Origin of the sequence: Proteiniphilum acetatigenes DSM 18083 (genome assembly GCF_000380985.1) — a bacterium.
GTDB lineage: Bacteria > Bacteroidota > Bacteroidia > Bacteroidales > Dysgonomonadaceae > Proteiniphilum > Proteiniphilum acetatigenes.
Window position 1 is genome coordinate 1 of record NZ_KB905710.1, and the last position, 57,671, is coordinate 57,671.

Here is a 57,671-nt window from a genome sequence, read left to right on the forward strand (position 1 = left end):
AGGACTGACCCCTATGGACTCTGCGATGGTTCGCTGGCTGTCACCATTTTTTATACCTAAATAAATCGCGTACCTTTGTTCTGAAGTTAACTGTTTGTATTTTTTTCTCATAAGCAACATAATAGTTAATTTTAGGGAGACTTCGATCTCCTTTTTCTTTTATGTTGCCGCTTGACTCTCCTCGGGGGCTTCGCGCCCCCGGCCGTTAGGCAAACCCCCGCGGTGTTTTTCATGATTGTTTTGAAGAAATCATTTCAAAAAACAACACCCGGGTGTTGCACTTCTAAGTTGAACTTAGGGTGTCCACTTCTTCGATATTTGCATAAGGGAAAGAAAGACAGACTTTTTCAGTGATTCATCGGTAGGGAATACCATCTTGTTTTTGGTGTACTTTCTAATTTTACCATTCAAGTTTTCAATCAGGTTAGTCGTGTAAATAATCTTCCGGATCTCCAGGGGGAAGTCAAAAAACACGGTCAGTTCCTCCCAGTTGTTCTGCCATGACTGGACAGCATAAGGGTACTTATGCCCCCATTTCTGGGCGAAGCGCTCCAGTTCGGCTTTAGCCATATCCCGGTTGGGAGCGTTGTAGATAAGCTTCATGTCTTCGGCAAATTCCTTCTTGTCCTTCCATACCACGTAACGGGCGGAGTTCCTGATCTGGTGTACCACGCAGATCTGGGTATTTGCCATGGGGAAGACATTGGTTATAGCCCCGGTAAAGCCGTTCAGGTTATCGGTCACGGTGACCAGGATATCTTCCACGCCACGGGCTTTCAGGTCGGTCATTACGCCCTGCCAGAAGGCTGCCGATTCGTTCTGCCCCAACCACATTCCCAGGATCTCCTTGTAGCCCTCACGGTTTAGCCCGACAGCCAGGTAAATGGTCTTGTTGACGACTTTCCCTCCCTGACGTACCTTAAAAACAATACCGTCCATCCAGACAATGCAATAAACTGGCTCCAGCGGGCGGTTCTGCCAGTCCAGCACCTGCTGGTTGACCTTGTCCGTGATAATGGATATGGCAGAAGTGGAGAGTCTGTAACCATAGATTTCCTGGAGTTCCTGTTCTATGTCGGAGACGCTCATTCCCTTTGCATAAAGCGATATGATGATGCTTTCCACCGGTGTGGCAGTGCTCTGGTGTTTGGGGACGATGACCGGCTCAAAACTGCCCTGGCGGTCCCTTGGGACCTCAATGGTCGATTCCCCGAACTCGGTCTTGAGCCTCTTGGGGGTCGTGCCATTCCGGGCATTGGTATTCTCACTCTTCTCATTCTTGGCGTAACCGGATTTTCACAGAAAATTAGGCGGGACATGGAAAGAGCATCACTCTGATTGGAAATACGAGCTCTGGGACGGTAACCGGATGGAGGATTTTATTAAAACTTCCTTCCCTGAAATAGCTGATGTCTATCTTAACTATAAGTATGATGTGCAACGCTGGGATGTAATCCGTTATCTGATTCTTTATAAAATGGGAGGAATGTATGTTGATTTTGATTACGAATGTTTTGCGCCTTTTGATGATTATCTTAATAATAACGGAAAATGCTTTTTTGCAATGGAGCCGGTCGAACATTGCCAAGGATTCGAGAACGGTATATATTTCAATAATGCATTGATGATGTCTCCTCCTTGTCATCCGTTTATTGAACACATTATTACTTATTTAAAAACGACACCCTTTATTTATACCGGGAACAAATTTCAGGATGTCTTATCTTCTACAGGGCCTAAAATGCTAACATCTCTTTATAGTAAATATGAAAATAAAACTATTATCAATTTTTTTCCGGCAGAAAGAGTTTCTCCATGGTTGCCAGAAGATGTAAGACATTATGTATATCATGAAGGGGACATAGTGAAATTAGAAAAGAAATTAGAAAAGGCCATGGCAATCCATTATTTTTTTGGCTCATGGGTATAATTTTTTATTATGCAGAAACCATTTCCCATATATACCCAATTGGACTCGATGGACTGCGGTCCCACCTGTCTTCGCATGATTGCCAAGCATTACGGACGTAGCTATTCCTTGCAGACACTGCGCGAACGGTCGTTCATCACGCGGGAAGGCGTCAGCATGCTGGGCATCAGCGATGCCGCCGAAAGCATCGGAATGCATACGCAAGGTGTGAAAGTCACGCTTGAACAATTGACAGAAGGAGAACCTGTACCCTGCATCCTACATTGGAATCAGAGTCATTTTGTGGTGTTGTACCACCTGTCCTCTTCTCCAAAATGGAGAAAGGAACGGGAGGAGAAGAGATTTTACATCGCCGATCCTGTGGGAGAAAAGTACATAATGAACAAGGAAGAATTTTGCCGTTGCTGGTATAGTTCCATGGAGAAGGGAAAAGAGACTGGGACGGCCCTGCTATTGAACCCTTCCCCCGGTTTCTACGAATACGAGGACGACAAGGAAAAACGTGAAAAGAACCTGGGTTATTTTTTCCGTTATTTGCTGCCCTACAAATCGCAATATGCCCAAATAGTCGTGGGGATGATACTGGGAAGCATCCTCTCCCTGATTTTCCCTTTTCTGACACAGGCTGTTGTCGACCAGGGTATCGGTAACAACAACCTGAATTTTATATCGTTGATACTTATTGCACAGTTTGTTTTGTCGATAACCCAAATGGGCATGGGTTTTCTCCAGAGTTGGATTTCCCTGCATACCAATACCCGTGTCAGCATTTCTTTGATTTCAGATTTCCTGGCCAAGTTGATGAAACTGCCCGTAAGTTTCTTCGACGCAAAGAATATCGGCGACATCATGCAACGCATCGGCGACCATGGGCGTATCCAGGGATTCATGTCCGGGACCACTTTGTCCACGCTCTTTTCCTTTGCAAACTTCTTTGTATTTGCTTTTGTCCTTGCCTATTACAATTTCACCATCCTGTTTGTTTTTTTGGTGGGAAACACCTTTTATATAACCTGGATATTATTGTTTATGCGCTACCGTAAAAAGTTGGATTATAAGCGGTTTACCCAGTCGGCCGCCAACCAGAGCAATACAATCCAGCTTATTACCGGCATGCAGGAAATCAAACTCAACAACTGCGAAAAGCAACAACGGTGGAAGTGGGAACGCATCCAGGTGAAAATGTTCAAAATCAGCATACAGGGAATGGCATTAGGGCAATACCAGCAAATAGGGTCCATATTCTTCAGCCAGACCACTGGTTTATTAATCTCGTTCCTGTCGGCCAAGGCGGTAGTGGAAGGAAACATCACACTGGGCATGATGATGTCCATCAGTTACATAATCGGGCAACTCTCAGGTCCCATCGGGCAGGTGATAGGCTTTGCACAGTCGTTGCAGGATGCCAAGATAAGCCTTGAACGCCTGAATGAAATCCACAACAGGGAGGACGAGGAACAAACAATTGAAAATAAAATAAACATCCTGCCTGAGAACAAAACGATTAAGATGGAAAACGTCTCTTTCAGCTACGATGGGGCAGAACGTGATTATGTGTTGGATGAGTTAAGCCTGACAATTCCACAAAACAAAGTGACGGCCATTGTGGGAGCCAGCGGAAGCGGGAAAACGACTATAATAAAACTGTTAATGGGTTTTTATCCGCCCGTCAAAGGGAAAATCAGCATAGACAATACTCCTTTGGATGAGATCAACCCGCATTTATGGCGACAAAAAACAGGGACGGTGATGCAGGACGGGTTCGTCTTTTCCGACACGATAGCCAACAATATTGCCGTAGGGCAAGATGAAGTCGACAAAAAACGTTTGTTGCATGCGGTAGAAACCGCCAACATCCGTGAATTCATCGAATCGCTCCCGTTGAAATACAACTCAAAAATCGGCATGGAAGGTAGCGGCATCAGCCAGGGACAGCGGCAACGCCTTTTTATTGCCCGTGCCGTATATAAAAATCCCGATTTTTTGTTTTTCGACGAGGCTACCAACTCGTTGGATGCCAACAATGAAAAGATAATAATGGAAAACCTGAAGGAATTCTATAAAGGAAAGACAGTAGTGATAGTCGCCCACCGGTTAAGCACGGTACAACACGCCGACAATATCATCGTGTTGGATAAAGGAAAAATAGTGGAAGAAGGCACCCATGCCGGATTGACCGGAATGCGGGGAGCCTATTACACACTGGTAAAGAACCAACTGGAGTTGGGTACATGAACCGGACAATTGTATTGGCAGTGATATGGATATGGAAAAAGAAGAAGATAAAATAGAATTGCGCAGCGAGGAATTTCAAGAAGTGCTTGGAACGGTTCCCCCATGGATATTGCAATGGGGCATTACTTTTTTGGCCATCGTAGTTGTGATTCTATTAATAGGCAGTGCGATGTTCAAATACCCCGATGTGATCTCCGCGCAGGTAACCATTACGGGCACAACGCCGCCCGCGTCGGTCGTCGCCCATGCTTCCGGCAAGATAAAAGAGCTGTATGTGAAAGACAATCAAGAGGTGAAATCGGGTGATTACCTCGCAGTAATAGACAATACCGCCAACACGAATGACGTAAGGTTATTGAAAGAGTCGTTACGTGCCTTCTCAGCCATCTCCACGGGAGGAGATCCAGAAAAAAACACTTCGGGCCTGCAACACACCAATCATTTGAACAAGGAATTACAGCTTGGCAATATCCAGTCAATATACTCACAATATTATACAGCACATTTCCAATACAATGAATACAAGCGCCTGCTGTATTACCCGCAAAAGCTTGAAATAACCAAACAACGGATAGCACAGTATGAAAAACAGTACGAAAACCTGCAAAAACAATACAAATTGATAGAAGAGCAAGCGCAGTTACAGGAAAACCAATACCAACGGGATGTCAGATTGAACGAAAAAGGTATAGTGTCGGATGAAGAACTGGAACAATCCCGGTCACAATACCTGCAATCGGAATTGACCCTTGAAAGTATGCAGGCGGCCATCAATAGTATGGGTATACAAATTGAACAATTGAAAGAAACGTTATTGGACACAAGGCAACAGGACACGGAAACGTTAAACGACCTGGATACAAGGTTACGGACGCTTGCAACCCAGTTGGAAGTAGCCATCGAAGAATGGGAAATGAGTTTTGTGCTCAAATCACCGATTGACGGCAAAGTCACATTTACCAGTTTCTGGTCTGAAAATCAGGTCGTAACGGCTGGATATGAAGTTTTCTCTGTGGTGAGCAGCCTGTCCCCATCCTCCTCTTATTTTATTTTTGGCAAAGCCCTCCTTCCCATAGCACGTAGCGGAAAAGTGAAAATAGGGCAGAAGGTAAATATCCGGCTGGAAAATTTTCCCGAAAACGAATTCGGCATTTTACAGGGGCAGGTAAAAAACATATCGTTGGTGCCTATTAGTGCAGGACAAGCTGCAGCCGAAAACGGTGCGGCATATTATACCATTGATATAATACTTCCAGATAGGCTGACAACTACCTATAAAAAAGAGTTACCTTATCTTCCTCATATGCAGGGACGCGCAGACATCATTACCGAAGATATTTCGCTTCTCGAAAGGTTTTTCCTTCCAATGAAAAGGATTTTGAGTGAAAGTTTGTAAAATCTCGATAGTGATTTTTTGACAGACAATTTGATATCACAATTTGGAATAAACTTATCAGAAATCTTCGAGATTGTCGACTTTTATTGGAACAACCTGTATGATGAAATCTGTTCAATGCAAATTTTAACCTGAACGCCAATACCGATACCTAGTATCTGAAAAATGACCTGAAGTTGTCGGGAGAATGGGACGGACACAGGGGAGATATTTTTTCGGATGAGTTGCCGGTTTTACAGCGTAGTCTATAGTCTATGAGATCATTTCCGTTCTTATTACTACTAACCGACTGCCTTGGATTATTCGAAGCTACAAAACTTTTTGTATATTTGCCAGAGTATAATGATTTTTATACTGAAAATCTCTATTCTAAGTTTATGAACTTCTTGACTCCTAAACATACAATATATGAAACGAATTGAAACATTGACCTTGTCGATCTTATTATTGACTTTTGTAACAACTCTTCCTGCACATGCACAGGAGAACAATGAGAACCGTTATACATTCCTGCTTACCGGGGCATCCTTTGCTTCGCCCAACAACGGCTGGTTTGAAGTAGGATGCCAATTGACAGGCGCGACTCCACTGAACAGAGCCGTTGGAGGAGAAGCGATCGCCGATGCTGCTAATCGGATGGCGGAAGGCACACTCTACTCCAAAGAAGAATTCGAAGAAATAGATGCGTTGGTGATCATGCAGGTACACGACAGGGATGTGTTTGGTTCCTCTCCGCTGAAAGAAGAATATACCGATTATGAGATCCCGTTTGACCGCAGTAACTATGCTGCCGCATTCGACTATGTGATCAAACGTTACCTCACGGAATGTTATAATCTGAAATTCGATGAAAATTCAAAATACTATAATACCCGTATGGGAAAGCCGGCGGTAATAATGCTTTGTACCGACTGGCACGACGGAAGAGTGACCTACAACACCTCCGTGCGGAAGCTGGCAGAGAAATGGGGATTTCCGGTAGTGGAATTCGATAAATATATCGGTTTCTCCAGGAATAGTGTGCATCCCGTCACCAAACAACAGATCAGCCTGCTCTTTACGGGCGATAATCAGCAGATCGCCGGCGAGAAATTCGGATGGCATCCCGAAAACGGTCAGGATAGTTATATCCAGCGGCGTATGGGAGCTATCTTTGCCGATGCTATGAGGAAAATATTTCCGTAAAATGATTAACCATCGGTTAGCAGAGGCAATAATCAAATAATTGGTAATTAGTAATTTGTAATTGGTAATTTATAACTATCCCATGCGAATAAAAGAAGTCCTTCAAACCATAGAACAACTAGCCCCGCTACCGCTACAGGAAGGATATGATAATAGCGGACTGCAGGTGGGGGATGTGAACCGGGAAGTAACCGGTATCCTGTTATGTATTGATGTGACCGAGGACGTGATCGATGAAGCCCTCTCTTTAGGCTGTAACCTTATCATTTCGCATCACCCCATTGCATTCCGGCCGTTTAAGTCACTCACCGGAAAGAATTATACGGAGCGATGCATGATGCAGGCTATCCGACACGATATCGCGCTCTATGCCGCGCATACTAACCTGGATAATGCCCGGGGAGGTGTTAACTACAAGCTGGCGGAGATGCTGGAATTGCAGAACGTGAAGATCCTGCAACCCATGGAAAATGCGTTGTTGAAGTTTGTTACTACCGTACCACTCCAACATGCCGAGAGTGTCAGGAATGCCTTGTTCAATGCCGGCGCAGGGTATATCGGGAATTATGACAGTTGCAGTTATAACCTTTCAGGAGAAGGTACATTCCGGGCAAAAGAGGGAGCCAGTCCACACATAGGAGAGATCGACCGGCTTCATTTTGAGCCGGAAGTGAGAATAGAAACTGTGATCCCTGTCATGAAAAAGGAAGAGGTGCTTCGGGCGTTACTGTCAGTACATCCCTATGAAGAGCCGGTGTTTGATTTCTATCCCATTGCCAACAACTGGCCGCAACACGGTAGCGGCGTCGTGGGAGTATTGCCGGAGCCTATGCCCGAACAGGAGTTCTTATATCTGTTGAAAGATATTTTTAATTTGCCCACCATACAACACTCAAAAATCCAGGGGAGGGAGATCCGCGATGTGGCTCTCTGCGGCGGCGCAGGTGCCTTTCTAATCCCCAGGGCTATTGCTTATGGGGCCGATGCTTTTATCACCGGCGAAGCAAAATACAACGACTTTTACGATGTGGAAGGACGTATTCTCCTCGCCGTAGTCGGTCATTATGAGTCGGAAATCTGCACAAAAGAGATTTTTTTCGATCTTATTTCGAGAAAATTTCCTATCTTTGCACTACATAAATCGGCGTTCGACTCGAACCCGGTGAAATATCTGTAAAAATAGCGGTCCGACTTGTTCCCGCGATTGCAGAGAAATGTAGTAATGAAATGATTAAGTGTCGTTTGATTACTGCATTTTTTGATTTAATGAATATTGATAAATAAAATAAATTATGGCAACAAGAAAAAAAAGTGCTGAACAGGAAGTGTCGGTAGAAGATAAGCTGAAATCCCTCTATAAATTACAGTCTTATCTATCCGAAATCGACCGGATCAAGACCTTGCGTGGTGAATTACCCCTTGAGGTGGCCGACCTCGACGATGAGATCGCCGGTTTAGGTACCCGTATCAACAATTTTGAACTGGAACTCAAACAACTGGATGAGAACACAAAATTGCAAAAGGGAAAGATCGAGACCAGCAAAACGAAAATTGAGAAATACAACAAACAGCTGGAGAATGTACGAAACAGCAAGGAGTACGACCACCTCTCCAAAGAGATAGAGTTCGAAACGCTTGAGATAGAACTTTCTGAAAAGCATATCCGCGAATATGCCCAGGAAGCGGCCTCTATCAAAGAACAGATTGAAGCTGCCAATGAACTGCTGAAAGACAAGACATCGGATCTGGAGCATAAAAAACAGGAGTTGGACGATATTGTATCGGAAACCAAGGCGCAGGAAGAGAAGATTCGCGAGAAGGCAAAAAAGACCGAGGCAACAATTGAACCCCGCCTGCTGACTGCTTTCAAAAGGATCCGTAAGAATGCCCGCAATGGCCTGGGAGTTGTACCTATTCAGCGTGGCGCATGTGGGGGATGCTTTAATAAGATACCGCCTCAGAAACAGATGGATATCAAGCTGGGTAAGAAGATCATCGTGTGTGAATATTGCGGGCGTATTATGATCGACCCTGAAATGGCGGGGATCTCTGAAAAGTAAAATTATTACCCCGACAATACTGAAGAACGAGTTCCGGAAAGCATCTGGAAAGTTAATTGGAGAATTTTTTCTCCAATTTCTTTTTATTTTTTCTTTTTTTGGAGGGAAATGATGTATCTTTGCGTTCCGGAAGGAGGTACTCCTTTGGTAGTTGTACACAGCTTATTCCTAACCCATTGATTTATCATTGGTTTCAGAGAACTTAGACTATTTCTTATCAGACTTTTTCTCGCGATAACATAATCCGAATAAATTCGTTTTCTGTATTTCGCTTATCGAAAAAGTTCTCGCAACGACATAATCCAAGCAAACTTGGCTTCTGTTCGTATTGCTTAACGAAATAGTTTTCAAAAAGATTACAGGCAAGGTTATTTATACAATACTATATGGCTAATCGAATTAAAATTAAGAAAGGCTTACGAATTCCGCTGCTCGGTGAGGCTGAAGAGACACTAAGAGGCAGGGTGACGAGTGAATATGTGAGGATTTGCCCGGAAGATTTTCATGGCATTACTCCCAAATTGGCCGTCAAAGTGGATGATGCCGTGAAGGCCGGAACACCCTTGTTCTTTGATAAAAATCATCCCGAAATGTTCTTCGCGTCACCTGTCAGCGGCGTGGTAACAGCCATTGAACGCGGTGAGAAGCGGCGTATCCTTTATATAGAGGTGAAAGCTGATAACACTATACAATACGAAGATTTCGGTAAGAAAAAGGTGGATTCACTCTCTGCCGAAGAGGTGAAGAAAGCGATCCTCGATGCCGGTATCTGGTTCCTGGTTAAGCAGCGGCCTTATGATATAGTGGCTGTGCCCGGCAAAGAACCACGCGATATATTCGTAACCGGTTTCGATACGGTTCCGCTGGCGCCGTCTGCCGATTTTATACTGAACGGCATTGAGGCTGACCTGCAGACAGGACTTGATGCCCTGGCAAAATTGACAACCGGAAAGGTCTATCTCTCTGTCAGTCCAAAAATAACCAATAAAGGGTTACGTGAAGCGAAGAATGTGGTGATTACAGAATTCGATGGGCCGCATCCCGCAGGAAATGTAGGTGTACAGATCAACCATATCAAACCGGTGAACAGGGGTGAAACCGTATGGACGCTGAGCGCACCGGATGTGGCGCTGATCGGCCGCCTCTTCAACCAGGGGATCGTGGATCTTACCCGTACGGTAGCGCTTACCGGATCGGAAGTGAAACAGACCGGTTACTATCAGATGGTGATCGGCACACAGTTGAATTCCCTTTTTAAGGGAAATGTAACGGAGGGTATCTCATTGAGATATATCAGTGGAAATCCCCTTACAGGTCGGAAAATCGATGCGGACGGCGTGCTTCGTGCTTATGACAGGCAGGTGACCGTCATTCCCGAAGGCGATGATGTACATGAGGCTTTTGGATGGGCATCGCTGTCGCCCAAACGTTACAGTGCCGGATGTACCTATCCCACTTACAACAAGAAATACCGTCTCGATGCCCGTCTGTTGGGCGGCCCGAGAGCTATCATTGTTTCCAACGAATATGATAAGGTATTTCCGATGGATATTTATCCCGAACAACTCATCAAATCCATTATCGCATTCAATATCGATAAGATGGAGCAATTGGGTATATACGAGGTGGCGCCTGAAGATTTTGCCCTGTGCGAGTTTGTCGATACATCCAAACTGGAACTGCAACGTATCGTGCGTACGGGACTGGATATGTTGCGTAAGGAGATGGAGTGAACATCGTTTATAATAGTATATATATAACTTATAAATAATAGAACTTTGAAAGCGTTAAGAAAGTATCTTGATAAGATCAAACCGAATTTCGAGGAAGGCGGGAAACTGCACTGGCTCTATTCTACATACGATGCGTTTGAGACGTTCCTTTTCGTGCCCAACACGACATCGAAATCGGGTGTGCATATCCACGATGCGCGTGATTCGAAACGTACGATGATCATCGTGATCCTCGCACTGATCCCCGCGCTGCTGATCGGTATGTATAACGTGGGATTACAGCATTATCTGGCAATTGGCCAGGATGTGACATTCCTTACCAAATTCTTCTATGGATTTCTGGCAGTACTGCCTCACATAGTAGTTTCATATGTGGTGGGACTTGGTATCGAGTTCGCCATGGCACAGATAAAAAAGGAGGAAGTGGCCGAAGGGTTCCTGGTTACAGGGATGCTTATCCCGATGATCGTGCCCGTAGACACCCCGTTGTGGATGATTGCCGTTGCCACTGCTTTTGCCGTAGTGTTTGCCAAAGAGGTGTTCGGCGGTACCGGGTATAATATTTTCAATGTAGCGTTGATTACGCGTGCATTCCTTTTCTTTTCCTACCCTTCAAAAATGTCGGGCGACCAGGTATGGGTGCGCACTGCCGATACATTCGGAATGGGGACAGGAACAGTAATAGACGGTTATTCGGGAGCTACCCCGTTGGGGCAGATAGCAACTACCGAGGCCGGCGGATTTGCCGATTTTACCTTCCATGGTATTACAGGACAACCTCTCTCTCTCAGTGATATGTTTTTCGGCTTCATTCCGGGATCTATTGGTGAAGTATCTACCATTGCCATCCTGTTGGGAGCTGCGATTCTGATTGCCACCGGCGTAGGAAGCTGGAAAACCATGCTTTCAGTCTTTATCGGAGGTCTTGTGGCTGTCCTGCTGGTGAATGTCTTTGCACAAAATACCATTATGGAGATGCCCGTACATTATCACTTCCTGTTAGGCGGATTCGCTTTTGGAGCGGTATTTATGGCTACAGATCCGGTAACCTCGGCAAGAACTGAAAAAGGGAAATGGATCTACGGTTTCCTTATTGGACTGATCGCGGTAGCCATTCGTGTGTTCAACCCGGGATACCCTGAAGGAATGATGTTGGCTATCCTGTTCATGAACGCCTTCGCTCCGCTTATCGATTTCTATGTGATCGATGCCAATATTAAGCGTCGTATGAAACGGGCAGCAGTAGTGAAATAAATAATAATAAAGATATGAACAGAGAAAACAGTGGATATACGATCATATATGCATCGGTGATGGTGATAGTGGTAGCACTCGGATTGGCCTTCACTCACCAGGTATTGAATGAACGGCAGATTGCCAACGAAAATACCGACAAGATGCAGCAGATATTGCGTTCTCTCAACTTAGATGTAAGTGTGGCCGAGGCCCAGCCAAAATATACCGAGTTGATAAAGAATGCCTATCTTATCAATGATGAAGGTGTAAAAGTGGAAGGTACTGAAGGAATCACCCCTGACGATCCGGCCTTTTCAACCGAATTGGGAGATACTCAGGCTAAAGGATTGCCGGTATATGAAGCAGAAGTAGATGGTTCTACCAAATATATTATCCCGATGAGCGGCACCGGACTTTGGGGACCCATTTGGGGATACCTGGCCATTGAATCCGACGGCAGCGCCATTTATGGTGCGGAATTCGGTCACGCTGGGGAGACTCCCGGATTGGGCGCGGAAATAGTGACTACCCCCTTCAGAAACCAATTCAGGGAAAAGAATCTATTCAGAAATGATGAATTTACATCAGTGGCTGTGGTAAAACCGGGACAGACCAATAGCAGAAGAGACTATGTGGACGGGATTTCCGGGGGGACTATCACCAGTAAAGGAGTGGACAACATGTTACTCAACAGTGTCGGTAGATATAAGAATTTTTTAATGAATTTGCACACTGCCAATCAATGACAGTGGAACTAATTTCGTTAATGAAAATATAACAGTGAAAGAAAATGGCATTATCAAGTAAGACAAAAGCGGTTTTATTGGGGCCGCTGAATAAAAATAATCCTGTTATTGTACAGGTGCTGGGTATCTGTTCCGCACTGGCGGTCACCTCCAAACTCGAACCTTCTATCGTGATGGCTATTGCCGTGGTTCTGGTGACAGCTTTTGCTAATGTGATCATTTCCCTGTTGCGCAAAACTATTCCTAACCGTATTCGTATTATTGTGCAGTTGGTCGTGGTTGCTGCCCTTGTGACCATCGTGAGCGAAGTACTGAAAGCGTTTGCCTATGATGTAAACAAGCAACTCTCGGTATTCGTCGGACTGATCGTGACGAACTGTATCCTGATGGGACGCCTCGAAGCATTTGCACTGGGTAACGGCCCCTGGCCCTCTTTCCTGGACGGTATCGGGAACGGATTAGGTTATGGATGGATACTGGTAGTGGTAGGGTTTTTCCGTGAACTGCTGGGTTCAGGTACATTACTGGGACATCAGGTGATTCCGCAGGCGCTCTATGATGCCGGTTATGAAAATAATGGTTTGATGATGCTTGCACCTATGGCGATATTGCTGGTGGCATGTATCATATGGGTACACAGATCGAAGAACAAGGAACTACAGGAAGAGACTAACTAAGTGAAAAGTGAAGAATTGATTAATAATGAAGAATTAATAATTAAAAGTGAAGAATTGGAAGTCACAATCCAATATCTTACAATTTAATTGAAAATCAATTTTTCATTTTTCACTTTTAACTTTTAATTTATAGAATATATTATGGATGCAATTAGTTTGATTGTACGATCGATATTTGTCGACAACATGATTTTCGCCTACTTCCTGGGGATGTGTTCGTTCCTGGCAGTGTCGAAAAACGTGAAAACAGCATTGGGATTGGGAGTTGCGGTAACATTTGTACTGGTGCTTACCTTGCCCATCAATTATATGCTGGAAAACTATGTGCTGAAAGCAGGTGCACTGCAATGGCTGGGTGAAGAGTATGCCGGGGTCGATCTGAGTGTATTTAGCCTCCTTGTTTTTATTGCTATCATCGCATCTTTCGTACAATTGGTGGAAATGGTTATAGAACGTTTCAGCCCCTCTCTCTATAATTCATTGGGTATCTTTTTGCCGCTTATTGCGGTGAATTGTGCGATTCTCGGTGGTTCGCTGTTTATGCAGCAGCGCGAGTTTGCCAATGTGGGATTGGCTACAGCTTACGGATTTGGTTCCGGGATCGGCTGGTTACTGGCTATCGTGGGGATGGCAGCAATCAGGGAAAAGTTAGAGTATTCCCATGTTCCCAAACCCTTGAAAGGATTAGGTATTACCTTTATTATTACCGCATTGATGGCTATTGGCTTCATGAGTTTTTCAGGGATCGACATTTAATTGAGAACAGACAATAACAAATTATTTATTAAAATATGAGTGTATTATTGAGCGCGGGTGGATTGACGATATGGGCGAGTGTCATTGTATTCCTGCTGATCATTTTGGTACTTGTGGTGATCATTCTGGTAGCCAAAGCTAAATTGATGCCTTCCGGCAATGTAAAGATTACCGTGAATGATGAAAAAGAATTGAACGTGCCGATGGGCGGTACCCTGTTGAATACGTTGCAGTCACAGAATATATTTCTCTCTTCTGCTTGTGGAGGTGGAGGTACCTGCGGCGAGTGCCGTTGTCGCATAACTGAGGGAGGTGGGGAGATACTTCCAACCGAGAAGGGGCACTTCAGCCGTAAGGAGCAGTTGAACGATTGGCGTTTGAGTTGTCAGGTGAAAGTAAAGGACAACATGTCGATCGTTATACCCGATGAGGTTTTCGGTATTAAGGAGTGGGAGTGCGAAGTGGTTTCAAATCATAACGTGGCTTCGTTTATCAAAGAATTTATAGTGAAGCTGCCCGAAGGGGAGAAACTCAATTTCAAACCGGGTTCCTACAGCCAGATCAAGGTACCCCGATTCGACCAGATAAAATATTCCGATTTTATTATCGATGAGCAATACAAGAGCGAATGGGATAAATTCAACATGTGGGATCTTACGGTGACCAATGACGAAGATACCGTGCGTGCTTATTCTATGGCCAATTATCCCGCAGAAGGGAATATCATTACCCTCAACGTGCGTGTGGCAACTCCTCCGTTCGACAGGGCCAAAGGTACATGGATGAACGTGAATCCCGGAATTGTATCTTCTTATATCTTCAGCCTGACTCCGGGCGACAAAGTCAAAATATCGGGTCCATACGGGGAATTTCATCCCATACTCAACAGCAAGCGTGAAATGCTCTGGATAGGCGGTGGTGCCGGTATGGCTCCCCTGCGTTCACAGATCATGCACTTAACTAAAACGTTGAAGATCACTGACCGGAAGATGTCTTACTTCTATGGAGCAAGGGCTTTGATAGAAGCATTCTATCTGGAAGATTTCTACGAACTCGAAAGAGAATTCCCCAACTTCTCGTTCCATCTGGCACTCGATAAGCCCGATCCGGCAGCCGACGAGGCCGGTGTGAAATATACTCCGGGATTCGTGCACCAGGTCATTCACGACACCTATCTGAAGGACCACGACGCTCCCGAAGATATCGAGTACTATATGTGTGGACCCGGCCCCATGGCAAACGCTGTACAGCGCATGCTCGACAACCTGGGGGTTCCGCCGGAGATGATCATGTTCGACGACTTCGGATAATTACGGAAGGAAATAAACAATCTATATATTTGACGGCATTCTCTGTAGCAGGGGGATGCCGTTTCTTTTGGAATAAGGAGATGTGTTGTATTATACAGAACTATATCTAATCATATAATATTGCATACCGGGAGGGATATTCCATCTTCTATATCCAACATGGCGTTGATAAGGTGGATGCGGTCATATTCCGGGAGGGAATCGCGGTGGATAATTCTCTCTGCGATGACTCCTTCGCGAAGGAGCTTTTGCCGCTTGGTACCGTTTAACAGCGGACTCTCCGGTGTAAAATACTGCTTCCCCTTGCTGAATACTACATTGCTGTAAGAGGTATCTGTAATAAGACCGTTCCGGGTGACAAGGATCTCATCATAGTCGCCTTTTTGCGCCAACAGGGCATTTAGCCGTCTCCTGTCGGCAAATTTGAATGAGTAATCGACCGATGCCTCTATCAACTTCAACGAGGTTATCTTTTTGAGAAGATAGGATTCAAATGATACCTCTTGAATAGTCTTGTGATAAATGATCCGGCATTTTACTTTAGTATCCTGTAGTTTATCCGGAAGAAGCGCTGGCAGATCGGGCAACTTGGGCGCGTTGAATCCGAAATGGGCGGCTGTCCGTTGCATCCGTTCTTCATGGCACTGCCTGTTTTGAATCTCTCCTTGAAGTATGTAAATGGTTTCTAAAAACATGTCAGGTGAAATTTGGAATGACTAATGTAATGGCAGATATATTTTCCGGATTGCTTCCTCGTACTCTTTCCTGCCGCTGCTGTTGGCGGTAATGCCGCCGCCGCTGCGGAAAAAGAGTTGTGATCCGCATTGTTCAATGAATCGGATTAATACAAACGATTCTAGTTTTTCACCATCGAAATAACCGGCTACACCGGTGTAGAAGCCGCGTGCTTCCTTTTCAGCCTCCTTGATGATGCGAAGCGTAGCCTCCTTGGGCGCTCCCGATACGGAACCGGCCGGCAATAATTCGAAGAAGAGTGTGCCCAGGATATCGAGATACCCTTCCGCCAGTGTTCCCTCTATCTCGGAACTTACCTGTAATATGGGCCCCCTGTTTGTCTCCAATGCATCTATGTATCTGAAACGGTTTACTTTCACAGAGGCAGCTATCCGGCTCAGGTCGTTACGAAGCAGATCCACGATGGTATTATGTTCCGCCGTCTCTTTCCGGTCATTTAGCACGATATCGCGTGCATAAGGCAGGCGTCCGTCGATAGTTCCTTTCATCGGGAAAGTGAGGATTTTTCCCTGCTCTATCCGTACAAAACACTCCGGAGAGAAGCAGACCCATTTGCCTGGCAGGCAGAGTTTATAGGTCGCCCTGCTGGAAAGAAAAATTTCTTCAAATGAGAGAGAACACCTCAATGGAGTTTTTATAGTGAGATTGACAAGATAGGAGTCACCTCGTTTCAACCCGTCCATCACCACATTAAAACGCTGTAGATAGGTGGCGTAATCTTCAGGATCGGCCTCAAATAAATAGCTGTCTGTCTGATAAGAAGGAAAAGAGAATGACTCGGGTATCCCGGAAAGCCTGTGAGGGAAGGTGTTGGACATGCCTTTGATGTCGAAAAGGATCTCTTGTTGTGACAACGGATCGGCAACAAAAAATCCTTCCCGCATCTCAAAATCTACTGTGAATAGAAACGGCTTTCTCGCTTTTCCCGCTTCGTTCATCATCTCCTTTATTTCATTACTTTCGAAAAACATGATGCAAATATAGTGAACTATTTCGTTAAGCTAAATGAGCAAAGAGCAAACTTGTTTGAACTTTGCCATAGCGAGAAATAGTCTGATAAAATCGAAAGCCGAATGGTAAGCCAAACTTGTTTGAGCTTACCTGAGGCGCATCTTATATTCTATAAATATAGTGATAGTGAAAGCATCCTATATTCTGCAAACATGAACAATTCACTCCTGATAGATGTTTTGTGAAGTAATGAACCGGGTATGGAAACAAAACTTGTTTCTACTATTTCCAAATGTGAGGTGATTTTAGTACATATCCTTCTGACAAGGGGAGAACGGGGATAATATACTGATTTTTCGTGTTATTTGAGAGGTTGCGATGTTTTAAATCGAAAATTTTTGATGGAAATAATCAACAAAATGAAAATTTTTTGAAGAAAATTGTGGAAATATTTTGTTTGTATGAATTTTTGCCTTTACTTTGCACCCATTAAACAGAGAAAATTTCAATTTGTCGTATGTATTATCAGGTCGATATTCTAGTCATTTCTATTCTACTTCTGGAAAAATTCGGAGGGTGAGACTGGCATATCTGTGATTTACATTAGGTAAAAAATATAGGGATAACCTTTCTCACCACGTGGGAAAGGTTATCCTTTTTTATAAAGCTAACAAAAACGTGAATAATAATGGAACGTATTTATGTATTTGATACAACATTAAGAGATGGCGAGCAAGTTCCCGGTTGTCAGTTGAACACCATTGAAAAGATACAGATTGCTCAAACTCTTGAATTGTTGGGAGTAGATGTAATAGAAGCCGGTTTCCCCGTATCAAGCCCGGGCGACTTCAATTCGGTGGTAGAGATATCTAAAGCGGTCACCTGGCCCACTATCTGTGCGCTAACCCGTGCAGTGGAAAAAGATATCGAAGTAGCTGCCGAAGCCCTGAAGTATGCCAAGCGGAAGCGGATCCATACCGGTATTGGTACATCAGAGTCGCATATTAAATACAAGTTCAATTCCAACCGGGAGGAGATCATCGAACGGGCAGTAAAGGCGGTAAAGTGTGCCCGTCGTTTTGTAGACGATGTGGAGTTCTACGCCGAAGATGCGGGACGTACCGATAATGAATATCTTGCCCGCGTAGTCCAGGCCGTGGTTAATGCGGGAGCTACCGTAGTGAATATACCCGACACGACCGGCTACTGCTTCCCCGACGAATACGGAGCAAAAATAAAGTATCTTATAGATAACGTAGACCTGAAAGATGCCATCCTCTCTACCCACTGTCATCAGGATCTGGGAATGGCTACTGCCAACACTCTTTCGGGCGTGATAAATGGGGCACGTCAGGTAGAAGTGACCGTCAATGGTATTGGTGAACGCGCCGGGAATACTTCTCTTGAAGAGGTGGTGATGGCACTGAAAAGTCATAAAGACCGCGGATTCGATACCAATATCAATACACAACATATCTATTCTGCCAGCCGGATGGTATCAAGCCTGATGAATATGCCGGTACAGCCTAATAAGGCTATCGTAGGGAGAAATGCTTTTGCACACTCTTCGGGCATCCATCAGGATGGAGTACTCAAGAATGTCCAAACATACGAGATCATCAATCCTAAAGATGTGGGAATCGATGACAATGCTATAGTGCTGACAGCCCGTAGCGGACGCGCCGCACTGAAGAACCGTCTGTCGATCCTCGGGGTAAAGCTCGAAAACGAAGAGCTGGATGAGGTATACCAGAAGTTTCTGGAAATGGCTGACAGGAAGAAAAGCGTTAACGATGATGATATCCTGATGCTGGTAGGCAAAGATGGACGCCTCAACAGGATCAAAGTGGAATACCTGCAGGTCCTGTGCGGTATTGGCGTACGTGATGTGGCCAGTATAGCCCTGAACATTGCCGGCGAGCGTTTCGAAGCTACCGCAAGCGGCAACGGACCGGTAGATGCCGCCATCCGTGCCGTGAAAAATATCATCCGAAGGAAGGTGAAAATCCGTGAGTTCCTCATCCAGGCAATTGACCATGGCAGTGATGATATAGGTAAAGTCCATATGCAGGTGGAACACAACAATATAGTATATTATGGTTTCGCGGCCAACACCGATATTGTGGCAGCCTCCGTGGAAGCATTTATCGATGCGGTGAATAAGTTTGTGGAGTAATATACTAATGTGCCAATGAGAATAATATGCCAATGTGAATAATAAAAATAATAAGACTAATGTGAATGAAATGATAATTTTTCACTTTTCACTTTTAATTTTTAATTAAAAAAATGAAGACTCTTTTTGATAAGATATGGGATGCGCATGTGGTGGCGACGGTAAAAGACGGTCCCACCCAGTTATACATCGACAGGCATTTGTGTCACGAAGTGACCAGTCCCCAGGCCTTTGCAGGCCTCCGGGCACGTGGGTTGACAGTGTTTCGCCCAAAGCAGACTACACTGACGGCCGACCACAACATTCCCACGATGTGGCAGAACAGGCCTATTCGTGACTCTATCTCTCGTTTTCAGGTGGAAACGCTTGCCAGGAACGCGTCGGATTTCGGCCTGACCTATTACGGATTAAATAATCCCAGGAACGGGATCGTACACGTGATCGGACCGGAGAACGGCTATACACAACCTGGAATGACTATTGTCTGCGGTGATAGCCATACTTCTACCCATGGTGCCTTTGGAGCTATCGCCTTCGGTATCGGTACCAGCGAAGTGGAAATGGTGCTGGCATCGCAATGTATCCTGCAGACGCGTCCCAAAACCATGCGGATCAATTTCGAAGGTAAACTGGACGAAAATGTAAGTGCTAAAGATATGGCGCTATATATGATCTCACAGTTGACTACCGGAGGTGCTACCGGCTATTTCGTGGAATATGCCGGCGAAGCGGTACGCAATCTCACTATGGAAGAGCGGATGACACTTTGTAACCTGAGTATCGAGATGGGCGCGCGCGGTGGTCTGGTCGCCCCGGATGAAACCACATTCAATTACATCAAAGGACGTGAGTTCGCACCCAAAGGAGAAAAATGGGAAAAAGCCCTGGCTTACTGGAAAACATTGAAGAGTGATGAGGGTGCCGTCTTCGATAAGGAGGTTACTTTCGATGTGACGAAGATCCGTCCGATGATCACTTATGGAACCAATCCCGGGATGGGTATTCCTATCGATGGTACTATTCCACATCTGGATGAAATAGACGAAGCCGGAAAAATATCATTTGAGAAGTCATTGAATTATATGGGATTTGCTCCCGGTGAAAAGTTAGAAGGAAAACAGATCGATTATGTCTTCCTGGGAAGTTGCACCAATGGCCGGATCGAGGATTTCAGGGTATTTACCAATTATGTGAAGGGTAAAAAGAAAGCCGGTAATGTGACAGCATGGTTAGTGCCCGGCAGTTGGCAGGTGCGCAAGCAGATTGAAGCGGAAGGACTCGACAAGATACTGGAAGAGGCCGGCTTCGAACTTCGTCAACCGGGTTGTTCTGCCTGTCTGGCAATGAATGACGATAAGGTGCCGGCAGGTAAATATGCAGTCTCTACTTCCAACCGGAATTTCGAAGGACGACAGGGCCCGGGTGCAAGGACTATCCTGGCAGGCCCTCTGGTAGCTGCTGCTGCTGCGGTAAACGGAAAAATAACGGAACCGTAAATTAATGTGCTGATTTACTGATTTGTGAATGTGCCGATTTATTAATGTGCCAATATGCCAATGAGATTAATAAGCTAATGAGAACTCAGAATTCAAAATTTTAAATCTTGAATTTTGAATCTGAAATCTGAAATCTTGAATTTTGAAAAAATAATGGAAAAGTTTCAAACAATAACATCAACATATGTGCCGCTTCCTATAGAGAATGTGGATACCGACCAGATCATCCCTGCCCGCTTTCTGAAGTCGACTACACGGGAAGGCTTCGGTGACAACCTGTTCGCCGACTGGCGTTATGATAAAGAAGGAAATCCTAAACCCGATTTCGTACTGAATAACCCTCTCTATTCGGGAGAAGTGTTGGTAGCAGGAAAGAATTTCGGGAGTGGAAGTAGCCGCGAACACGCCGCCTGGGCAATCGGAGGTTATGGTTTTAAAGTGGTGGTATCGAGCTTCTTTGCCGATATCTTCCGTAACAACGCCCTTAATAACGGTATCCTGCCGGTAGTCGTGAGTGAAAAATTCCTGAGCGAACTTTTTGTATCAGTGAATAGTAATCCGCAGGCAACAGTGACGGTCAACCTTGAGGAGCAGACCATTTCGAATAACGAAACCGGTACGGTCGAGTCGTTCGAGATCAATTCCTACAAGAAAGAATGCCTGATGAAGGGTCTGGATGATATCGATTTCCTTCTCTCCAACAGGGATAAAATCGAAGAATATGAGAAAAACCGTTTATTTGCGTACGAATAGATTCCAGATTTAGAATTCTAAGTCAGCAAATCATCATATCAACAAATCATCACATTAACATAGGTTGTTTTGGGAGAAGTAAAGAAAATAGAAATCATGGATACCACGCTTCGTGATGGTGAGCAGACCTCGGGCGTGTCTTTTGCTGCACAGGAGAAGGTGAGCGTGGTACGCCTTTTGCTCGAAGAGCTGAAGGTGGACCGTGTGGAAATTGCTTCTGCACGGGTTTCCGAAGGAGAATTCCAGTCCGTGAAGAAAATGGCGCAATGGGCGCATACGCATGGCTATATCGACCAACTCGAGGTACTCGGGTTCGTGGATGGCACTACTTCCCTGGAATGGATTGCCAATGCGGGATGTAAGGTGGTAAATCTGCTCTGCAAAGGTTCTTTGAAACATTGCACCTATCAGTTGTGTAAATCGCAGGAAGAACATCTGGCAGATGTGAAGAACTCTATTGCTCAGGCGCAACGGATGGGATTGACGGTCAACCTTTACCTCGAGGATTGGTCCAACGGTATGCGCGACTCTAAAGAGTATGTATTCCAAATGATGGATGGGTTGAAAGATGAGGCGGTCACCCGTTTCATGCTGCCCGATACATTGGGTGTGCTCAATCCCGATGAAACATACCAGTTCTGTTCGGAAATGATTATACGATATCCCAACCTTCATTTCGACTTTCATGCCCACAACGATTACGACCTGGCCGTGGCCAATGTATACGAAGCCATCAAAGCGGGAGTGAAAGGCATCCATGTCACTGTGAACGGACTCGGTGAGCGTGCCGGCAATGCGCCGCTTACCAGCGTAGTGGCACTTATCCATGACCATATGGGTTTGAGTTCCAATATCGATGAGTCGAAACTCTATAACGTGAGCAAGGTGGTGGAGAGCTACTCCGGTGTGCGTATCCCGAATAATAAGCCGGTGATTGGTGACAATGTATTCACTCAGGTGGCGGGTGTTCATGCCGACGGAGATAAAAAGAAAAACCTTTATTTCAATAACCTGATGCCCGAACGGTTCGGCCGTTTCCGCGAATATGCACTGGGGAAAAATGCAGGACGTTCCAATATCATTAAAAATCTGGAAGCCCTGGGTATTGAACTCGACGATGAGGCGACACGCAAAGTAACGGCGCGAATCATTGAACTGGGTGACAGGAAAGAGATTGTCAACCTCGATGAACTCCCTTATATCGTTTCCGATGTGTTGAAGAACGGGATAGAAAATCAGGATATTAAAATGCTTAACTATTCACTCACGCTGACGGATGGACTCAGACCGACTGCTACGGTGAAAATATCGATAAAAGGAGAGATCTATCAGGAAACCGCAGCAGGAGACGGACAATACCATGCTTTCTCGAAAGCAATGTACAAGATATACAGAAAGCTTGACAAACCGGCACCGGAACTGATTGACTATGTTGTAGTAATCCCGCCCGGTGGGAAAACCAATGCTTATGTACAGACAGTGATCACCTGGAAGTTCGAAGACAAGATATTCAAAACCCGTGCACTCGATATCGACCAGACGGTAGCAGCCATCAAGGCGACAATGAAAATGTTGAATATGATAGAAAGCGGGAATATTCCCAATATGAATTATATGAGATTACCCTAGTAAAGTGGAAAGGTGGAAAAGTGGGAGAGTGGAAAGGTGATTAATCCCGATAAATCGGGACAAGTGCTGGTAATCAACAATTTGTAATTAGTAATTTGTAATTAAAATAAGATGCAACTAAACATAGCTGTACTGCCGGGCGACGGAATAGGTCCGGAGATAATGAAACAGGCGTTGAATATTACTTCGGCCGTTTGTGAAAAATTCGGCCATACTTTGACCTGCAAAGAGGCCATTGTTGGCGCCTGTGCCATTGATGCAACCGGGGATCCTTATCCGGCCGAAACGCATGAACTCTGTATGCAGAGCGATGCTGTACTGTTCGGTGCTATCGGTCATCCTAAATTCGATAACGATCCCAACGCAAAAGTACGTCCCGAGCAGGGTTTGCTCCGCATGCGCAAGCAACTGGGACTCTATGGGAATATCCGGCCCGTAATGACCTTTCCTTCCCTTATCCATAAATCACCTCTGCGGGCTGATCTGGTGGAGGGTGCCGATTTTGTCTGTATCCGTGAACTTACGGGCGGCATGTATTTCGGACGACCCCAGGGAAGGAGTGAAGATGGCAATACAGCTTATGATACGTGCGTCTATACGCGCGAAGAGATTGAACGTGTACTGCATCTGGCCTATAAGTTTGCCGGACAGCGACGTAAAAAAGTGACTGTGGTCGATAAGGCAAACGTCATCGCTACCTCCCGCCTGTGGCGCCAGATTGCACAGGAGATCGCACCCCAATATCCTGATATTGAAACCGATTTCCTCTTTGTGGACAATGCTGCCATGCGTATCATCCAATGGCCCAGGAGCTTCGATGTGATGGTGACCGAAAACCTGTTCGGAGATATCCTCACCGACGAAGCGTCCGTGATTACCGGCTCACTGGGATTACTCCCTTCGGCATCCGTGGGCTTACATACATCGCTGTTTGAGCCGATCCACGGATCCTATCCGCAAGCGACCGGTAAAAATATCGCTAACCCGCTGGCTATGATCCTATCTGCCGCCCTGATGTTTGAATATGGTTTCAACCTGATGGAAGAAGGAGCGCTTATCCGCGAAGCAGTCAACGCGAGCCTCGAAGCAGGAATCGTCACCGAAGATATCGCCGACGGCGGAAAGGCATACAGTACCTCTGACGTAGGGGAGTGGATTGAACGGTTTGTGAGAAAGTGAGAATGGGAGAGAATTGACAATTGACAATTGAGAATTGACAATGAATAATTTGTAATTAGTAAATCTCAAATCAAAGATCCTACATCCTAAACTGACGTAGTCAATTAACAATCGGCGTAAGCCAAATTATGAAATCCGAAATCTTGGAATTTTGAATCTTGAATTTTGAAATGAGTAACAAAAATATAAATAAGGGCGATTTACGTAGTGCGACCAGTACGCAGGGACGCCGTATGGCAGGTGCACGCGCGCTCTGGCATGCCAACGGGATGACGCGTGAACAGATGGGGAAACCGATCATCGCGATCGTAAATTCCTTCACGCAGTTCGTCCCCGGCCATACGCATCTGCATGGAATAGGGCAGATGGTAAAGGCGGAGATCGAGAAGCTGGGTTGTTTTGCCGCTGAGTTCAACACCATCGCAGTAGACGACGGCATTGCCATGGGGCATGACGGTATGCTGTATTCCCTCCCGTCGCGCGACCTGATCGCCGATTCGGTAGAGTATATGATCAATGCCCACAAGGCCGATGCTATGATCTGTATCAGCAACTGCGACAAGATCACACCCGGGATGCTGATCGCTGCTATGCGTTTGAATATCCCGGCTATCTTTGTCTCCGGAGGACCAATGGAAGCGGGTAAGATCGGCGACGAGCAGATCGACCTGATCGATGCCATGATCGAGTCGGCCGACGAGTCGGTCTCCGATGAACGGGTAGCCCAACTCGAACAACTGGCTTGTCCTACCTGCGGATCCTGTTCCGGAATGTTCACTGCTAACTCCATGAACTGCCTCAATGAGGCGATCGGGCTGGCGCTTCCCGGTAATGGCACCATTTTGGCAACGCACGTCAACCGCAAACAGCTGTTCGTCGATGCTGCCCGCCAGATCGTAGAAAATGCTTACAGGTATTACTCCGAAGGAGATGATACGGTATTGCCAAGGAATATCGCTACCCGCGACTCTTTTCTCAACGCCATGACGCTCGATATCGCCATGGGTGGCTCTACCAACACCATCCTCCATACACTGGCTATTGCCCATGAAGGGGGAATCGACTTCACCCTCGATGATATCGATGCTCTTTCACGTCGCGTGCCCTGTATATGCAAGGTAGCACCCAATTCGAAAAAATACCATATCCAGGATGTGAATCGTGCAGGTGGTATTATGGGAATTATGAACGAACTGGCAAAGGCCGGCCTGGTAAATACCTCAGTACACCGCGCCGACGGGCGCACTCTGGAAGAGGCATTAAAAGAATATGATGTTACCAACGGAAATCCGGGTGAAGAGGCATGCAGGATCTATTCTTCCGCTCCCGGTAACCGGTACAATATTGTGATGGCTTCACAGAATGCGCAGTTCAAAGAGCTGGATACCGACAGGGAGAACGGATGTATCCGCAGCGTAGAACATGCCTATACCAAAGATGGCGGGCTGGCTATCCTGAAAGGGAATATCGCTGAAAAAGGCTGTGTGGTGAAAACTGCCGGCGTAGATGAGAGTATCTGGAAATTCAGCGGCAAAGCCAAAGTATTCCATTCTCAGGACGATGCCTGTACGGGTATTCTTAACGGAGACGTACAGGCTGGCGATGTGGTGGTGATCGTGTACGAAGGGCCTAAAGGTGGTCCCGGTATGCAGGAGATGCTTTATCCCACGTCTTACATTAAAGCCAGACACCTTGGGACTGAGTGCGCCCTGATCACCGACGGGCGTTTTTCGGGTGGTACTTCGGGACTCTCCATAGGCCATATCTCTCCCGAAGCGGCTGCCGGCGGAAGCATCGGACTGGTACGCGAGGGAGACATCATCGAGATAGATATCCCTGCCCGTTCCATCAACTTAAAAATTAGTGATGAAGAACTTCAGGAAAGAAGAAGAGAAGAAGAGGCAAAAGGAGAAAACGCCTTCAAACCCCAACGCGACAGAGTGATTTCGAAAGCATTAAAAGCATATGCCGCTTTTGTAAGCTCAGCCGATCTGGGAGCGGTAAGAATCATTTGAGAAAAAGATTTACAATTTTAGGTTCAAGTTTAAAGAGAAGAGTGTATGAACAGAGATAATCAAACTCCATTAACTACACCCCTTTCCGTGGAGACGGAAACCATTCCGGGGAGTGAAGTACTTATTCGCTCCCTGATCGCCGAAGGAGTAGATACCATATTCGGCTATCCGGGTGGAGCTATCATGCCTGTATTCGATGCTTTGTACGATCATAAAGACAAGATCAGGCACATACTGGTTCGTCATGAACAGGGCGCGCTCCATGCAGCGCAGGGATATGCACGGGTCTCGGAAAAGGTGGGGGTGGCCCTCGTAACATCCGGCCCGGGGGCAACCAACGCGATTACCGGTATCACCGATGCAATGATGGATAGTACACCGTTAGTGGTGATCTCGGGACAGGTCAATTCCACTCTGCTCGGCTCTGATGCTTTTCAGGAGGCCGATGTGATTGGTGTTACGCAACCCATCACCAAATGGGCTTATCAGGTACGTCGTGCCGAGGATATTGCCTGGGCCGTATCGAGGGCGTTCTACATCGCTTCGAGCGGCCGACCCGGTCCGGTGGTGCTCGATATCGCAAAAGATGCACAGGTACTGAAATGCAATTATACCTACCAAAAAACCACTTTTTTGCGGAGTTATCATCCGCTGCCGGAAGTAGAAGAAGACAAAATAAAGATGGCAGCCGACCTTATTAACAGCGCTAAAAAGCCATTTGCTCTGGTAGGGCAGGGGGTAATCCTCGGTAATGCCGAAGAAGAATTACGCGCTTTCCTGGAAAAAGGCGGTATCCCCTTTGGATCTACTATCCTGGGACTATCGGCTATACCCTCTGATCATCCTCTGAATCGAGGTATGCTGGGTATGCACGGGAATGTAGCTCCCAATATCAAGACAAATGAATGTGATGTGTTGATCGCTATCGGTATGCGGTTTGACGATCGGGTGACGGGCGACCTGAAGACTTATGCCAAACAGGCGAAGGTGATCCATTTCGATATTGATCTGGCCGAAATGGACAAGAACGTGAAGACCACCGTGAAAGTACTGGGCGACGCTAAACAGACGTTACCAATGGTAACCAGGCTGATCGAAAAGAAATCGTATCCTGAATGGCTCGAAGAATTCAAACCCTATGAACAGAAGGAATACGATTGCATCATAAAAAATGAACTCTATCCTGAAAATGGAGGAGAGATAAAGATGGGCGAAGTAGTGAATAAAATCACCGAAGCCACACAAAACAAGGCAATTTGCGTGACCGATGTGGGACAACACCAGATGATGGCTACCCGTTATTTCAAGTACAATCAATCGCGCAGTATGGTTACATCGGGCGGATTGGGTACGATGGGATTCGGCCTGCCCGCCGGTATCGGTGCCAAATATGGCGCACCCGACAGAACGGTTTGCATCTTCGTGGGTGACGGGGGACTGCAGATGACGATCCAGGAATTTGGCACCATTATGGAGTATGGTATAGATGTGAAGATCATTCTCCTGAACAATAATTATCTGGGGATGGTACGCCAGTGGCAGGAACTCTTTTTTGACGAACGCTATTCGGAAACACACCTTAAAAATCCTGATTTTATCAAGATTGCTGATGCATACAATATCAAGGGACGGAAAGTGACACAGCGCGCAGAACTCGATGCCGCTATACAGGAGATGCTCCAACATAAAGGGGCATACCTGCTCGAAGTGGTGGTGGAAACCAAAGGGATGGTTTATCCGATGGTGCCTGCCGGAGGTAATATTACCAATATTATGTTGGGGAACGGATACACGCTGTAGAATTACCAATTACCAATTACTAATTACCAATTAAAATGGACGGGAATAAAACATTATATACCATTACTATTTTCTCAGAAAATACGGTAGGTGTGCTCAATCAGATCACGACCATCTTTACCCGCAGGCAGCTCAATATCGAGACGTTGTCAGTCTCACCCTCCGCCATCCGCGGGATACATAAATTCACCATTACCACTTTTTCGGATGATGAGGAGGTAATGAAAAAGTTGGTACGCCTGATCGATAAACGGGTGGATATCCTGAAAGCCTATTTCAACACCGATGAAGACCTTGTGCATCAGGAGTTGGCGCTCTACAAGCTTTCCACCAATAAGGTGATGGAACATGGCTCCATAGAGTACCTGGTGAGAAAATATAATATCCGTATACTGGAGGTCAACAAAGACTGTGTAGTCTTTTTGAAAGCAGGTCATTATGAGGAGACCCAGGGCCTCTTCGAAGAACTGGCCGACACCATTGGTGTGTTGCAATTCGTCCGTTCGGGAAGGATTGCCATTACTAAATCGAAGGTGGAACGTCTGAGCGATATGCTGGCCAAATGGGAACAGCAACGAAACGGCATCGAGAAACCGGAAAACATAGTACAGAACCAATAAAACAGAAAATAATTTATAAATAAGCAGTCAATGAGTTCAGCTCGTATTTAGTCCTTAGTCCTAATTTCTTAGTTCTTAGTTCTAACGATACCCTATCTCATGACAATAAAAAATTGAACAAATGGCAAAAATGAATTTTGGCGGGGTTGAGGAAAATGTAGTTACCCGCGAAGAATTTCCCCTTGAAAAAGCGCGGGAAGTATTGAAAGATGAAACAATCGCGGTGATCGGTTACGGTGTGCAAGGCCCCGGACAATCTCTTAACCTGCGTGATAACGGTTTTAACGTGATCATAGGACAGCGGAAAGAGAGTAAAACCTGGGATAAGGCGGTGGCCGACGGCTGGGTACCGGGTGAGACGCTCTTTGATATTGAAGAAGCCTGCCAACGGGGAACTATTATTCAGTACCTGTTATCTGATGCGGCACAGATTGCCCTGTGGGACACAGTGAAGAAACATCTGACTCCCGGCAAGGCGCTCTATTTCTCACACGGCTTTGGTATTACCTATAAAGATCGTACCGGTATTGTTCCGCCTGCCGATGTGGATGTGATCCTGGTAGCTCCCAAAGGATCGGGTACGAGCCTTCGTAAGATGTTCCTGGAAGGACGGGGACTGAATTCCAGCTATGCTATCTATCAGGATGCTACAGGTAAGGCATATGATCGAGCAGTAGCTCTGGGTATAGGTGTCGGTTCAGGTTATCTGTTTGAAACCGATTTCAAACGTGAAGTATATTCCGATCTGACCGGCGAGCGCGGTACGCTTATGGGCGCTATTCAGGGGCTGTTACTGGCACAGTACGAAGTGTTACGTGAGAACGGACATACGCCTTCGGAAGCATTCAACGAGACGGTGGAAGAACTTACTCAATCGCTGATGCCATTATTCGCCGAAAAAGGAATGGACTGGATGTATGCCAACTGTTCTACTACCGCACAACGCGGCGCCCTTGACTGGATGGGACCGTTCCATGATGCTACCAAGCCGGTATTTGAAAAACTCTATAAAGAGGTAGCCAGTGGCAATGAAGCGCAACGTTCTATCGACAGTAATTCACAATCCGATTACAGGGAAAAACTGGAAGAGGAACTGAAAGCCCTTCGTGAAAGCGAGATGTGGCAAACCGGAGCCGTCGTAAGAAAACTGCGTCCGGAGAATAATTGAAACAGAGGTTAAATATTAAACCTTAATACAAAAAACGCGGTTTTAAAACCGCGTTTTTTGTATTTATATCTCCTCTTCACTGGTAAGATCGAGTTTCTCATCGTCCTTACCCCGGTCGAAGAACATCTTTTTGAGGGGGTTCTTACGGGCTTCATCATAAGCCAGCCGGTTCCTGAAAATATCAATACCCATATAGATCGCCTGACGGAACGATTCATCGGAAGCCAGGTTCTTTCCTGCGATATCGTAAGCGGTACCATGATCGGGCGAAGTACGTACGATGGGTAGTCCGGCCGTAAAATTAACTCCCGAATCCATAGCAAGTGTCTTGAAAGGGATCAATCCCTGATCGTGATACATCGCCAGGATGGCATCGAACTCCTTGAAGCGCCCCGAGCCGAAGAATCCGTCGGCAGCAAAAGGGCCGGCACAGAGGATCCATTGGTCCTGTGCCTCTTTCACGGCAGGGGCAATGATGTCTGCTTCCTCTTTTCCCAGCAATCCGTTTTCACCTGCATGCGGGTTTAATCCCAATACGGCAATACGGGGATTCTCTACTCTGAAATCACGCTTCAGCGTGTGGTCGAGTGTCTTCAGCTTCTCCATGATCAATTCCCTGGAAAGTTTCGAAGAGACTTCCGCCAGGGGTACATGAGTAGTGGCCAGTGCTACACGCAATGTTTCCGTTGCCATGATCATTAAAGCCTTTTCCCCGTTCGAGGCAAAGCGTTCCTCTAAAAATTCGGTATGTCCGGGAAATTGAAAACGATCATTCTGGATAGTGTCTTTATTGATGGGAAGGGTGACCAGCAGGTCGATCTTGCCGCTAGCAAGATCACGACAAGCAGCATCTAATGCCGTATAAGCCGACTCTCCTGCATCGGTACTTGCCGATCCCAACTCTATCTTGATCTCCTCCCTGACACAATTGACAAGATTGACTTTTCCTTCATGCGATTCTTCGACTTTGGAAATAATATGAAAATTCATCGCGTCGCTGTTCAACACCTTCCGGTGATAGGACGCCGATTTGGATGATCCGTATACGATTGGGTGGAACAACTCAAGTATTCTGGCATCGGAGAAGGCCTTCAACAGGATTTCATATCCTACACCGTTCACATCGCCATGCGTGATGCCCACCTTGATTAAATCTGACATGTATATATGTTAATTAAAGAACTTAAGTGTGATTAAAGTCTATGTAATAAATAATTCAATTAAGATGTTTTTTCTTCCTCTTTTTCGGGGATACTGATGGTATATAATGTGGATTCCAGATTACGCAGGAGATTCCGCTTATTCATTTCCGGGGCATAAACGAATACTTCTACGATTACCACCATACCCGTGTTCTCGTTGACGAACGCATGCATCACGAACGGGCCGCCCATCATGTCGTTGGTCATTTCCCAGAGGCCGCGCAACTCAGCCCGGAACAGGCCATCCGTTTCCATTTTCCTGTAATCGGGTGAATATACTGTGGCAGTCATCATCCTCGAGTCGAATGAACCTGTGATATATTCTCCTAATACCCTGTTACGAATATTAATGAGCGAATCTTTCTCGAAGACGGTCTCTGTAGTATAGGGAAACTGGTATATTACGATGTCCTGGCGTCCTCGTGCTGCATTGTTGGTCGCCCAGTAGAAATTCTCATGTTCACTAATATTAGGCAATCCTTTCGGGAAATGAATATTGATCCCAAAAACCTGTTTTACACGTGATACCGGTTCTTTTATCTGATTTTTAAGATATCTCGCGTTGCGTTCCAGTTCTTTGGTGACGAAATAATCTATTATGCTCTCCCTGTTTTCGGTTACGAATTCCACAAAACTGACCGTATCGGGAGCATGAATATTCATGATGACCTGTCCCATGGCATACTTGTCGAGATCCGCAGTAAGTTTGGGATAACTGTATATATTGGATATTTCGGGAATGATCAGGTTTCTCGCCATCTTAAAAGTACTGGTGAAATTTTCCGGAGAAAGCTGTAGTATCCGGAAGTTAGGCTCGGCCTGAGGTAGTGCTTTCACGTTAGAGTTGAGCACGCCGAAGAGGGCCCTTCCGGCAGTACCTTCCCAGGCATTCTCGTCCATTATTACGATCACCTCGTTGGTAGTTCCCGAAGCGGAGAAAAAACTACTTCCGCCGTCACACGATGTAAACAGCGCTAATAAAGCAAGAATAACGGGTAAAACGGCATATCGTTTCATATCGACGTAGTTTTAAAAGGTTTGTATTTCATTTTTAACTTTAGTGACCTCCATATCAAGCCATATATTCAGAAACCGAACTGACCGAACAATCAGTCAGTTGTGTTTGATCAACAAATATACGATTATTTGTATGAAATATAACCGATAGGACTAAAATAATCGTTAAACTCCTGCCGAGAACCGATGCTGGTATAGGTTGTCGTTTTTATATATCTGTGATCTTCGCTGTCGACAGCATGCCGCAGGCGGCGAAGATATCCTCTCCCCTCGAAGCGCGGATGGTGCAGATGAATCCTTTTGCGGTAAGGAAGTCGCGGAATTTGATCATATTTTCGTCAGTGGAAGGTTTCAGGTTGCTCATCGGAATCACGTGGAACCGGATCAGGTTAATACGGCAATCCAGTCCGGTAAGCAGTTTAGAGAGTTCACGCGCGTAAAGCAGCGAATCGTTTACCCCGTCGAACATGATGTATTCGAATGAGAGCCTCCGTTGGCGGCTCCAGTCGTACTCGCGCAGCATTTCGATCACCGAAGCCGAAGGTGCCGATTTCTCAATCGGCATGATAGCCAGCCGCTCTTCCGGGATCGGGTTGTGAAGGCTGACCGCCAGATGGCATTTGCTTTCATCGAGAAACCGTTTCAGGTTTGATGTCAACCCGATAGTGGAGAGTGTGATCCGCCTGGGGCTCCAACCCAGTCCATATTCCGCCTGAAGCAATTCCGACGCTTTCTTTACGTTCTTGTAATTATCCAGCGGTTCACCCATTCCCATAAATACCAGGTTGGTGATCTCTTCCGAGCCAGGTACCGAGTAGACCTGATTCAAAATTTCCGTGGCGGTAAGGTTGTCATGGAACCCCTGCTTTCCCGTCATGCAGAAATCGCAGTTCATCCGGCATCCCACTTGCGAAGAGACACAGATGGTGAGTCGGTCCTCTTCGGGGATGGTCACTGTCTCGATGAATTTTCCGCTGTACGTCCTGAATAACATCTTACGGGTGCCGTCGATTGATGTCTGTATATCTAATGGTTCCGATCTTCCGATATCGAATTTCTCCGAGAGGAGTTCCCGGTTCTTCAGCGAGATATTGGTCATCTCGTCGATCCGCTTCACCCGTTTCACATATATCCAGTCGGCAATCTGCTTCCCTGTGAATTTGGGTAATCCCAGTTCCGTCACGCTTTCGGTGATCTCGGCAAGCGTCATCCCCAGAAGATATTGTTTTTGATCCATTTGCTGCAATTTTATACGATTAAAACTATTTATTTTCAAATGTATCGTATAGAACTAGCTTTTAATCACGTTCTTGTGTGAGAACAGTTATTATGCTCGTTTCAATTAGACTGCAAAGATAGCACCAACCGGCCGTTTTTCTTCTATCATAGTAATATAAAATGAATTTGTTTTATCTTCGGAATCAAAAAATCCCTATCTTTGCCTCGAAACGAAATCATGTAAAAAGACGATGAAACGAACAATTTTCTCACTTTTCTTATTTTCAGTAATGACGATAACCCTTATGGCACAGCATAATCCGGTACTGTTGTTTCCCGACGGTGCGCCGGGTGAATCACGGAAGATGAAACAGGTGGATGACCAGAGCGGCAACAGGGTCGCCGGATGCCCTGTACTCCGTATCAGTAATGTGAGTGAACCGACACTTACTTTTTATCCTGCGCCTGCCGGAAACAATACCGGTGCTACCATCATCGTGAATCCCGGAGGAGGTTATAATATACTGGCTTACAACCTTGAAGGATCGGAGATATGTAAGCGTTTCAATAGTTTCGGCATCAATTGTGTGTTGGTGAAGTACCGCGTGCCGCGCCGCGAAGGGTTGGAGAAACATACGGCTCCCTTACAGGATCTGCAACGCGCCATTGCCTATACACGTTCCCATGCAGGTGAATGGAATATCGATCCCGGCAGGATCGGGGTGATGGGCTTTTCTGCCGGAGCACATCTCTCGGCAATGGCAAGTACGGCGTATGGCGAACCTACTTATCCGAAGGTCGACGCTTATGATGATGTAAGTCTACGACCTGATTTCTGTATTCTTATCTATCCGGCCTACTTATCCGGAGAGAATTTTTCGATTGCTCCTGAACTGAAAGTGGATGCCAATACCCCTCCCACTATCCTTATCCAGACTCAGGACGACAAGGATTACATCAATAGTAGTTTGTTTTATTATTATGCGCTCAAAGAAGCGAAAGTGCCGGCTGCCATGCATTTATATCCCTCCGGCGGACATGGTTACGGCTTGCGTAATACCGGTCACACGGTGAATGAATGGCCCCACCGCGTCCTTTCATGGATGCGGGATATCGGTATGATCGGGAACAGGTAGAAAAGCAAACCTTTTGCATACCCTTTGTTTTCCGTTAATCACAATTATAATTTTCTTCCCATACAAATGCTTAATTAATTATAATACCGTCTGCATCTGAGAACAAATATTCTTCAGGAACAGTTTTATAGATGATTAATTATCAACCGGCAGGTGAAACTTATAAGAATTATGCAAAAACAAAATGAAGAAAAAAAATTACGTCCAGAGCAAAAACAACGCCGTCCCGGAAAAGAGTCGAAAATGAGACCGGTTCCCCATACCGAACCTGTGAAACAACAAAATAAACTTGACGGAAAAGTTGCCCTCATAACCGGCGGCGACAGCGGCATAGGGAAAGCAACTGCCTTGCTCTTTGCGGCAAACGGGGCCGATATCGCCATAGCCTATTTGAGCGAAACGGACGATGCGAAAGCTACGCAAAAAGAGATCCGCGAAATGGGGAAGGAGTGCCTGCTCATAAGAGGCGACCTGTCCAAGGAAGTGAATTGCAAAAAAGCCGTCGATAAAACGATTGATAAATTTTCAAAACTCGACATTTTGGTAAACAACGCAGCCTTGCATTGGGAAACGGAAAGTCTGGAGGAAATATCGACCGATCAGTTGGAGCGCACTTTTGCTAACAATGTGTTCTCTTACTTTTGGGTTACCAAGTACGCCCTGAGACACTTAAAAGAAGGGAGCGCCATTGTGAATACAAGTTCCGTAACAGCTTACCGCGGAAGTGGAAAGCTGATTGATTATTCCGCTACCAAGGGCGCTATCATCAGTTTCACCCGCAGCCTTGCCCAAAGTCTGGCCCCGAAAAAAATACGGGTGAATGCCGTGGCGCCCGGCCCTATATGGACGCCGCTGATTGTGTCGACATTCGATGAGAAAAGGGTTGCTGAATTCGGTAGCGATACGCCCCTGGGCAGAGCCGGAGAACCCAGTGAAGTGGCCCCCTGCTTTTTGTTTCTGGCCTCCGACGACTCGACTTACATAACCGGGCAATGCCTGCATCCGAATGGTGGCGAGATTGTGAATGCGTGATATTTAACGGAAAGTAAAGAAATAGTTCGCCAGAAAATTCCACAGTGTGACAAGGGTGATGGCAGCCATCTTTGCCAGATAGAAATTCACCTTACCTTTCTCGTGGAGCAGATAAAGAAAAAAATTATTCAGACCGAGTCCGATCAGGGATACTACAATAAAAGAGAGATACTCGCTTCGTAAATCAGGATTCTCGCTTTCAAAAGTCCATATTCTGTTCAGCAGGTAATTGGAGGTGGCTGCCAGTATGAAGCCGATAGAATTTGAAAGAAACTTATTCCATTTGAACTTCTCTTTACATAGCCACGTAAAGAAAAAATCGACGATCATTCCTGATAATCCTACTGCCCCGAATTTCAAAAATTTCAGTAACAACTCAGAAATACTGACTATTTCAAAGTCCGAAAAGATTTTTTCCATTTTTCCTGAGAAAAGATGATTCTGTTTACTTTTCCTATGATCTCTTTTTCATTGACATAACCGAAGAAACGGCTATCCCGTGAAATTTGCGGATTATCCCCCAAAACAAAATAGTAGTTGTTTTGTACCCGATAAATAGTCATTGGTTTTCCATTGATTGATATGGAATTATTCTGCAATTCAACGGTATTATTCTCCCGTATAATGATCTCCTTATAATCAATGAAATTATCGGGATTGATAATAAGATCCGTCCCTTTTTGCAATATTTGAGAAATTCGTTTCACCAGCAATACTTCTTTATTTTCAGGACTTTTAAAAATAATAAGATCGTTTTCCTGCGGCATTCTTAATCCCTTTAGCCGATGGTATCCCCAATTCGTTTCCATATCTTTTTCTCGCAGTGAGGGAATCCATGTGAAGATGTTTACAAGCGGAATATCAGACCAGCGGGCAGGTAGTATAGCGCCATAGCTGACCTTATCGATCCATAACCAGTCACCCGCCATAACAGTCGGTTCCATACTACCACTGGAAATACGGCACGGTTCACCGATAAAAGTCCGTATTAAAATCGCAATAAAAAATATGCTTAAAAAGAGATGAACAAATTTATGAATAACTCTTCTCATCATCCAGATATTTGGAATTCATTTTTAAGATATGTGAAACATTCTTTGTAGTCAACTTAGCATTATAATGTATTTCCAATAACTCCAAAAAATAGTTATCGGAATTACTATTTCCATATCCGAAGCTAGTAGTATAATTTTTCTCTTTAATTAAATCTAATACAATCCTTTTTTTTCTCAGCCCATGACAATTTCCTCCTTTAATCTTTCCCGTGAAAACCCCATTCTTTATTTCATATATAGTTCCTATTAATTCCATCCCGTTTATATCGCACCATTTTTTCAACCAAATCGAAGAAGATGCTGTCAATATAATGATTCTATCATTCCTTTTTTTATGCCATTCTATAAGTTTAATTGCATCTCTTCGACAAATATATGGCAACTTCTTCTCACAAAATTCATTTCCTTTTTTAATCAAATATGATTCTGGTTTATTCTTAAAAAAAAAGGAAAATAAGCGTTCTTTCAATTTAAAATTAGGATATATTCTAAAAAAATATAACAACGTAAATGGTATTAAACTCAATATTCCCTTATAAAAATGACTACCTTCACAGAATTTTATAAATTCAAAAAATGTATTTTTGAAAGTTATAGTACCATCCATATCAAAAACAGCAATACCTTTCATAGATTATCATTATAAACTTAATTTTTTAAATATTTTCTCAGGAATCAATTTTATTATACAAGTGATCATCTTCCAGATTCCTAATACATAAATTTTTTCTTTCTTCCTTTTGTAAGCAATGTATATGGTTTTTGCAACTGTCGACGGTTGTGCTGTTAAAATAGAAGGAGTTTTTAAATGAGAAATCATCTTAGTGTCTATATATCCTGGTATTACAGTTATTATATTCACGTGTGATTTAGAAAGCCTATTTCTCAATCCACTTAAATATGCTGTAAATCCAGCTTTAGCACTCCCATAAATATAATTATTCCCTCTCCCTCTTTCACCGGCAACAGAAGAGATTCCTATGATTGTACCAGCATGGTCGTCTTCCATTATATTTGCCAGTATATTTAAAATGGAAACATGAGCTACATAGTTATTATTAATTATAGCTAATGATTCGTTAAAATTGCCTAAAGCTTTATTATGATCCCCTAAATATCCAAAGACAGAAACAACAACATCAGGAAACATAGGCAGTGATTTTACAAACTCCATGTGATTCTCAAATTCATTTCCATCGAATAAGAGATTAAAAGTTTTGACATCATTTTTAATTGAAATATCAGCCGACAATCTTTGCTGATAATCTGTAATTTTTCTGGCAGCTAATTGGATGTCGAATCCCTCTTTTGCAAATTTATATGCAATAGCTTCACCCAAATCCGAATTTGAACCAAGAATCAAACAGGTTTTATTGGCCATTTCATCAAAGATTTTATATTATTACTGTATCTTCTATATATCTAGTCTTGTAGACTGGAGAGATTGAAATTTATTAGGATGAGTAAAATCAGTATTGTACATTTCTTTAAACAGATTTTTTGGGATTAGAAGATCTTTTGTTAAGTATATTTTCCCTTCGTATTTGAGTACCAGTGTGTGTAGCTGATTGATTAAATCAATATTTTGACGATTTAATTTAAAATCAAGGGCTAATGTATAGCCTGGCATTGGGAACGAAATAGGTGCTGCATACTCGCATTTATCTCCCATAATTTTAAGAATAGCCAATGGAGAAAAACAAGATGAACTTACAATTTTATCGATGATATTTTTTATGCCTTCCTTACCCTTTGTAAATGGAATTACAAATTGGAATTGAGTGAATCCTTTTTTGCCATACACCCTATTCCAATTGCTGATACTATCCAAGGGATAAAAAAAACTATTATAGTGAATTAAAAAATTACTTTCTTTCTTTATTTGTTTATTATAATATATGGAGTTCCAATTGCTTATAAACTGTTTATTTAATATAAACGAAGGAAACGTGAAAGGCACATTTATTAACGGGTTAGATCTCTGTACTTTTAATGGATTATTTTTTTTATCCACAGGTAAATCCTTTAACAGAGCATGTTCTCCCAACAAAAGGATAGATTTTCTGGTTGAATTTTTCATCGAGTTGCAATTAAGCCAAGCTACAGAATAAGTATAAAAATTATATTCTTCTAATTTATCCAATAGTTCATCCACTCCTTTTATTTTTATAGATTTTTGTTTTAGATAAGCTGTCTCTATTTTCCTAAGTTTTAAAGTGACGGATACAATAATTCCTGTCAGCCCCATTCCTCCAATTGTATTTGAGAACAATTGGGTATTGCGATTTCTAGAACATTCTATTAATTCCCCTTTTGCATTAATCAGTTCTATATTCTCTATGTAAGATGAAAATGCGCCTTCCTTATGATGATTCTTTCCATGTACATTTGATGCTACGGCTCCTCCTAATGTAACGTATTTAGTCCCAGGTGTTACAGCAAGAAAAAAACCTTCAGGTACGATTAATTCCAAAAGGTCTTTTATTAAAATACCTGATTCTGCTTTTATAATGCCATTTTCAGAGTCGAAAGAGATAACTTTATTAAACCTTAAAGTTGAAATAATATGATCCTTATTAAGAGAACTATCCCCATAACAACGCCCATTACCTCTTGCTATCAAGTTGTTGCTATTGACGATTATTTCATATAAATCGTCATAATCCTTTCGCTCTATCAAGTTTGTTTTAATACAAGGGTATAATCCCCAATTACAAATTTTTTCCATATAAAATAATCGTAAAGATAAAAAACCAGATAATAATTACAATCTTTAAATATAAATCTTTCATTAGAATATTCATAGGACAACCCGATTTTCTTTCAACTATGGAAAGCTGTATATAACGCATAATGCCTATAAAGACAGGGATAGACGTAAGGTATAATTTATTCGAACCTATTCTTTCAATCACATCCTCAGAAACCGTATAGAGGATATATGTAATAAGAGTGACAGAAAAACCGATTGTTTCGGCCACATCCATAAAAACTATATTATATTCTTTTTGTACGTCCCGGTATATATACTTTTGCGATAATATAAGATCATCTCTTCGTTTGGCAAAAGCAATAGATACGGTGAGGAAAAATACAATAATCAGTATCCAATGACTGACAAATATGTCACTCATAACCCCGCCGCTTTTTATTCTTAAAATGTATCCAAGACCTATGCATGATACATCGACGATTGGGATTTTTTTTAACGATACAGAATATGATAAATTTAATGCTATATATAATATTACATATAAGCCGGAAGATTTCAGATAAGGAAATAACGAAATGAATATGATCAATAAAATAAAAGCGATAATTAAGGTTTGCTTTTTAGTGAAAAAGCCGCTTGCCAGCGGTCTTGTGAATTTTATTGGATGGTATTTATCCTTTTCAACATCCAGAACGTCATTGACAATATATATGATGGAGCAGGCCAAACAAAAAGAGGAAAAAAGAATGAATAAATCATATATTGTGTTTAACGGAAGATCGAAAATTCTGCCGGAAAAAAAAGCCGGAATAAATATCATTCCATTTTTAATCCAATGATCTACCCTTATTAATTTAAGAAATTGGGAAATAGTTTTCATGGTAATATGTAACTGATTTTTTCGTAATCTGTTATAAACGGATTGGGAGTGTATAAGAGCAATACAGAATTTTCATCATACACTTTATATAGTTTGTTAAAAAAGCTCATCCAAGTTGGGATACTTTCATGTTCAATTTTATATCCGGATGTTTCAAGAAGTTCGCGTTCATGAAAATATCCTTTTGGAATAGTCACTATTGCATTATCCGGTATATCATTCAGAAACTCTGTATCAATAAAATGAAGGTTTACTTCATCATCCATATAGAATCTTTGAATCCAGCCTTTGGCATTCCCGATAGAATACGGTCCATAATAGGTACTGTAAATATCTATTGGATTACCCTTATAATAAGTTTTCTGGATATATTCAGCTAAATTTACAGCCCCGCTACCTGCGGGTTTGAAGATCATAAATAATCCCCCCGCATTTACTATTATCACTGCGAAAATAAATGAGTGGAACATAACTTGGAAATATCTTTTCTTGATTTTATATATTATTCTCTGATAAGTCCAGATAAGTAAGATGGGGGCAAAATTAATTATCGGGAAAAAATACCGAATTTCTTTATGGCCTATGAAAGAGTGAATTACCAAATATGGTAAAATGCACCACAGAATAATATTTTTATAATCATAAAATAATAAGTAAATCAGAGAAAACAAAATGGAAATACCAATAATTAATGTAGGCGCTGTTACAATTTTCTGAATATAATAATACCAGGGCTCTAATCCATAAAAGTTTACTACATTGTCAATAAGATCAACCTTAAAATAATTATAAGGTGCAAAAACAAATTCTCCATAATAAATTGTATCTAACAGGGTACATAAGAATACAATTGTAAATAGCCCACCCAGGACAAAGAAAAGATCCCTGAATCTGATTTTTTTAATTAATAATAACCATAATAGTAGACCTGTTACACAAAGTCCCATCTGGAAACGAAATTCAAAGCTTAATCCGAATAATACGCCTATAAGAAAAAAATAAATGTTGGTATGTCTATTTAATTGGATTAAACCTACAGAAACTAAGAGACATAAACCAGCCCATACTTCAGATGAGAAACGCACATTAATTGAGGGAAGAAACCATAGTACAAAAGATAAAAAGGAAAAGACCGTATAGAACCTTCTTTCTATAGTAGGCCTGAAACAACGGATAAAAAAGGAAATGGAAAAAACAGATAAAATTGCTGTTATTCCTCTTAATATCATTGCCAAAACATACGGGTTATTCAGATTAAATAAAGAAAAGAAGTAAAAAATACATAGAGCAATATACGGTTGTAATGACGAACGAATTTGTGAATCATATTCCCATGCCAAATCATAACCGGTATTCCATCCCGCTTTTAATCCGGCAAATTCAATTAACTGGAAATGTTCATCGGGATGATGGAAGCCGTTACTATAGAAAATAGATAAGGTGTATATGACTATAATGATATATATATTAAAAGATTTAATATACGTTATCTGGTTCTTTTTTAGATTTTGTACCATATATACTAAAATTGACTTCATCGTTACTCACAATACCCTTGATAGTTACTAAGATCGGAGATTCATACCCGTAAAAATATATAAACACCACCCTCTCGATATAACCGTAATCCAACTCTGTTGGGGTGAAATTTAATTTAATCACAGAACTTTCTTTAGGCTCTAAAATAAACGGAGTGTTAGAAATCTTACTGATAAGGCACTTACAACTGGTTTGAATTTGTGCTACCTGTATTTTGTTTTCACTTAAATTTTTTAACGGAATATCTATGTCAAACTTATTTTTTTTATTTCGAGATGTAATTATTTTTCCAAAATCTACTTCTGTTGGTATTTCTATTTGGAGAACATTCGTTTTTCTCGAATTACATCCTGAAATCGTAATACAAATAACTGATAATATTAGAAAGCACTTATATATTTTGTGTTTATTTTCTTGCATCTTGTACTATTTGTTGTATGTTGATAAATACGATTATTGGATTACCATCTTCCTCAAATTCCGAACGAATCTCTTTTATTGATTCATTCTCACTTATTATATCTTCGTTAACTTCTTTAAAACCATCTCTTAGCATAAAAACTGCGACGAAATATTTATTTGTACTGGCTTTAAAGTTTCCAAAAGAAACTATGTCAGCTATGGGATATTTATAAAATTCTTTATCTAAAGTTATTGAAAAGTTTTGGTTATATTGTAAATCTCTAAATATGTGATAAATCTTATTTTTATGATAATTATTGTATAATAGGTATAAATATTCATCTGTAGATAATATCTGTTCTAATCCTAATGAATAATTATCTTTCTTTAAATTACTATCGAAATCCAATATTGTTCCTGTTTCGTTTCTACCTGAAAATTTTGTATTTTTATTAATCTGTTTCAAATGAGTACTCACTAATAGATATGGGTTAATGTTATTATTATGATATTTTTGAACAATGTCTGAATATTGTGTAAGAATAAAACAGGTGTCTTGAACCATTGTGACCCTAGGAAAGCCATATTTCATTGAAACGTTATTAGTAGCTAGATAGGGGAAAACTTTCCTTTCCAATTTCATGTTTTCTTCATCTACCAGTAAGTATTCATATTTATTTCTTGGCTCGTTGTAGGTTGTGAGTACTAATTTGTTCTCATCGCTCAGTAGGTCTACATCATAGAATTCAGAGATCGAGTTATCGTACTTAATTTTATCAAGTAATATCCCATTATAGGAGTATTTGAAGACAGTTTGTCTAAGAATATCAAAAATTGCTATATATTTTTTAATTGGGTGTACGTAAAAACTAACAATGCTTAATTGCTCATTTGGGCCTCCACCTTTTTCTCCAATCGTATTTAAAAAAGTGCCATTTGTATCAAATACAAATATCTTATTATTAGAATCTAAAATAAATATTTGATTATCTTTGACAACCAATTTTTCAATATTGTTTCCAATTAAACAATTTTCGTTAGTCTCTAATTGAATATAAGTGGAATTTTTTATAAAATTACCGGGGGTGATTTTAATTTCTTCAAGTTCTTCAATATCAATGATCAAATCAATAGATTGCCTTTCTTGTTTGGGATTACAAGACAAAATCAATCCGTTTAGTATAAGAATGAGAATATATTTTTTCATTTTCAAAGATTTATATTTGTTATTTTTTTAATTGAATAAACATTTTATTCAGATTCAATGTGATCTTACTAAATTTATTAATGAAATCCGTTCCTAAAGAGCCATCAGCAGAGGGATCTTCCATAAAATAGTCTACAGTATAAATGGGGATATTTTTAAGAGAGAAAAATGTTTCACCAATTAATAATGCAAGTGAAGGCATTTGATAAATAGTATCGGACTTAATGGCTCCTACTCCGAAGGAATAAGTGAGTTTTTTCTCTAACGTTGTTTCTATTTCATTTCTATTTTTTAAATAATAGGATTTGAACATATGACTATTACTATTTCCCGTGTCAAGATGAAATGTAATAAGATCATCTTCACTAAAGGCTTTAACGATAATATTATTTCTTTCGTCGAGTATAATATTCCGGCCTGAAATAGGTAATTCGCTTTCTTTCTGAGGGATTATTATCTTCTTGTCGGAGGGATATAATTGTATCTCTCCTATTCTTTTTATAAAATCTATTCCTAAAACTCCATCAATATAGTCATTTATATTTTCATTTCTGAAAATACCGGATTTTTCCAAAAAATTATCACTGACTACAATCAATAGATTATAAAGAGTTACTTCTCCCAATGAGATATTATCTAATATTGCTAAATTTCCCTGGCTTATCCCTGTACCTGATATATTTATCGAATCATTCAGGTAATGTAAATTTATATTTTTTGAAGTATTATTAAAAATGCAAGTTGTTTCATATCCCGTATCTAGAATGAAGACATATTCTTTTCCTTGTATAAAAATTTTCACTACTCCTAGAGCACTTGTCATGTCGTGAATTGTGTCTTCATCTTTTCGAGAAGTAAAATCCATTTCTATTGTGCCGAAGGGAATTTCAATATTTTTTTCCGGCTTTATTACTTGGGTTTTCTCCTCATTACGTAGTGAATTATAAAAATTATACATTTCTTCAAATTTTTTTAATTCTTCTTGAGGCAAATTTTCAGAAACTTGGTCTATAAAATTTTTCAATTCACCAGCTATAAAGCCGTACTCACCCTGATAAGCCAATAAAGATATTTTATATCGAAATAATTCTACACTATTAGTAAAACCGATATTTTGTTGGTATTTATGTAGAAGGGTATCAATTGATGAAATCGCGGCCTCGTTTTGATTAAATTTGATATTTAACAAGGATTCTGTAAGCCACTTAAGTTCAGGCGTTTTAATACTGTCTTGTATTTGAGGATATTCTTTCTCTAGAGCAAACCAGTTATTTTGTTTTAACAATTCGTGGATAAAGATATCATATTTTTGAGCATTTAAATGCTCAAAAAATAATATAATTATAGAAAATATCATTACTTTTTTATTAATCTTACTTTTCATAACATTGTTGGATTGATTATCTTAAAAATGAGGCAAGGAAAATGCAAATAGAACTTTTAGGTAAACGTTATGGAAATATTTAGATTTCTAGTATTTACATTCCTTGCCTCATTTTGCTGTTTTGTAATTATATATTACAAGATCGTCTTTATTCTCTTAAGTATAAAAATACCTGAATAAATTTGTTAAAATGTTACTTTAATTGTACCTGAAATGGACCAATCACAGTTTGAATTAAAAGAATAAGAACATGAGGCTACTGAAATTTTAGCGGATGCTCCAACTGTATAGCTACCATATTTTTTACTCCCTCCAAATTCAATATAAGCTCCATAACTGTCTTCTTTAACTGTTGATGACCCAGTTAACGTCCAGACTATTTTACTATTATTGGAAGAAGGATTGGAACTGCTACCGCCAGAACTGCTACCGCCAGAACTGCTACCACCAGAACTGCTACCACCAGAACTGCCACCTCCGGAACTGCCACCTCCAGAACTGCCACCACCTCCAGAACTATCTCCTCCACCTGAACCATTCGACTGAGCCAATACTTCCACATGCAATTTATTGTCTACTATTCCGTAGTCATCCAGTGCATGTTTGAAGTTCAGCGTAAGCGCAAACAGTAAGGTTGCTATGCCTAAAATTGTTAAGTAAATCTTTTTCATTTCTGTTAATTATTTGATTATTAATTGATATAATTGAATTCAACTATTCATCTTCTGATTATTTTCATCCCGCCAATGACGGGATTGTCGGAAGACCACGCTATCGTAAAAGATAAGATATGTTTTCATTGTTCCATTGTCAGGTTGAAATAAATGGTAATCGTTTCGTTGTTTCAGTAATTCCCTTAGTTCTTTCTTCAACGTATCGGTATTATACCATGTATACGTGCGTTTGTGGGCATAAAACCCTAAATACAGTATGTAGCTGGTAAAAAGTATTACTGTTAATAATTTAAGGCTTTTCTTTCTGATCCTGTTATACAGAATAACACCGTAATAAGCCAATATAAATCCTATTCCTATCACTGCAACATAGGCATATCTATCGGCCACAATGGCAAAGCGTGATAGCGGAATGATATGCAAAGCCAGAGCGATATGGATGGTAAAAAATAAAAATCCGAAAGCCATCGGCCATTGCCTGATAAACGTCCATAATGATACCGCAATAACTAGTATTATTGCCGGATACACCAACAGCCAGTTGGGTAACGGATCTCCGATAGCAGAAGGAAAAGGATACAGGTAGGATAACTTAAACGGGAAAATGATTTTGAACAGGTATTCCAGATAAGCATAAGAGGCATAAACAATACGCTGCCATACTGGGTAATTGTCATGCCCGGCAAGAAATCCTCCTCCGTCGGTGTACTGGGAATAGATGGTGACAATCCCGAAAATAATGGATAACACGAAGAACGGCAGGGTTGCCATCCATGCCTTCCTATCTGATAGCTTCCGGTTCAATAACCAGTATATCAATAGCATCCATACCGGGAAAACTACCGCCTGCTCTTTTCCCAGAAAAGAGAGAACGTATAATAAGAGTGTGTATATGTAAAACCGTGCTTTCGCGGTTTCCATATAACGGAGAAACGTGTAGGTTGCCAGTAAATAGAAGAGGGCATATACCAATACCTTTGATGCGCTCATCCATGCAACCGATTCAACATTGAACGGATGAACGCAGAATATAAGGGAAGTGATCAATGAAACCGGCGGAATTATTTTAATATCGATTTTTCCGCTTAAAGTAAGCAATTTCTCTATTACTAAGAATACCAGGCAGGTATTGATGATATGCAGGATAAGACTTGCCAGATGAAAGACAAATGGATTATATCCGGCCACAGAATATAAGATCAGGTATAAATATTCATTAAAAGGGGCATATTGTCCATGATAGAATTCGGTAAGTATTCGCCATATATTCTGAAATGTGAATCCACCTTCAGTATATTGGTTCATCACGACCCATTGGTCGTCCCAGAAATCGAGCAACTGATTACTAAGGATCGGGTAATATATTGCCAATGCAGAGATTCCCAGTATTATGAAATACAAGTAGCGGAAAGAAAAGATAGATGGCCTTTGTGTTTCCATAAGGAAAAGAATTACGTTTTCATCCTATCGGACCGGCTCGTTTTTGGTTATTTGCCTCTTCCGGCACTATTCATCTGTCATTGCGATTGTGATAAACGCTTTTATCTCAGTATTGTACTGATAGAGGGCAAATATGGGATATTATTTTGATTATTACAAATATTTTTTTATGTTATCCAACATATTTCACCTTCATCTCTTAACCATCAACAGAGGCATGAAAATAAAGATGCCGATAAAAGACATGATCAGGCCTCCAATAGTGCCGGCGGCCAGCGGGAACCAGAAGCCTTCTTTCTGCGTGCCGACCAGAAAGGGGATAAAGCCGAGCACGGTGGAGATAATGGTCAGGAAGATGGGGATAATCTTCGCGTTCCAGGCTTTCAGGTATGTCCGTAACGGGGAGAGGCGGGGCCTGCGCCTTCTTATCCGGTTGTATTCGTCCGTGATATAAATTCCGGCGTTGATGGTGATACCCGACAGGAGGATAAACGAGGCAAAGCCGCCCTGGTCGAAGTTGAGTTTGAACCAGTAAAATGTAAGGAAAATACCGATAAAGGATACCGGGATGATGAAGATCACGGCCAGTGGCTGTTTCAACGAATTGAACAGGATGGAGGAGGTGAAAAATATGATCACGATCAGCAACCCTATCAACCGGTACTGCTTATTGTCTTTCTTGCCCCAGCCCCAGTAGCTGTCTTCCCTTTGCGCGGTATAACCCATGGGGAGCCGTTTGTTGAATTCCTCGATCTCCCTTTCCAGGATTTTCTGTCCCTGCGTGTTGGAGCCGATATAATCGTATTGCAGTACCAGACGGTATTGCTGGTTTTCCTTACCTACCTCCTGCGGCGCCTGCCCCCTGGCAATATCGGCCACTTCGTCCAGTTTATAGTAGCGATCGCCCACGTGACGCCCCAGATGCTGCAATGCCCAGATATCATATTCCCTTGCCTGCCTGCCGGAGAGGATGATATCTTCGTTTTCCCCGTCCATCACCACGGAGCCGATCCACATATTCCTCGCAAAGACCGGCTGGAGGGAGGCGAACAGTTCGCCGGGTAAAATATCCCGCGCTGCAAGCTGTTCTTTTTTCAGGTCGAATAAGAACTCCTGATAATCGTCCTTATACCACGAAAAATTGGAGTTGACGATCACTTCCCGGATGCGGCGATAGGTAAGTAACCGCTGCTTCAGGCTGTCCGTCCATGCCGACAATTCATCGTAGTTATATCCATAGAGCTTTACCCTGTATTGTCCGGCCATATCCCGGACCTCGTTGCTGAACCCCTGGTCCTGCAACCCGTACACGCCCCAGCTGCCGCCGCCCAACTCCAGGGCTTTACTGATCACATTGCTTTTCAACTGGTAGGGAAAGCCGCTCTGCTCGGCTTCCTTCCTGAAAAAGACATTGATCGATGCCCGCCGGGCATTGGGGATACTGGTCTGGAACTGCCGTATCTCGGAAAAGCCGCTCAGGTAACGTTCCATCTTGACAACCAGGTCGTTCATCTGTGAAAGAGTGGTGCCGTTGGGCATTGAAGCGGTGATGGTGAGCACCAGTTCTTCACTGCGGGTGAAGTAACTTCCCTGGTAAACTTTCTCCACAAACAGCCGCAGGGTACCCCCCAACGCTTTATTGACGACCGGTTTAATTTTTTCTTTGTAGGTGGCGCTCCCGAATATTTCATTATACTTCAAAGCGAAGGGAGTCTCCTTTTCTATCTTGTCCGGCAACATGAAAACCGGCAACCCGAATAACAGGACGATACATGTGAAAGCGATCCATTTCCTGCGGGACAGCAGCAGGATCATTTTTTCATAGAGACGTGTGAGCCGGATGGCGATTCGCCCCCGGGAAAGATAGCGATGGCGAAAACCGGCAAGACGGTCGGAACGGCCAAAAAGGCGGAATCGGGAAAGGAGACGGAATCGGGGCGTTCTCCTCTTCCTGTGCCGCTTTGTAAGCCTTATCCGCTCGACTAAGGCCGGGACGAACAATAGCGCCACGAACAATGATACCATCAGGTTGATCATCACCACCGCCGCGAAATCCTGCAGGTTGAGCCGTATCCGTTCATCCAGCAGGAAGATCATGGACAATGCGCCGATGGTGGTGACCGTAGCGGTCAGGATAGGCATAAAGGCATTCCTGTCCCCCTTGTGCATAATATGGTCGGTCATGATGATGGCATTGTCGATGATCAGGCTCAACGAGATGGTGATGCCGGCCAGGGAAAACAACTGTATCTCCAGTTTGAGCAGATAGTAGAAGATGACGGCGATAGCCAGGTCGACAAAAAGGCTGGCGGTGATCAGGAAGAGGTAACGCCCGTTGCGGGTGATCAGCAATACGAAAAGGGTGAGAATCAACACGGTGAGCCCGCTACGGATATAGATCTTGTTTAGTTCGGCCTGGATATAGTCGGTAGCATCGTAACTGGCGTGTATCTCGTAACCGGCCGGGAGCGATGCTTCCACCTCCCGCATCGTCTTTTTCACCTGCTCGTTCAGGCGTAACTGGTTGGCCGACTCTTCCGCCGTGAGGTTGAGGTAAACGGAGTTGAGCCCGTTGATCCGGTAATAGCCCGACGGTTCCCTTTCCGCATGATGCACCCTCACCAACTGGTCCAGACGGATAAGGGCACCATCCCTGTTCGCCACGTGGATGACGGTGGGGTCGAACCGGTTCTCCTCGGCTGTGGATGCCAGTGTGACGCGGATCCATGACGGGGCACTGCCCTCTGTTTTTGTCTCCGCCATCCCCAGGAAATCGGTGGAGTAATACTGAGATACGGCTTGCATGATATCCGTCACGGTCACGCCGGCAGATTCCAGTTGCAGGTAGTCATATTCCAGTTGCCATTCCATGGGACTGGCACCGGTCACGTCGATCTTGTACAATCCCTTGATATCGCTCAGTGCCGTCTTGATCACGTTCTCTGTATAGCGCTGAATAACGATGGGGGTAGCTGCCGAATTAATAGTGTAGGTCATAAAGGGACGGGCAGCATTGTCATCGGGACGGTTTACGGAGATATAAGGATAAGTCACTTCCCGCGGGAGTTCCGGCCATGTCTGGCGGATGATGGTAGAAACTTCGAAGCGGGCCACGTCGATGGGCGTATGTTTGTCGAGTTCGAGGGTGATGCTTCCCCAGCCGTTCCCGGAGGTAGAGTATATATTCCTGATCCCCTTGATCCTGGCCAGCATCGACTCCAGCCGGGAGGTAGCCTCCATCTCCACCACACGGGCAGAATTCTGTGGCATATTGAAACGTACCGTAATGCTCGGCAGGGTACGCGACGGCGACAGTTTTACGGGCAGCAGCGGGATAAGCGCCACTCCCACGATTGCCAGGCAGACAAACGCGATGATGACCGTGAAGGAGGATATATGTTTTTTTTCAGTACCTGTCATTCCGCATCCGTAATTCAATATCCGTTATTATTTACTTGTCAGGCCCCAATCGAATGTATCCGCGATAGGCGTCCGTTTCTCAAAGTCGAACAGTGTGAGTTTGCGTATCTTAAAATAGCTCTGCCAGTAATTCTTCAGGGCGGAGATATAGTTCCGCTGCGCTTCCTGGCGTCGGTTGGTGGAAAGGGTAAGGCTGTTGATGTCGGCTTTCCCGATAATGAACCGTTCACGTGTCTGTTCATAAGCGAGCTTGGCCAGTTCCATCGCCTCCTCGGCGCTGCGGATAAGATGCTGCTGTATGGTAAAGTCGCCCACGGTCATGATCACATCTTCCTCGAGCCGTATCTCATTCTCCTGGGCGGTGAGGCGGGTGATGTTGAGGTTGCTTTTCGCCATGTTGTAGCGCCCTTTCCTCACACCCCAGTCCACCAACGGGATGGATAGTGTGAGGGAGACGATATCCTGTTGTAGCGGGTCCCGGTACGCATTCCTGAAGGACTCTGCCACCTGGTTGAATCCCACGCTCGCAGACAGCCCTGCGTTGAACCACGACTCTATTTTTGCCCTTTCCACGGTCTGTTCCGATTGCAGGATCTGCTGTTCAGAATCCAGGTATTGCGGGTTGTTCTCTTTGGCCAGCATCAACGCCTCTTCTTCGGTGATGATTACCTCCCTGGGGTATCCGGGCAGTTTGAGGGTGATGCGCGTGTCTTTCTCCAGGTTGAGGTATGCCGCCAGGGCGAACATTGTTCTTTTGAGGTTGATCTCCGCATTTTGCAGGCTGTTCTGTGCATTCACCCTGTCTAATTTCAGGGTGAGCAGGTCGGCCTGTCCGATTGAAGCAATCTTATGCTTTTGCTCACCGATGCGGTAGAGTGTGTCGGAACTGGCGAGGTTTTCCACGGCCAGTTCGTACTCGGCTTGTGCCATGGCCAGGTCGAAAAAATAACCCGTGGCTGTTTCGGCTGTCTGCTCCAGTTGATGGATCAATTCTTTCTGTGCTTTCTCGTATTTCACGGGAGCGATCCTCTTTTCCCATTTGAAAGGGTTGTATCCGATCAGGTCCTGCCGGTAGCCGACACGGATGGGAACGCTGGAGAACTGGCTGTAGGTCTGCTCGCCCAGGTTACGGATATATCCCAGCTCCGAATCGATGAAGAAGGTACCGCCGGTAATGTCCAGGTTTTGCTGTGCTGCCAGGTTGCCATAGCTGTAGAGTGATTGCTGGCGGCGGTAAATATCGATATTCTGTTCGGAGTCGTACCGGCGTGTATAGTCTCTGTTATAGCTGACGGGAGTCAGGTAGAGGGAGAGCGATGGCAGCCGGTCTGCCTTGAACGAGCGGTACTCCCAGTGGCTGGCCATGTAGCTGTTCTTCGCGCGGAATGCCGACAGCGAACTATCATTTGCCAGTTGCACAGTTTTCAGCAGGTCTAACTCAATATGTTTCTGTTGGGCGAGAATGCGTGGGGAGTGTAAAACTACGCAGTACAGTATGAATATCAAAATAGAGTGTCTCATCTTTTTTAATTACAAATTACTAATTACCAATTATATGGAAATTAAAAGTAAAGTTCACTATCATATTTATCATGCGAAGCATCTATCATTTTTAACTTTCAATTTTCAATTTTCAATTTTTTTACGGTAGATCGCCCAATACAGCAAGGGGATCAGGAATATGCTTACAACAGTCCCGATGGTCATTGCGCTGATCATCGCTATGGCAAGGGGTTTCTGTAATTCCGAACCGATATCGAAAGTGAACAGTATAGGGATCATGGAGAAGAGGGATGTGAGCGCTGTCATGATGATTGCCCTCAACCTCCTTACACCGCCGGTATGGATCGCTTCCATTAATGGCATCCCCCCTTTCCGCAATTCATTGATCAGGTCGATTTTCAGGATGGAGTCTGTAAGGATAACCCCGATTGTCACCACGATACCGATGGCGCTCATCAGGTTCAGTGTATGTCCCGTCAGCCAGAGCACAACCAAAGCGAAAGCGATATCGATAGGAATTTCGGCCAATACAATCAGCGGTTGCAGGAAATTTTCGAACTGGGAAGCCAGAATGAAATACATCAACAGGATAGATATCAGCAGGATGATTACCAGTTCTTTGAGCATTTGCCGGTTGGAAAAGAAATTCCCGGAGAATGCCACATCCCACGAACCCTCCTGTCGGACGGTTTCTGCGGCTTTTTCCATCAGCTTCTCGGGCTGATCGGTATGGTAATAATAAAGCGGGATATATTCGCCGTTCTTTCCGGCAATGATGGTCTTTATATCCTCTCCGGGTGTCAGGCTGACTAATGCAGCCAGTGGTACACGGATGGGTTGTGACCTGTCGGCCGGATAACCATATAACAGTGTTTGTTGCAGGACATCCTGAATGGATTGTTGTTTGCCTGTAATGGAGATGGGGAGGTACTGCTGGAAGGAGCGTAGTACCGCCACCTGATTGTCCCTGAATGCTGTTTTTAATGTTTGCGATACCTCCTGTTGTGTAACACCGTAGAGCAGGAGTTTCTCCCGGTCGGTGGTGATCACGAACTGGTGCTCGAACGGTACGTTTTCAGCCTGCTCACCTGTGGATGCAGCCAGACTTGCTTCCATCTGCCGGATAGAAGACGGCTCGGGTATGTCTTCCCTGTTCCTGGGATAGAGTTGTACGATCATTTCGGCTTCACCGGTATCGAATATCTTCTCGAATATATTCTCCGGAGGGGAAAAAGTGATTACCGCATCAGGGTAATGATGGCGCACCCAATCCGATATATGGGTTTCGAGTGATGCAATTCCGGAGGGTTTGTCGGTCTTCAGATATAACTGGGCCTCGGTAGCAGTCAGGTCGTTGTCCTTGTCCAACAAGTACTGCCGTTGTCCTATGTAGGCTGCATTCTCCACCGCGTGTTCTTCTGTTGTTTGAAGCAGTTCCGATATACGGCGCGCATTCTCATCCACATGGATATTTTCGTTCCATTCCACTGTGACGATACTTTCCACATAGCTTATATCGGGCATGCTCGTCTTGGGCATTACCCGGAAAAGGAACACGCAGAGCGGGATGGCAATTGCCAGCAAAACGATGAAGAAGACCTTGTGATTGAATACATAACGGATACCTTTATCATAAGCGGGGAAAAGCACCGCGTCAATCTTTTCTTGTGCGGAAATAAAGAATTTTTCAATATTCTTATTGGTGAATTTTTTGCCGTAAGCAATTTTATAGAGTACCGGTAGCATGATGATCCCGGTGAGGTAGGATACCAGCATGCCTATGGTTACTGCAAAAGCTTCAGCTGTAAAAAGAGCACCGGCAATTCCGCTCATAAAGACAAGCGGTACGAAAACGGAGATGGTGGTCAGTGTGGAGCTGAAGATGGGCATAATCACTTCCCTGGTTCCTTTCTCGCAGGCATCTTCCAGGGCGTATCCCTGTTTCCTGTATTGAGTGATAACATCGGTCACCACGATGGAGCTGTCTATCATGTTCCCCAATGCGAGGATCAGTCCCGAAAGGGTGATGATATTCATCGACTGTCCGAAGAGGAAGAAAAAGATAAAAGTAGTAATCAGCGCCGTAGTCATACTGATACCGATGATCAGCGGTGACTTTCCGTCGCCAAGGAACAGCAAGGCGACGATGAATACCAGTATAAAGCCGAGTATGAGGTTCTCCTGGAGATTAGAGATCGTGTAGTCGAGCAGTTCCGTCTGATTCCGGTTCACGGTAAATTCCACGTCGGAGTAGCTTCGTTGGAGGTTGTCCAGCGTTTCGTCCAGCGATTTGCGCAGGTTCTTCATGGTCTCGTCCGCCTGCTTGATCACGCCTAAGGTGACGGCCCTTTTCCCGTTGATGAGTGACATCCCTGACTCCGGTTGCCGCACGACGTCGATCCGGGCCAGGTCTTTCAATTGGAAGAGGCGCCCTTCCTTCCCGATGTAGATATTCCGTACATCTTCAGGGGTACGCAGCAGTGAGGAGAATTTGATATTATATTCATAATAGCCATTGCGTACGATCATGCTTCCCGGTTCGATATTATTGGCAGAGAGCACGTTTTCTATATCGCTCAGGGTGATCGATGCCGATTCCAGCAAGGCGGGATCAGGTACGATCTGGAGGTGTTTGTACATTAGCCCCGTCATGTCGGCCATCGCTACTTCGGGCAATTGCTCGATACGCCGTTTCACCACGTTGTCTGCAAATTCCGACAGGTCGAGGAATTGTTGTTCATCGGTACCGGCGTAGGGGATATCGTTTTTCAGGGTAAGGTTCAGGTAGAATACGGGCAGGTCGGTCGCACTGGCTTTAATCACCCTTGGGCGGCGGAAATCGCGTGGCAGGTTGTTCATGGCGGCATCGATCTTCTCATTCACTTCGATAAATGCCAGGTCGGTATCGGTACCGTAATCAAATTTCAGCCGGATAATGGCCGATCCGTCGCGTGTCTCGCTCTGGATATCCCTCAGTTTGCCCACCTGCATCAACTGCCTTCGGATAGGTTTCACTACCGTGTTTTCCAGTTCACGCGCCGAGGTGTTCTCACCGGATACCTGTACGGTAATCTCCGGAATGGCAATATCGGGCAGCAGCGATACGGGCAGTGTGTTATAGGTGATAATCCCGAGAATCACACATGCCAGGAACAGCATTAATACCGATACGGGACGTTGCAGTATAGCTTTTATCATTGTTAATCGATTTGCTGATTTACTGATCCCGATAAATCGGGACAAGTATTGCAGATTATTATCATTGCATCCTTAAATCATCAAATTAATCATCTGTGGCATTTGAATCTCCTGTAGTATCCGGGGAATCGCCACTCCTTTCTATCTCATCGATCACGGTGACGGGTGATTCATGTGCCAGGTTGATATTGCCGCTGGTGATGATCCGGTCGTCCTCCTTGAGTGTTTCCCCCGTAATAGTATAGGAGGAGGCATTTTCCAATCCGGTCTGGACGTAATTCCAGATGGCTTTTCCGTCCTGCAGAGTAAAGACTACCTGCCTGCCTGTGCGCAGGACGACCGCGCTTTTGGGTACGACCCATTGCTTGCCCAATGAACGGAAGATGCTGACCCGTACATTCATTCCTTCCACCATGCGTTCATGGTATCCTACTGAAGCTTTCACCTGTACCATCCCGTTCTTGTCCACCCAGGGGTTGATCTCCGACACGCGCCCCTCTATTTCCACACCGGGCATGGAGAAGGGTGTCACCTTTATCTTGTCGCCTGTGCGAATCATCCCCAGTTCGTTTTCCAGCACGGTGAAGGTCGCTTCCAGACTGCGTGTGTCGATGATATTGCAGAAGATATCGGAAGGGGAGGAGAGAGTATTGGGTTTGGCAAAGAGATTGGCGATCACCCCGCTGATGGGGGCGGTCAGCGTGGCCTGTTCCAGGTTATACACCGCCATGTCGTATTGAGTTTGTGCCGTGTTGTAACCGCTCTTTACCCTGGCCAGTTCTTCCACTTCCTTGGGCACTGCTTGCGGGTTATCGAGCCTGTATCCCTGTCCGATCAGCACGTCCTGGTATTCGAGCTTGCTCCTGTCCAACGCGTCCTTTGCCTGGTTCATGGCGTTGGCAAGGGAATAGGTGTCCAGCATGGCGATGCGCTGCCCTTTTTCCACGCGGGCGCCGTTCCTGACATATATGGTGGAGATCACTTCGGCGGTCTGGAACTTGAGTTCCGCCACATTTTGCGCCGATATTTTTCCGTTGCTCACCAGTTCGTGTTCAAAGTCCACGGCAGTGAGTGTCATGGCGGTTACTTCAGCCGGCCGGTCCGGAAGTAGTTGCTGGACATTATTTTCGGTATTTTTGTCCTTGTCCGCTTTGCACGCGGCAAACAAGGAAATGGATAGTATCAGGATAAAAATATAGTTGTGTTTCATTATTGCTAAATATTGGTTGAATAAATTTATTCCGGACAAAATAATATGTTTTCTTGAATGATAGCTCCTTTTATGTCATTTTTTTACTTTACAAGTCAAAACTTACCAGACATACATCATGGTCGGGATCTCGCATTAATGCGTATCCTTTTTTATCATTATCTTCAATCACAAACGAGATAATTCCCCTTTCAAAAGAAAATAATTTTACAGGATCTCCATACCAATCAAATACCGCAATTTGATTATACTCATTTTCACCGCGGCTGTCACTATAAATTGTATATATATATTTATCGGTACAGGCAATACTGGTGATTCCGTGGATGGAATTCGGATCCACTTGCACAAATGGATACATGGTATCTTTTCTTTTTGGGGGAATATAAACCGGTTCAAAAAAACGTTTTGTCTCCAGAAGTCTGATCCTGTCCGAACAGTCAAAAATTTCGAGAATACATCCACCCTGAGTTGCGTGTACGAATTTTTTTCCATCGGATTTTGTAGCAAATCTTCCCAAATAAGAAAAATAAGCATGTTCAACTCTTATAAATTCCTCCGGTTCATTTAATTTCGGGTATTGATTGTAAGTACTGATTGTGTCATCAATATTTGTCTTTATAAAGCGATACGAGGTGTCGTATGAGTTATTATATGCAGATATAAATTCATTGTTTCCTAAAGAAAAGAACATCTCGCTTCTGACATTACGTATTTCGGGAGGTAGCATATAGTCTTTTGTGTTTACGGCTATTTCATTTTCAGTATAATAGAGAGAATATTCCGTTAGTTTGAATTGTCCCGTATCATAGAAAAAAACTTTATTTTGCTTTCGATCTGTTGAAAAGCCCGAAACCGGCAGTATTATTTCTCCCGGCCCTTGTCCTATCTGTCCGAAACTTCTGATATAATCTCCACTTTTTTTAGAGAATAAATGAAACGGATGTTCATTGATATCCGTTTTACCGGAACATATTATAAATGTATCGATAAAGTTTATCAGACCTGTGTCGAAAATAAAAGAATCGTTCAATCGTTTGGTTACTACTTCTTGTTTCTCAGGGAAGACGGGAGGGAAATATGCGTCTGTCGAGTCGTCTTGTTTTTTGCATTGTAAGAAAAACAAAATGAATAAGATACATAAAAGATAGTTATAGTTGATTTTCATACATTCTTTCTTTAAATATAAAAGACATATAAAATTTAAGCCTATTCTCATATATTTTTATTCTCAAAAAAATAGGCTTAAATTTCATTAAAAATACATTTCAAAGATACAATTTTTATCTACAGTCTTCAACAGGAGTCCCACAAACCCCACATTCACCTTTAACCGAATAAGTGTCACCTTGACTTTGACTCTGATGTAAAGCTGCACACGCACAACATCGATAAAAGCAATAAGATAATGATGATCCTGTGCAAGTCCCTCTTATCTCATTGATATTAACCTCTGCCAATGCCTCCACATTACTTAATGCCAGTTCTGAAAGACCGGCATTGCTTCTCATATTCACGTTCACTCCGTAACCTGTGGCTATTAAGAGTGTAAGGGCAAATATTCCCCCCCCCCCCCCCCCCATAATAATTTTTTTCTTCATACTCCAATGAATTAAAAATGTTTTATGCATTAT

The 57,671-nt window shown here is 43.6% G+C and carries 46 protein-coding genes and 2 pseudogenes (1 of these 48 running past the window's edge); 23 read left to right on the forward strand and 25 right to left on the reverse strand.

The features are described 5' to 3' along the window. On the reverse strand, positions 1 to 111 hold a 111-nt coding region (locus F597_RS22140), incomplete at its 3' end, for a helix-turn-helix domain-containing protein (protein ID WP_169337984.1). A gap of 189 nt (positions 112 to 300) precedes the next feature. Continuing rightward, positions 301 to 1,290: pseudogene (locus F597_RS21200) on the reverse strand (IS256 family transposase); the annotation flags it as partial. 22 nt (positions 1,291 to 1,312) lie between these two features. Between F597_RS21200 and F597_RS21205 the strand changes: the two are divergent. The 12 genes and pseudogenes from F597_RS21205 to nqrF form a co-directional block, all read left to right on the forward strand. Continuing rightward, positions 1,313 to 1,930: pseudogene (locus F597_RS21205) on the forward strand (glycosyltransferase family 32 protein); the annotation flags it as partial. 6 nt (positions 1,931 to 1,936) lie between these two features. Continuing rightward, entirely contained in the window at positions 1,937 to 4,165 is a 2,229-nt protein-coding gene (locus F597_RS0118015; RefSeq protein WP_425413910.1) for a peptidase domain-containing ABC transporter, read from the forward strand. Between the two features lie 31 nt (positions 4,166 to 4,196). After that, on the forward strand, positions 4,197 to 5,561 hold the full coding sequence (locus F597_RS0118020; RefSeq protein WP_169337998.1) for an HlyD family secretion protein: 1,365 nt from the start codon (positions 4,197 to 4,199) through the stop codon (positions 5,559 to 5,561). 408 nt (positions 5,562 to 5,969) lie between these two features. Next, positions 5,970 to 6,746, forward strand: a complete 777-nt coding sequence (locus F597_RS0118025) for a DUF5040 domain-containing protein (protein ID WP_019541152.1) — start codon at positions 5,970 to 5,972, stop codon at positions 6,744 to 6,746. A gap of 82 nt (positions 6,747 to 6,828) precedes the next feature. Continuing rightward, entirely contained in the window at positions 6,829 to 7,923 is a 1,095-nt protein-coding gene (locus F597_RS0118030; RefSeq protein ID WP_026327626.1) for a Nif3-like dinuclear metal center hexameric protein, read from the forward strand. Positions 7,924 to 8,038: 115 nt separating this feature from the next. Beyond that, positions 8,039 to 8,806, forward strand: coding sequence for a zinc ribbon domain-containing protein (locus F597_RS0118035; RefSeq protein ID WP_019541154.1), 768 nt, complete (start codon positions 8,039 to 8,041; stop codon positions 8,804 to 8,806). A gap of 386 nt (positions 8,807 to 9,192) precedes the next feature. Beyond that, positions 9,193 to 10,539, forward strand: coding sequence for a Na(+)-translocating NADH-quinone reductase subunit A (locus F597_RS0118040; RefSeq protein ID WP_019541155.1), 1,347 nt, complete (start codon positions 9,193 to 9,195; stop codon positions 10,537 to 10,539). A gap of 45 nt (positions 10,540 to 10,584) precedes the next feature. Next, positions 10,585 to 11,793 carry an NADH:ubiquinone reductase (Na(+)-transporting) subunit B gene (locus F597_RS0118045; protein WP_019541156.1) on the forward strand — a complete coding sequence of 403 codons (1,209 nt, stop codon included), beginning with the start codon at positions 10,585 to 10,587 and terminating at the stop codon, positions 11,791 to 11,793. A 14-nt stretch (positions 11,794 to 11,807) separates the two neighbouring features. Beyond that, complete coding sequence (gene nqrC / locus F597_RS0118050; protein ID WP_019541157.1) at positions 11,808 to 12,521, forward strand: NADH:ubiquinone reductase (Na(+)-transporting) subunit C; 714 nt, start codon at positions 11,808 to 11,810, stop codon at positions 12,519 to 12,521. Between the two features lie 44 nt (positions 12,522 to 12,565). After that, positions 12,566 to 13,198 (forward strand): NADH:ubiquinone reductase (Na(+)-transporting) subunit D, encoded by a 633-nt coding sequence (locus F597_RS0118055; RefSeq protein ID WP_019541158.1) that lies wholly within the window; start codon positions 12,566 to 12,568, stop codon positions 13,196 to 13,198. 141 nt (positions 13,199 to 13,339) lie between these two features. After that, the gene (nqrE, locus tag F597_RS0118060) at positions 13,340 to 13,954 is read left to right on the forward strand and encodes an NADH:ubiquinone reductase (Na(+)-transporting) subunit E (RefSeq protein WP_026327627.1); all 615 of its coding nucleotides are present in this window, start codon (positions 13,340 to 13,342) and stop codon (positions 13,952 to 13,954) included. Positions 13,955 to 13,989: 35 nt separating this feature from the next. After that, positions 13,990 to 15,264 carry an NADH:ubiquinone reductase (Na(+)-transporting) subunit F gene (gene nqrF, locus F597_RS0118065; RefSeq protein ID WP_019541160.1) on the forward strand — a complete coding sequence of 425 codons (1,275 nt, stop codon included), beginning with the start codon at positions 13,990 to 13,992 and terminating at the stop codon, positions 15,262 to 15,264. Positions 15,265 to 15,374: 110 nt separating this feature from the next. On the opposite strand, the gene F597_RS0118070 is transcribed toward nqrF, so the two are convergent. After that, positions 15,375 to 15,959 (reverse strand): aminotransferase class IV, encoded by a 585-nt coding sequence (locus F597_RS0118070; RefSeq protein WP_019541161.1) that lies wholly within the window; start codon positions 15,957 to 15,959, stop codon positions 15,375 to 15,377. Positions 15,960 to 15,980: 21 nt separating this feature from the next. Further along, positions 15,981 to 16,991 carry an aminodeoxychorismate synthase component I gene (locus F597_RS0118075; protein WP_019541162.1) on the reverse strand — a complete coding sequence of 337 codons (1,011 nt, stop codon included), beginning with the start codon at positions 16,989 to 16,991 and terminating at the stop codon, positions 15,981 to 15,983. A 668-nt stretch (positions 16,992 to 17,659) separates the two neighbouring features. Here F597_RS0118075 and F597_RS0118080 point away from each other — a divergent pair. The 9 genes from F597_RS0118080 (at position 17,660) to ilvC (ending at position 29,807) form a co-directional block, all read left to right on the forward strand. Next, positions 17,660 to 19,147 carry a 2-isopropylmalate synthase gene (locus F597_RS0118080; RefSeq protein ID WP_019541163.1) on the forward strand — a complete coding sequence of 496 codons (1,488 nt, stop codon included), beginning with the start codon at positions 17,660 to 17,662 and terminating at the stop codon, positions 19,145 to 19,147. Positions 19,148 to 19,260: 113 nt separating this feature from the next. Then, the gene (gene leuC / locus F597_RS0118085) at positions 19,261 to 20,643 is read left to right on the forward strand and encodes a 3-isopropylmalate dehydratase large subunit (protein ID WP_019541164.1); all 1,383 of its coding nucleotides are present in this window, start codon (positions 19,261 to 19,263) and stop codon (positions 20,641 to 20,643) included. A gap of 153 nt (positions 20,644 to 20,796) precedes the next feature. Further along, positions 20,797 to 21,396: a 3-isopropylmalate dehydratase small subunit gene (gene leuD, locus F597_RS0118090; protein ID WP_019541165.1), complete on the forward strand. Its 600-nt coding sequence runs from the start codon at positions 20,797 to 20,799 to the stop codon at positions 21,394 to 21,396. A 69-nt stretch (positions 21,397 to 21,465) separates the two neighbouring features. Then, positions 21,466 to 23,025, forward strand: a complete 1,560-nt coding sequence (locus F597_RS0118095; RefSeq protein ID WP_019541166.1) for an alpha-isopropylmalate synthase regulatory domain-containing protein — start codon at positions 21,466 to 21,468, stop codon at positions 23,023 to 23,025. Between the two features lie 111 nt (positions 23,026 to 23,136). Continuing rightward, positions 23,137 to 24,204, forward strand: a complete 1,068-nt coding sequence (gene leuB, locus F597_RS0118100; RefSeq protein WP_019541167.1) for a 3-isopropylmalate dehydrogenase — start codon at positions 23,137 to 23,139, stop codon at positions 24,202 to 24,204. A gap of 170 nt (positions 24,205 to 24,374) precedes the next feature. After that, positions 24,375 to 26,219: a dihydroxy-acid dehydratase gene (gene ilvD, locus F597_RS0118105; protein WP_044060468.1), complete on the forward strand. Its 1,845-nt coding sequence runs from the start codon at positions 24,375 to 24,377 to the stop codon at positions 26,217 to 26,219. A gap of 45 nt (positions 26,220 to 26,264) precedes the next feature. Then, complete coding sequence (ilvB, locus tag F597_RS0118110) at positions 26,265 to 28,019, forward strand: biosynthetic-type acetolactate synthase large subunit (protein WP_019541169.1); 1,755 nt, start codon at positions 26,265 to 26,267, stop codon at positions 28,017 to 28,019. A 35-nt stretch (positions 28,020 to 28,054) separates the two neighbouring features. Further along, positions 28,055 to 28,639 (forward strand): acetolactate synthase small subunit, encoded by a 585-nt coding sequence (ilvN, locus tag F597_RS0118115; protein WP_019541170.1) that lies wholly within the window; start codon positions 28,055 to 28,057, stop codon positions 28,637 to 28,639. Positions 28,640 to 28,760: 121 nt separating this feature from the next. After that, a complete protein-coding gene (ilvC, locus tag F597_RS0118120; RefSeq protein ID WP_019541171.1) occupies positions 28,761 to 29,807 on the forward strand; it encodes a ketol-acid reductoisomerase in 1,047 nt (348 codons plus the stop codon). 63 nt (positions 29,808 to 29,870) lie between these two features. Here the strand turns inward: ilvC and pdxA are convergent, their stop codons facing one another. From pdxA to rlmN, 3 genes are all read right to left on the reverse strand, one after another. Continuing rightward, positions 29,871 to 30,968: a 4-hydroxythreonine-4-phosphate dehydrogenase PdxA gene (pdxA, locus tag F597_RS0118125; protein WP_019541172.1), complete on the reverse strand. Its 1,098-nt coding sequence runs from the start codon at positions 30,966 to 30,968 to the stop codon at positions 29,871 to 29,873. A gap of 59 nt (positions 30,969 to 31,027) precedes the next feature. Beyond that, a complete protein-coding gene (locus F597_RS21210) occupies positions 31,028 to 32,026 on the reverse strand; it encodes a DUF4837 family protein (protein ID WP_019541173.1) in 999 nt (332 codons plus the stop codon). Positions 32,027 to 32,234: 208 nt separating this feature from the next. Beyond that, the gene (gene rlmN / locus F597_RS0118135; protein ID WP_019541174.1) at positions 32,235 to 33,263 is read right to left on the reverse strand and encodes a dual-specificity RNA methyltransferase RlmN; all 1,029 of its coding nucleotides are present in this window, start codon (positions 33,261 to 33,263) and stop codon (positions 32,235 to 32,237) included. A gap of 232 nt (positions 33,264 to 33,495) precedes the next feature. On the opposite strand from rlmN, the gene F597_RS0118140 reads away from it, so the two are divergent. After that, positions 33,496 to 34,380 carry an alpha/beta hydrolase gene (locus tag F597_RS0118140; RefSeq protein WP_026327631.1) on the forward strand — a complete coding sequence of 295 codons (885 nt, stop codon included), beginning with the start codon at positions 33,496 to 33,498 and terminating at the stop codon, positions 34,378 to 34,380. Between the two features lie 171 nt (positions 34,381 to 34,551). Continuing rightward, on the forward strand, positions 34,552 to 35,412 hold the full coding sequence (locus F597_RS0118145; protein ID WP_019541176.1) for a glucose 1-dehydrogenase: 861 nt from the start codon (positions 34,552 to 34,554) through the stop codon (positions 35,410 to 35,412). A gap of 3 nt (positions 35,413 to 35,415) precedes the next feature. Here the strand turns inward: F597_RS0118145 and F597_RS0118150 are convergent, their stop codons facing one another. The 18 genes from F597_RS0118150 to F597_RS21230 form a co-directional block, all read right to left on the reverse strand. Continuing rightward, positions 35,416 to 35,832, reverse strand: a complete 417-nt coding sequence (locus F597_RS0118150; RefSeq protein ID WP_019541177.1) for a GtrA family protein — start codon at positions 35,830 to 35,832, stop codon at positions 35,416 to 35,418. Continuing rightward, a complete protein-coding gene (gene lepB, locus F597_RS0118155) occupies positions 35,802 to 36,467 on the reverse strand; it encodes a signal peptidase I (RefSeq protein ID WP_313382153.1) in 666 nt (221 codons plus the stop codon). Before lepB ends, F597_RS0118150 begins: the two co-directional genes overlap by 31 nt. After that, the gene (locus tag F597_RS21215) at positions 36,445 to 37,098 is read right to left on the reverse strand and encodes an HAD-IB family phosphatase (protein WP_019541179.1); all 654 of its coding nucleotides are present in this window, start codon (positions 37,096 to 37,098) and stop codon (positions 36,445 to 36,447) included. The genes lepB and F597_RS21215 overlap by 23 nt, the downstream gene beginning before the upstream one ends. Before the next feature lie 9 nt (positions 37,099 to 37,107). Next, positions 37,108 to 37,848 (reverse strand): SDR family oxidoreductase, encoded by a 741-nt coding sequence (locus tag F597_RS0118165; protein WP_019541180.1) that lies wholly within the window; start codon positions 37,846 to 37,848, stop codon positions 37,108 to 37,110. Between the two features lie 33 nt (positions 37,849 to 37,881). Next, a complete protein-coding gene (locus tag F597_RS0118170; protein WP_019541181.1) occupies positions 37,882 to 39,195 on the reverse strand; it encodes an FAD-binding oxidoreductase in 1,314 nt (437 codons plus the stop codon). Continuing rightward, positions 39,179 to 40,060: a UbiA prenyltransferase family protein gene (locus tag F597_RS22145; protein ID WP_081624415.1), complete on the reverse strand. Its 882-nt coding sequence runs from the start codon at positions 40,058 to 40,060 to the stop codon at positions 39,179 to 39,181. Before F597_RS22145 ends, F597_RS0118170 begins: the two co-directional genes overlap by 17 nt. Then, entirely contained in the window at positions 40,057 to 41,577 is a 1,521-nt protein-coding gene (locus tag F597_RS0118180; RefSeq protein WP_019541185.1) for a glycosyltransferase family protein, read from the reverse strand. Before F597_RS0118180 ends, F597_RS22145 begins: the two co-directional genes overlap by 4 nt. Continuing rightward, positions 41,537 to 42,019 (reverse strand): DUF1573 domain-containing protein, encoded by a 483-nt coding sequence (locus F597_RS0118185; RefSeq protein WP_019541186.1) that lies wholly within the window; start codon positions 42,017 to 42,019, stop codon positions 41,537 to 41,539. Before F597_RS0118185 ends, F597_RS0118180 begins: the two co-directional genes overlap by 41 nt. Continuing rightward, positions 42,006 to 43,208: a 6-bladed beta-propeller gene (locus tag F597_RS0118190; protein WP_019541187.1), complete on the reverse strand. Its 1,203-nt coding sequence runs from the start codon at positions 43,206 to 43,208 to the stop codon at positions 42,006 to 42,008. The genes F597_RS0118185 and F597_RS0118190 overlap by 14 nt, the downstream gene beginning before the upstream one ends. A 19-nt stretch (positions 43,209 to 43,227) precedes the next feature. Further along, positions 43,228 to 44,592: a retropepsin-like aspartic protease gene (locus F597_RS0118195; protein WP_019541188.1), complete on the reverse strand. Its 1,365-nt coding sequence runs from the start codon at positions 44,590 to 44,592 to the stop codon at positions 43,228 to 43,230. Between the two features lie 185 nt (positions 44,593 to 44,777). Beyond that, positions 44,778 to 45,263 (reverse strand): hypothetical protein, encoded by a 486-nt coding sequence (locus tag F597_RS22150; protein WP_081624416.1) that lies wholly within the window; start codon positions 45,261 to 45,263, stop codon positions 44,778 to 44,780. 39 nt (positions 45,264 to 45,302) lie between these two features. Beyond that, positions 45,303 to 46,706, reverse strand: coding sequence for a glycosyltransferase family protein (locus F597_RS21225; RefSeq protein ID WP_122969711.1), 1,404 nt, complete (start codon positions 46,704 to 46,706; stop codon positions 45,303 to 45,305). Positions 46,707 to 46,898: 192 nt separating this feature from the next. Beyond that, the gene (locus F597_RS0118210; protein WP_019541191.1) at positions 46,899 to 50,126 is read right to left on the reverse strand and encodes an efflux RND transporter permease subunit; all 3,228 of its coding nucleotides are present in this window, start codon (positions 50,124 to 50,126) and stop codon (positions 46,899 to 46,901) included. 27 nt (positions 50,127 to 50,153) lie between these two features. Further along, complete coding sequence (locus F597_RS0118215; protein ID WP_019541192.1) at positions 50,154 to 51,647, reverse strand: TolC family protein; 1,494 nt, start codon at positions 51,645 to 51,647, stop codon at positions 50,154 to 50,156. A gap of 105 nt (positions 51,648 to 51,752) precedes the next feature. Continuing rightward, a complete protein-coding gene (locus tag F597_RS0118220; protein ID WP_019541193.1) occupies positions 51,753 to 54,827 on the reverse strand; it encodes an efflux RND transporter permease subunit in 3,075 nt (1,024 codons plus the stop codon). Positions 54,828 to 54,912: 85 nt separating this feature from the next. Next, positions 54,913 to 56,037: an efflux RND transporter periplasmic adaptor subunit gene (locus F597_RS0118225; protein ID WP_019541194.1), complete on the reverse strand. Its 1,125-nt coding sequence runs from the start codon at positions 56,035 to 56,037 to the stop codon at positions 54,913 to 54,915. 88 nt (positions 56,038 to 56,125) lie between these two features. Further along, positions 56,126 to 57,205, reverse strand: a complete 1,080-nt coding sequence (locus F597_RS0118230) for a BF3164 family lipoprotein (protein ID WP_019541195.1) — start codon at positions 57,203 to 57,205, stop codon at positions 56,126 to 56,128. A 115-nt stretch (positions 57,206 to 57,320) separates the two neighbouring features. Then, positions 57,321 to 57,671 carry the 3' portion of an NVEALA domain-containing protein gene (locus tag F597_RS21230; protein WP_342662308.1) on the reverse strand. Its footprint extends 27 nt past the window's final position, so only the last 351 of its 378 coding nucleotides appear in the window; its start codon lies beyond the right edge, outside the window — the gene reads right to left on this strand; its stop codon occupies positions 57,321 to 57,323.

Coding starts and splice junctions, on each gene's coding strand:
- F597_RS0118075 (WP_019541162.1), bottom strand. CDS start 16,991: ATGTTTTTCGAAAGTAATGAAATAAAGGAGATGATGAACGAAGCGGGA.
- F597_RS0118180 (WP_019541185.1), bottom strand. CDS start 41,577: ATGGTACAAAATCTAAAAAAGAACCAGATAACGTATATTAAATCTTTT.
- F597_RS0118165 (WP_019541180.1), bottom strand. CDS start 37,848: ATGGCCAATAAAACCTGTTTGATTCTTGGTTCAAATTCGGATTTGGGT.
- F597_RS21225 (WP_122969711.1), bottom strand. CDS start 46,706: ATGGAAACACAAAGGCCATCTATCTTTTCTTTCCGCTACTTGTATTTC.
- F597_RS22145 (WP_081624415.1), bottom strand. CDS start 40,060: ATGAAAACTATTTCCCAATTTCTTAAATTAATAAGGGTAGATCATTGG.
- nqrF (WP_019541160.1), top strand. CDS start 13,990: ATGAGTGTATTATTGAGCGCGGGTGGATTGACGATATGGGCGAGTGTC.
- F597_RS0118220 (WP_019541193.1), bottom strand. CDS start 54,827: ATGATAAAAGCTATACTGCAACGTCCCGTATCGGTATTAATGCTGTTC.
- F597_RS0118140 (WP_026327631.1), top strand. CDS start 33,496: ATGAAACGAACAATTTTCTCACTTTTCTTATTTTCAGTAATGACGATA.
- F597_RS0118145 (WP_019541176.1), top strand. CDS start 34,552: ATGCAAAAACAAAATGAAGAAAAAAAATTACGTCCAGAGCAAAAACAA.
- F597_RS0118030 (WP_026327626.1), top strand. CDS start 6,829: ATGCGAATAAAAGAAGTCCTTCAAACCATAGAACAACTAGCCCCGCTA.
- F597_RS0118080 (WP_019541163.1), top strand. CDS start 17,660: ATGGAACGTATTTATGTATTTGATACAACATTAAGAGATGGCGAGCAA.
- F597_RS21215 (WP_019541179.1), bottom strand. CDS start 37,098: ATGAAAGGTATTGCTGTTTTTGATATGGATGGTACTATAACTTTCAAA.
- F597_RS22150 (WP_081624416.1), bottom strand. CDS start 45,263: ATGAAAAAGATTTACTTAACAATTTTAGGCATAGCAACCTTACTGTTT.
- nqrC (WP_019541157.1), top strand. CDS start 11,808: ATGAACAGAGAAAACAGTGGATATACGATCATATATGCATCGGTGATG.
- leuD (WP_019541165.1), top strand. CDS start 20,797: ATGGAAAAGTTTCAAACAATAACATCAACATATGTGCCGCTTCCTATA.
- lepB (WP_313382153.1), bottom strand. CDS start 36,467: ATGATGAGAAGAGTTATTCATAAATTTGTTCATCTCTTTTTAAGCATA.
- F597_RS0118040 (WP_019541155.1), top strand. CDS start 9,193: ATGGCTAATCGAATTAAAATTAAGAAAGGCTTACGAATTCCGCTGCTC.
- ilvN (WP_019541170.1), top strand. CDS start 28,055: ATGGACGGGAATAAAACATTATATACCATTACTATTTTCTCAGAAAAT.
- F597_RS0118150 (WP_019541177.1), bottom strand. CDS start 35,832: ATGGAAAAAATCTTTTCGGACTTTGAAATAGTCAGTATTTCTGAGTTG.
- F597_RS0118210 (WP_019541191.1), bottom strand. CDS start 50,126: ATGACAGGTACTGAAAAAAAACATATATCCTCCTTCACGGTCATCATC.
- rlmN (WP_019541174.1), bottom strand. CDS start 33,263: ATGGATCAAAAACAATATCTTCTGGGGATGACGCTTGCCGAGATCACC.
- ilvC (WP_019541171.1), top strand. CDS start 28,761: ATGGCAAAAATGAATTTTGGCGGGGTTGAGGAAAATGTAGTTACCCGC.
- F597_RS0118190 (WP_019541187.1), bottom strand. CDS start 43,208: ATGAAAAAATATATTCTCATTCTTATACTAAACGGATTGATTTTGTCT.
- F597_RS0118070 (WP_019541161.1), bottom strand. CDS start 15,959: ATGTTTTTAGAAACCATTTACATACTTCAAGGAGAGATTCAAAACAGG.
- F597_RS0118230 (WP_019541195.1), bottom strand. CDS start 57,205: ATGAAAATCAACTATAACTATCTTTTATGTATCTTATTCATTTTGTTT.
- F597_RS0118055 (WP_019541158.1), top strand. CDS start 12,566: ATGGCATTATCAAGTAAGACAAAAGCGGTTTTATTGGGGCCGCTGAAT.
- ilvB (WP_019541169.1), top strand. CDS start 26,265: ATGAACAGAGATAATCAAACTCCATTAACTACACCCCTTTCCGTGGAG.
- F597_RS0118170 (WP_019541181.1), bottom strand. CDS start 39,195: ATGGAAAAAATTTGTAATTGGGGATTATACCCTTGTATTAAAACAAAC.
- F597_RS0118020 (WP_169337998.1), top strand. CDS start 4,197: ATGGAAAAAGAAGAAGATAAAATAGAATTGCGCAGCGAGGAATTTCAA.
- F597_RS0118185 (WP_019541186.1), bottom strand. CDS start 42,019: ATGCAAGAAAATAAACACAAAATATATAAGTGCTTTCTAATATTATCA.
- F597_RS21210 (WP_019541173.1), bottom strand. CDS start 32,026: ATGAAACGATATGCCGTTTTACCCGTTATTCTTGCTTTATTAGCGCTG.
- leuB (WP_019541167.1), top strand. CDS start 23,137: ATGCAACTAAACATAGCTGTACTGCCGGGCGACGGAATAGGTCCGGAG.
- F597_RS0118225 (WP_019541194.1), bottom strand. CDS start 56,037: ATGAAACACAACTATATTTTTATCCTGATACTATCCATTTCCTTGTTT.
- nqrE (WP_026327627.1), top strand. CDS start 13,340: ATGGATGCAATTAGTTTGATTGTACGATCGATATTTGTCGACAACATG.
- F597_RS0118215 (WP_019541192.1), bottom strand. CDS start 51,647: ATGAGACACTCTATTTTGATATTCATACTGTACTGCGTAGTTTTACAC.
- F597_RS0118035 (WP_019541154.1), top strand. CDS start 8,039: ATGGCAACAAGAAAAAAAAGTGCTGAACAGGAAGTGTCGGTAGAAGAT.
- F597_RS0118195 (WP_019541188.1), bottom strand. CDS start 44,592: ATGAAAAGTAAGATTAATAAAAAAGTAATGATATTTTCTATAATTATA.
- pdxA (WP_019541172.1), bottom strand. CDS start 30,968: ATGTCAGATTTAATCAAGGTGGGCATCACGCATGGCGATGTGAACGGT.
- ilvD (WP_044060468.1), top strand. CDS start 24,375: ATGAGTAACAAAAATATAAATAAGGGCGATTTACGTAGTGCGACCAGT.
- F597_RS0118025 (WP_019541152.1), top strand. CDS start 5,970: ATGAAACGAATTGAAACATTGACCTTGTCGATCTTATTATTGACTTTT.
- leuC (WP_019541164.1), top strand. CDS start 19,261: ATGAAGACTCTTTTTGATAAGATATGGGATGCGCATGTGGTGGCGACG.